The 57671-nt window shown below is 35.0% G+C and carries 51 protein-coding genes (2 of these 51 cut by a window edge); 12 read left to right on the forward strand and 39 right to left on the reverse strand.

The genetic code is table 11. From position 1 onward, the window contains the following. The 3 genes from ABX784_RS00265 to ABX784_RS00275 form a co-directional block, all read left to right on the forward strand. Positions 1 to 818, forward strand: the 3' portion of a protein-coding gene (locus tag ABX784_RS00265; protein ID WP_372651214.1) for a SurA N-terminal domain-containing protein. Its footprint begins 670 nt before the window's first position; 818 of the gene's 1488 nt are visible here — the last part of the coding sequence; its start codon lies off the left edge, out of view; its stop codon occupies positions 816 to 818. A gap of 15 nt (positions 819 to 833) precedes the next feature. Then, the gene (locus ABX784_RS00270; RefSeq protein WP_372651216.1) at positions 834 to 1064 is read left to right on the forward strand and encodes a ferredoxin; all 231 of its coding nucleotides are present in this window, start codon (positions 834 to 836) and stop codon (positions 1062 to 1064) included. Positions 1065 to 1175: 111 nt separating this feature from the next. Next, positions 1176 to 2432 carry an ectonucleotide pyrophosphatase/phosphodiesterase gene (locus tag ABX784_RS00275; RefSeq protein WP_372651218.1) on the forward strand — a complete coding sequence of 419 codons (1257 nt, stop codon included), beginning with the start codon at positions 1176 to 1178 and terminating at the stop codon, positions 2430 to 2432. 60 nt (positions 2433 to 2492) lie between these two features. On the opposite strand, the gene ABX784_RS00280 is transcribed toward ABX784_RS00275, so the two are convergent. The 26 genes from ABX784_RS00280 to ABX784_RS00405 form a co-directional block, all read right to left on the reverse strand. Continuing rightward, complete coding sequence (locus ABX784_RS00280; RefSeq protein WP_372651220.1) at positions 2493 to 3773, reverse strand: flagellar hook protein FlgE; 1281 nt, start codon at positions 3771 to 3773, stop codon at positions 2493 to 2495. Between the two features lie 110 nt (positions 3774 to 3883). Continuing rightward, complete coding sequence (locus tag ABX784_RS00285) at positions 3884 to 4294, reverse strand: TIGR02530 family flagellar biosynthesis protein (protein WP_372651222.1); 411 nt, start codon at positions 4292 to 4294, stop codon at positions 3884 to 3886. An 11-nt stretch (positions 4295 to 4305) separates the two neighbouring features. Next, positions 4306 to 5157, reverse strand: a complete 852-nt coding sequence (locus tag ABX784_RS00290) for a flagellar hook assembly protein FlgD (protein WP_372651224.1) — start codon at positions 5155 to 5157, stop codon at positions 4306 to 4308. Beyond that, entirely contained in the window at positions 5157 to 6602 is a 1446-nt protein-coding gene (locus ABX784_RS00295) for a hypothetical protein (protein ID WP_372651226.1), read from the reverse strand. Before ABX784_RS00295 ends, ABX784_RS00290 begins: the two co-directional genes overlap by 1 nt. Before the next feature lie 44 nt (positions 6603 to 6646). Continuing rightward, a complete protein-coding gene (locus ABX784_RS00300; protein ID WP_372651228.1) occupies positions 6647 to 7195 on the reverse strand; it encodes a MotE family protein in 549 nt (182 codons plus the stop codon). Beyond that, positions 7192 to 7644: a flagellar export protein FliJ gene (gene fliJ, locus ABX784_RS00305; protein WP_372651229.1), complete on the reverse strand. Its 453-nt coding sequence runs from the start codon at positions 7642 to 7644 to the stop codon at positions 7192 to 7194. Before fliJ ends, ABX784_RS00300 begins: the two co-directional genes overlap by 4 nt. A gap of 2 nt (positions 7645 to 7646) precedes the next feature. Continuing rightward, on the reverse strand, positions 7647 to 9020 hold the full coding sequence (locus ABX784_RS00310; protein WP_372651231.1) for a FliI/YscN family ATPase: 1374 nt from the start codon (positions 9018 to 9020) through the stop codon (positions 7647 to 7649). Beyond that, positions 9007 to 9894, reverse strand: a complete 888-nt coding sequence (locus ABX784_RS00315) for a FliH/SctL family protein (protein ID WP_372651233.1) — start codon at positions 9892 to 9894, stop codon at positions 9007 to 9009. Before ABX784_RS00315 ends, ABX784_RS00310 begins: the two co-directional genes overlap by 14 nt. A gap of 24 nt (positions 9895 to 9918) precedes the next feature. Further along, complete coding sequence (gene fliG / locus ABX784_RS00320; protein WP_372651236.1) at positions 9919 to 10950, reverse strand: flagellar motor switch protein FliG; 1032 nt, start codon at positions 10948 to 10950, stop codon at positions 9919 to 9921. Between the two features lie 19 nt (positions 10951 to 10969). Beyond that, positions 10970 to 12634: a flagellar basal-body MS-ring/collar protein FliF gene (fliF, locus tag ABX784_RS00325; RefSeq protein ID WP_372651238.1), complete on the reverse strand. Its 1665-nt coding sequence runs from the start codon at positions 12632 to 12634 to the stop codon at positions 10970 to 10972. Between the two features lie 61 nt (positions 12635 to 12695). Beyond that, positions 12696 to 13061, reverse strand: coding sequence for a flagellar hook-basal body complex protein FliE (gene fliE / locus ABX784_RS00330; RefSeq protein WP_372651240.1), 366 nt, complete (start codon positions 13059 to 13061; stop codon positions 12696 to 12698). 13 nt (positions 13062 to 13074) lie between these two features. Next, on the reverse strand, positions 13075 to 13515 hold the full coding sequence (flgC, locus tag ABX784_RS00335) for a flagellar basal body rod protein FlgC (RefSeq protein ID WP_290735000.1): 441 nt from the start codon (positions 13513 to 13515) through the stop codon (positions 13075 to 13077). 9 nt (positions 13516 to 13524) lie between these two features. Then, entirely contained in the window at positions 13525 to 13932 is a 408-nt protein-coding gene (gene flgB / locus ABX784_RS00340) for a flagellar basal body rod protein FlgB (RefSeq protein WP_372651243.1), read from the reverse strand. Positions 13933 to 13950: 18 nt separating this feature from the next. Then, positions 13951 to 14880, reverse strand: a complete 930-nt coding sequence (locus tag ABX784_RS00345; RefSeq protein WP_372651245.1) for a sigma-54-dependent transcriptional regulator — start codon at positions 14878 to 14880, stop codon at positions 13951 to 13953. A gap of 41 nt (positions 14881 to 14921) precedes the next feature. Beyond that, the gene (locus tag ABX784_RS00350; protein ID WP_372651247.1) at positions 14922 to 17549 is read right to left on the reverse strand and encodes a tol-pal system YbgF family protein; all 2628 of its coding nucleotides are present in this window, start codon (positions 17547 to 17549) and stop codon (positions 14922 to 14924) included. A 298-nt stretch (positions 17550 to 17847) separates the two neighbouring features. After that, positions 17848 to 19365, reverse strand: coding sequence for a sigma-54-dependent transcriptional regulator (locus ABX784_RS00355; RefSeq protein WP_372651249.1), 1518 nt, complete (start codon positions 19363 to 19365; stop codon positions 17848 to 17850). Positions 19366 to 19516: 151 nt separating this feature from the next. Continuing rightward, complete coding sequence (locus ABX784_RS00360; RefSeq protein WP_372651250.1) at positions 19517 to 19738, reverse strand: hypothetical protein; 222 nt, start codon at positions 19736 to 19738, stop codon at positions 19517 to 19519. Positions 19739 to 19814: 76 nt separating this feature from the next. Next, positions 19815 to 20978 carry a methionine adenosyltransferase gene (metK, locus tag ABX784_RS00365; protein ID WP_372651252.1) on the reverse strand — a complete coding sequence of 388 codons (1164 nt, stop codon included), beginning with the start codon at positions 20976 to 20978 and terminating at the stop codon, positions 19815 to 19817. A gap of 98 nt (positions 20979 to 21076) precedes the next feature. Further along, positions 21077 to 22741 carry a hypothetical protein gene (locus ABX784_RS00370; protein WP_372651254.1) on the reverse strand — a complete coding sequence of 555 codons (1665 nt, stop codon included), beginning with the start codon at positions 22739 to 22741 and terminating at the stop codon, positions 21077 to 21079. A gap of 37 nt (positions 22742 to 22778) precedes the next feature. Next, positions 22779 to 24227, reverse strand: coding sequence for a UDP-N-acetylmuramate--L-alanine ligase (gene murC / locus ABX784_RS00375; RefSeq protein ID WP_372651256.1), 1449 nt, complete (start codon positions 24225 to 24227; stop codon positions 22779 to 22781). A gap of 71 nt (positions 24228 to 24298) precedes the next feature. Then, the gene (locus tag ABX784_RS00380) at positions 24299 to 26623 is read right to left on the reverse strand and encodes a Fic family protein (protein ID WP_372651258.1); all 2325 of its coding nucleotides are present in this window, start codon (positions 26621 to 26623) and stop codon (positions 24299 to 24301) included. 80 nt (positions 26624 to 26703) lie between these two features. Next, a complete protein-coding gene (locus ABX784_RS00385; protein ID WP_372651261.1) occupies positions 26704 to 27609 on the reverse strand; it encodes a hypothetical protein in 906 nt (301 codons plus the stop codon). After that, entirely contained in the window at positions 27606 to 30275 is a 2670-nt protein-coding gene (gene ppdK / locus ABX784_RS00390; protein ID WP_372651263.1) for a pyruvate, phosphate dikinase, read from the reverse strand. The genes ABX784_RS00385 and ppdK overlap by 4 nt, the downstream gene beginning before the upstream one ends. Before the next feature lie 62 nt (positions 30276 to 30337). Next, complete coding sequence (locus ABX784_RS00395; RefSeq protein ID WP_372651265.1) at positions 30338 to 31660, reverse strand: glycine--tRNA ligase; 1323 nt, start codon at positions 31658 to 31660, stop codon at positions 30338 to 30340. A gap of 95 nt (positions 31661 to 31755) precedes the next feature. Next, positions 31756 to 33465 carry an ABC transporter ATP-binding protein gene (locus ABX784_RS00400; protein WP_372651267.1) on the reverse strand — a complete coding sequence of 570 codons (1710 nt, stop codon included), beginning with the start codon at positions 33463 to 33465 and terminating at the stop codon, positions 31756 to 31758. A 38-nt stretch (positions 33466 to 33503) separates the two neighbouring features. Next, entirely contained in the window at positions 33504 to 36530 is a 3027-nt protein-coding gene (locus tag ABX784_RS00405; RefSeq protein WP_372651269.1) for a hypothetical protein, read from the reverse strand. Positions 36531 to 36679: 149 nt separating this feature from the next. On the opposite strand from ABX784_RS00405, the gene ABX784_RS00410 reads away from it, so the two are divergent. Next, complete coding sequence (locus tag ABX784_RS00410) at positions 36680 to 37285, forward strand: hypothetical protein (RefSeq protein WP_372651271.1); 606 nt, start codon at positions 36680 to 36682, stop codon at positions 37283 to 37285. Here ABX784_RS00410 and ABX784_RS00415 read toward each other — a convergent pair. Then, on the reverse strand, positions 37277 to 38077 hold the full coding sequence (locus ABX784_RS00415) for a hypothetical protein (RefSeq protein ID WP_372651274.1): 801 nt from the start codon (positions 38075 to 38077) through the stop codon (positions 37277 to 37279). The two genes, ABX784_RS00410 and ABX784_RS00415, sit on opposite strands and share 9 nt — an antisense overlap. Beyond that, positions 38074 to 39102, reverse strand: coding sequence for a DEAD/DEAH box helicase (locus ABX784_RS00420; protein WP_372651276.1), 1029 nt, complete (start codon positions 39100 to 39102; stop codon positions 38074 to 38076). Before ABX784_RS00420 ends, ABX784_RS00415 begins: the two co-directional genes overlap by 4 nt. Positions 39103 to 39174: 72 nt before the next feature. On the opposite strand from ABX784_RS00420, the gene ABX784_RS00425 reads away from it, so the two are divergent. Then, a complete protein-coding gene (locus ABX784_RS00425; RefSeq protein WP_372651278.1) occupies positions 39175 to 39888 on the forward strand; it encodes an RsmE family RNA methyltransferase in 714 nt (237 codons plus the stop codon). On the opposite strand, the gene ABX784_RS00430 is transcribed toward ABX784_RS00425, so the two are convergent. Further along, on the reverse strand, positions 39885 to 40253 hold the full coding sequence (locus ABX784_RS00430; protein WP_372651280.1) for a response regulator: 369 nt from the start codon (positions 40251 to 40253) through the stop codon (positions 39885 to 39887). The two genes, ABX784_RS00425 and ABX784_RS00430, sit on opposite strands and share 4 nt — an antisense overlap. A 102-nt stretch (positions 40254 to 40355) precedes the next feature. Between ABX784_RS00430 and ABX784_RS00435 the strand changes: the two genes are divergently transcribed. Beyond that, entirely contained in the window at positions 40356 to 40613 is a 258-nt protein-coding gene (locus ABX784_RS00435; RefSeq protein WP_372651282.1) for a NifU family protein, read from the forward strand. Here the strand turns inward: ABX784_RS00435 and ABX784_RS00440 are convergent. The 3 genes from ABX784_RS00440 to ABX784_RS00450 are packed head-to-tail and all read right to left on the reverse strand — an operon-like array spanning position 40608 to position 43180. Then, a complete protein-coding gene (locus tag ABX784_RS00440) occupies positions 40608 to 41063 on the reverse strand; it encodes a GNAT family N-acetyltransferase (protein WP_372651284.1) in 456 nt (151 codons plus the stop codon). The two genes, ABX784_RS00435 and ABX784_RS00440, sit on opposite strands and share 6 nt — an antisense overlap. A gap of 3 nt (positions 41064 to 41066) precedes the next feature. After that, a complete protein-coding gene (locus ABX784_RS00445) occupies positions 41067 to 41855 on the reverse strand; it encodes a nitrilase-related carbon-nitrogen hydrolase (protein WP_372651286.1) in 789 nt (262 codons plus the stop codon). A gap of 2 nt (positions 41856 to 41857) precedes the next feature. Continuing rightward, positions 41858 to 43180 carry a UDP-glucose/GDP-mannose dehydrogenase family protein gene (locus ABX784_RS00450; RefSeq protein ID WP_372651288.1) on the reverse strand — a complete coding sequence of 441 codons (1323 nt, stop codon included), beginning with the start codon at positions 43178 to 43180 and terminating at the stop codon, positions 41858 to 41860. A 103-nt stretch (positions 43181 to 43283) separates the two neighbouring features. Between ABX784_RS00450 and ABX784_RS00455 the strand changes: the two genes are divergently transcribed. Next, positions 43284 to 44270, forward strand: coding sequence for a lysylphosphatidylglycerol synthase transmembrane domain-containing protein (locus ABX784_RS00455; protein WP_372651290.1), 987 nt, complete (start codon positions 43284 to 43286; stop codon positions 44268 to 44270). On the opposite strand, the gene ABX784_RS00460 is transcribed toward ABX784_RS00455, so the two are convergent. The 5 genes from ABX784_RS00460 to ABX784_RS00480 all read right to left on the reverse strand — a co-directional run bounded on the left by ABX784_RS00460 (position 44267) and on the right by ABX784_RS00480 (position 50497). Continuing rightward, entirely contained in the window at positions 44267 to 44887 is a 621-nt protein-coding gene (locus ABX784_RS00460) for a hypothetical protein (protein WP_372651292.1), read from the reverse strand. The genes ABX784_RS00455 and ABX784_RS00460 overlap by 4 nt on opposite strands. After that, positions 44888 to 46687, reverse strand: a complete 1800-nt coding sequence (gene lepA / locus ABX784_RS00465; protein ID WP_372651294.1) for a translation elongation factor 4 — start codon at positions 46685 to 46687, stop codon at positions 44888 to 44890. Positions 46688 to 46824: 137 nt separating this feature from the next. After that, entirely contained in the window at positions 46825 to 48036 is a 1212-nt protein-coding gene (locus ABX784_RS00470) for a PAS domain-containing protein (RefSeq protein WP_372651296.1), read from the reverse strand. 1 nt (position 48037) lies between these two features. Further along, entirely contained in the window at positions 48038 to 48733 is a 696-nt protein-coding gene (locus ABX784_RS00475) for a TrkA family potassium uptake protein (protein WP_014245500.1), read from the reverse strand. 36 nt (positions 48734 to 48769) lie between these two features. After that, the gene (locus tag ABX784_RS00480; protein WP_372651299.1) at positions 48770 to 50497 is read right to left on the reverse strand and encodes a TrkH family potassium uptake protein; all 1728 of its coding nucleotides are present in this window, start codon (positions 50495 to 50497) and stop codon (positions 48770 to 48772) included. Positions 50498 to 50559: 62 nt separating this feature from the next. On the opposite strand from ABX784_RS00480, the gene ABX784_RS00485 reads away from it, so the two are divergent. The 3 genes from ABX784_RS00485 to ABX784_RS00495 all read left to right on the forward strand — a co-directional run bounded on the left by ABX784_RS00485 (position 50560) and on the right by ABX784_RS00495 (position 53802). Further along, positions 50560 to 51681 carry a class I SAM-dependent RNA methyltransferase gene (locus tag ABX784_RS00485; protein WP_372651301.1) on the forward strand — a complete coding sequence of 374 codons (1122 nt, stop codon included), beginning with the start codon at positions 50560 to 50562 and terminating at the stop codon, positions 51679 to 51681. A 64-nt stretch (positions 51682 to 51745) separates the two neighbouring features. Next, a complete protein-coding gene (locus ABX784_RS00490) occupies positions 51746 to 52597 on the forward strand; it encodes a tetratricopeptide repeat protein (protein WP_372651303.1) in 852 nt (283 codons plus the stop codon). Between the two features lie 8 nt (positions 52598 to 52605). Next, the gene (locus ABX784_RS00495; RefSeq protein WP_372651308.1) at positions 52606 to 53802 is read left to right on the forward strand and encodes a helix-turn-helix domain-containing protein; all 1197 of its coding nucleotides are present in this window, start codon (positions 52606 to 52608) and stop codon (positions 53800 to 53802) included. Here the strand turns inward: ABX784_RS00495 and ABX784_RS00500 are convergent. Next, positions 53795 to 54943, reverse strand: a complete 1149-nt coding sequence (locus ABX784_RS00500) for an LptF/LptG family permease (RefSeq protein WP_372651311.1) — start codon at positions 54941 to 54943, stop codon at positions 53795 to 53797. The two genes, ABX784_RS00495 and ABX784_RS00500, sit on opposite strands and share 8 nt — an antisense overlap. A 116-nt stretch (positions 54944 to 55059) precedes the next feature. On the opposite strand from ABX784_RS00500, the gene ABX784_RS00505 reads away from it, so the two are divergent. Both ABX784_RS00505 and ABX784_RS00510 read left to right on the forward strand, forming a co-directional pair. Then, on the forward strand, positions 55060 to 56580 hold the full coding sequence (locus ABX784_RS00505; protein WP_372651313.1) for a leucyl aminopeptidase: 1521 nt from the start codon (positions 55060 to 55062) through the stop codon (positions 56578 to 56580). Positions 56581 to 56624: 44 nt separating this feature from the next. Further along, positions 56625 to 57098, forward strand: coding sequence for a tRNA (cytidine(34)-2'-O)-methyltransferase (locus ABX784_RS00510; protein WP_372651316.1), 474 nt, complete (start codon positions 56625 to 56627; stop codon positions 57096 to 57098). 58 nt (positions 57099 to 57156) lie between these two features. Here ABX784_RS00510 and ABX784_RS00515 read toward each other — a convergent pair whose 3' ends face one another. Next, positions 57157 to 57671 carry the 3' end of a hypothetical protein gene (locus tag ABX784_RS00515; protein ID WP_372651318.1) on the reverse strand. 742 nt of this gene lie beyond the right edge of the window, so the window shows 515 of its 1257 coding nt (coding positions 743–1257); its start codon lies off the right edge, out of view — the gene reads right to left on this strand; it ends in the stop codon at positions 57157 to 57159.

Raw genomic sequence — 57671 nt, forward strand, 5'->3', positions numbered from 1 at the left:
TAAGTTCTTTATTTAATGATAGAAAATCTTCTTTAGATCAAAAAGAGCAAGTAAAAGCAAGACACATTCTTTTTAAGACAGATGGTAAAAACGACAAGCAAAAGCTAAAAGCAATAACTACTCTTCGTAAAAAGTTAACAACAAGAAACTTCATTTCTGAAGCTAAGAAGCATACTGAAGAAGAAGCAGGTAAATCAACAGGTGGAGATCTTAAATGGTTCCCAAGAGGAGCGATGGTTCCAGAATTTGATAAGGCCGCTTTCTCAATGAAGCCAGGTACAATATCTTCACCAATCAAAAGTTCTTTTGGATATCACATAATCTTTGTTGAAGATAAAAAAGAAGAAAAGCTAGCTACATTGGCAGATCATCAAGATGCTCTTGCAAGTGAACTAATAAGAAATACTAAAAATACAGAACTAGAAGCTCTTGCTAAAGAAGCTACTGAAGAAGTTTTAAAGGTTGCAAGCTCAACTAGTAAACTGAACAAACTAAAGAAAAAATATGGAATAAAAATTGAATCATCGAAAGAAATCAACAAGCTAGACGGTTCAACTGGTCAAATTCAGCTTGAAGCAGCTAACTTAAATGAAATCTTTAAGTCAGGAATTGATCAAGACAAAACCTATACTTTCGATAGAGCGAGCAATATTGTCGTTGTAAAATCGTCAAAATTTGATAAGAAAGACAAGGCAAATACAGAAGAAATTGAAGAAGCGAATACTTCGCTTAAAAATATTCTTTCTAGAAAGCTTAAGCAGGACATATTAAAAGATCTTGAGGCCAGTGTTACAGTAAAAGACTTTGGCGTATTATAGACTTTAGGAGAAGAAATGGCAGAAAAATCAGCAAAGTGGGATCTAAACGTTGACGGAAAGTTCTATGTTGATGATCAGTGTATTGCTTGTGATGCATGCATTATGGAAGCTGAAGATTTCTTCGAAATGAATGATGACGATGGTCATGCATTTGTGAAAAAACAACCTTCTAATGATGAAGAACTCGAAATGTGTAATTCAGCATTAGAAGCTTGCCCCGTAGAGGCCATAGGCGCAGACGGATAATAAATAATGACAAGGGATAGTTCTACTATCCCTTTTTTGTCTCTAGATTACTTTCAATTTCAAGTTTTTCTCTTCATAATAATTTAACCATTCATTCAACTAGGACCTATAATGAAATTTATAAATTTTCTAGCTATCCTTCTAACATTAGCATCATGTTCAACCAGTAAGAATTATCATACTTCAAATAACCGAAGTAATAGTCTTGAAACACAGAAAAAGCCTTATGTTCTACTTATCTCAATTGATGGGTACAGATGGGACTATACTGATAAGTATGGCCCAAAGTTTCTAAAGCAATTTAAAGAGTCTGGAGCATCAGTAAAGAGTCTTAGACCTTCATACCCTACTAAGACCTTTCCCAATCACCTTTCACTAGCAACAGGTAGCTATCCGGTTAACCATGGAATAGTTGGAAATAGCTTCTATGCCCCAACAATGAGGGAAGAGTATTCACTTAGAAATAGAGAAGCTGTTACAGACTCTAGGTTTTATCTAGCAAAGCCTATTTGGGTTCTTGCTGAAGAGCAGAGCTTATTGACGGCCACATATTTCTGGCCAGGATCAGAGTCTGAAATTGATGGTCTTCTACCAAGTTATTACTTAACTTATAATCACAGTACACCACATGAGGACCGTATAAATACTGTACTTAAATGGTACAAGCTACCGGAAGACAAAAGACCTCACCTCGCAACTCTTTACTTTTCCGATGTTGATAGCGCAGGTCACAAGTATGGTCCAAATTCAAATGAAGTGAAAAATGCTATTTTTAAAGTTGATCAATCAATTGAAAAGCTAAATACAGAGCTTTCAAAATTAAACCTTCCAATCAATATCATTATTGTCTCAGATCATGGAATGGCAGAAGTAGATCCTAAAAAATTTGAGCTTATTGCAAGTAATGAACTAAAAGAAGAAATAGAGCTGAGTTACAAAGTTATTGGTAGTGGGCCTATTGTTCATTTCTACATGAATGATAACCCTCAAACAAATACGACATCTCTTTTAGAAAGAATTAACAGAAATGCTGATCATTTTAAATGTTATGACAAAGCCAGCACTCCTAAAAAGCTAAACTTTAGAGATAGTGATAGAATTGGGGACTTTGTTTGTATAGCAAATAGAGACTGGTCGATTGGTCTAACAAAGGGAAGTCTTCCAAAAGGAAATCATGGATGGTCACAATATGAAGGAATGGATATGCATTCGATACTTTATGCTAAAGGACCTAATTTTAAAGATTCATTTCAAATCAAAACCATTAACAATATTGACCTCTATCCAATGATTGCAAAATTATTAGATTTAAAAATTAACCATACAATTGATGGAACAATAAAGTATTCAAAAGAATTATTGAAATAAAAAAAAGGCACTAGTGTAAAACTAGTGCCTTATATTTAATCTTTAGGAGAGATTATTTAATTATCTTTTAATACTAAGAACTTGTTGTAACATCTCATCTGCAGTCGTTAGCGTCTTCGCATTGGCCTGAAAATTTCTTTGTGCTGTCATCAGTCCAACAAATTCATTTGCAATATCTACGTTAGAAAGTTCGATTGACTTAGAAAGAACTTCCCCTCTACCAGACTCACCAGGTTTCCCCATTGCGGCCTCTCCAGAGTTTCTAGATTCTTTCATGAGGTTCTTACCTACTTTGAACAATCCTTCATTATTTTCAAATTTTGCTACTGCAATTTGAGAAATATCTCTAGACTCACCATTATCGTAAACAGCTGTTAAGATCCCAGCGTCATTGAATGACATAGATGCTAGAGTCGCTGCAGAGAATCCATCCTGAGAGTGTCTAGCTATTGCAGAACCAGACCCATACTGAGTTGAAGCTCCAATACCTTCTCCACCTTCAAGAATTGAATCACCAAAGTTGAAAGTAATTTTCTGATCAGGAGCGGCACCTTTATTAAAGTTAAAAGAGTTTGAAGTTTCTTGCTCTTCCTGAAGTTGACCCTTGTTGTTGAAGATAATATTACCTTCGGCCATTTGAGTGAATGAACCTGGCTCACCACCTTCAACATCTGCACCATCTGCAAGAGCTCTATATGTCCATTGGTTATTATCAGTCTTATTATAGTAAACAGTTACAAGTCTTGCTGTACCAACATTGTCATAGACTGTTACAGAGTTAGAGAAGTTAGAAGTTGCATCTGGATCATTAATATCGAATTCTTTAATTTCTGCTCTAGAGTCTAGGTTTAGGTTGAAGTTAACCTTCTCTGATGCTTGAGCTGGAATTGTTGTACTTCCAAGCTTTACAGGAGCTTCCTTATTAGTAATTTTACCTGTTTCATCTGCCTCAAAACCAACAACTTGGTATCCATCAGAGTTAACAAGCTCACCTTCTTTATTGAAGTGAAATGAACCATCTCTAGTAAATCCTTTACCGAATGGAGCATTAACTTTAAAGAAACCATCGCCATTAACAGCAAGGTCAGTAATATTATCAGTTCTAGCAACATCACCTTGGCTCATTAACGTTTTAATGTGAGCAAGCTTTGTCCCTGATCCAAATTGATCTCCACCATCGATACCTTTTAGAGAGGTAGCAAGAACATCTTGAAACTCCGCTCTTGATGACTTAAAACCATTAGTACCAGCGTTAGCAATGTTATCACCAATAACACCCATACCCTGCCCAACAGCGTTTAAACCAGTTACACCAATGTTAAATGAACGTAAAATTCCCATGAGTCCCTCCTAGACCTTGTATTAAATAAGAATATTTTGCGAAGGGTGTTTAGTAACTACAGACTAAACACAAGGCTTCCGGAAAGGACCAGCCATCAATCTTAAAATACTTAAACGATTACCGTAGAATCAATCTTGGTAAATACGTTTTCTAAAATATTATTTTTATCAATCGCTGTAACAATTCTATTTTTTGGTACATCGACAATGTATGCGGCCTTGTCTGTTATTACTAACGAGTCTTGGCCACCTTTATCTTTCAATTTATCCATTGCGCCTTTCAATTTGAAAAACTCATTTGAATCCATTGATAAGTTTCTTTCTTGTAATCTTTTTGCAGCATGAGTTGAGAGTTGTATCCCATGCTCTTTACGCGTTTGTTCAACTTGATCTTGAAGTAAGGCCTTAAACTCATCACCAGTTTTACCCTGTCCAATTTTATTATCTAAGTTAACCTTCTTGTCCGAAGGTATCTTCGATACGTTTGGAATTAGAATGTTGTTAACTTTTGCGTTTGTCATTTACTCTTCTCTTAGTTGACTTGCGATTCTATATTATTATAGGCCTGTGCAGCATTTTTTTTCAAGCTAGGTAAATTCTTTACCGGTGCGTTATTTGCCTGCTTTGCCAATGAAAAACTTTCTACATCTCTAAGGAAAACTTTCTTCCCTCTATCTAACTCTAATACTGCCTCACCATTTTCAAAATGAACACCAGTAACAAGTCCTGTAGACTTTGTTTCACCTTTAAATTTATTCATTGTTTCGTCATAAGCAGTAACATCAATTCTATAGTCACCCTTAACTGCAGGAGCTCCGTCTAACTGTAGACCGTCCCACTTTACCGACTGACTTCCCTCACCTAGTGATTCTTTTTCAATTTGTGAGATTAACTGATTCTTACTGTCATAAATTCTTACGAGTATATTGTTGGCGGCTTTCTTTAAGTGGAATGGAAGAATAGTACTTCTACTCTCTCCATCGTAATTAACTGAAGTCCCCTTGGACATCACTTCTTTACCTATAAAGCTAGCGGCCATAAATTTATTTTCAGTTGTATCATTCTTTTGCATACCATCCATTTTAGTATTCATGTTGGTAAGCTGCTCTAATTGAGAAAATTGAGCTAGATCTGCTGCAAATTGTTTTTGATCCATAGGCTTCATTGGATCTTGATTGGCAAGTTGGTGAGATAGTAATTTTAAAAAACCATCTTTACCTAATTTATTGTGGTCTTTTTTATCAACAAATTTTTGGTCAGGTCTAATTCCCACCATTTCGTTTAGACTATCACCAACATTTTGTTTCTTCTTATTATTACTTGATTTTTTAAGAGCAATACCATTGAATGGGTTTGCAGCTTTTGGTCTTCCGATTTCGGCCATTATGCCCCTAACCTTTCTCTATAGGTATTCCACATTTGCTCTCTTCTATCTCTTCTACTTTGATCTTGATTAGAAGATGCCTGCTGTCCACCATACTTAGAGTTTTGACTTCCTTGTCCTTGATTAAACTGACTGTCTCCTTTATCAGAAGACTGCATATTAAAATCACTTCCCATAGAGATTTTAACGTCATTTAATTTTACACCAGAATTCGATAAGCTCTTAATCATTTCTACTTCATTTGACTTAAAAAATTGATGACCTTTATCTGAACTTGCAACAATTTCTAAATTAATTTGGTCAGGCAATTGCCCTTTAGTAGCAGTTACTTTCAAATTACCGAGGGAATTATGCTTAACTATAAGTTCAACATGTTCCTGTTTTTCTAATCTTGAAGTAGTAATATAGTTTGAAATTTTATCAATTAATTGTTCAGAATTGGCAGTATTTATATTAGAGAAATCTAAAACTTTAACTGTTGAATTATTTCCAAGAGAGCTTTGATTTCCACTACTATTTTGTTGAGTCTGGCTTAATAAAGGAGCTAAAGACTCTTCCTGTACCGCTATATTACCAGTATCTAATGTCGAGACTTCTGTATCAGGTTTTAACTTTGATACTTTTGTTTCATTCCCACTTAGAAAAGGGTTTTTTCCAGCAAAAATATTATTATTAATAGTATTTTGTTCTTTATTAAAAGCTAATACTTTATTATTTGATTTAGGAAAGAATGACTTTCTTTCATTATTCTCGATAACTTCTTCATTTTTCGATGCCGCGACTTTTGCTTGTGCCACAAAATCTTCAGAAGATTGAAAGCTTCCAGGAGCTACCATTTTTTTAGAAGAGTGTTCTTTTAAATTTAATAGTTTTCCATTCGTTATTTTTGGATCTATTAATTCAGACTTCTCTACTTCTGTATTTTCAACTTTGATATTTTCAGGCTTGATATTTTCAAGTTGAGAAATTTTAGAGTTCTTAGATATAGACTCAGTATTTAAATTTGTTTTTTTAATCAAACTTTCTATAGAATTATTTTCTACAGATTTTGAATTAATTATTTTTGAAATATCAGAGTTATCTACTTCTTGCTTACTTGAAAATACTTCTTTTTGAATATTATTTTCTGAAATAACTGTAGAACCTTCAGGAGTTTGATTCGTTTCTCCCTCTAAGGCACCGATGAAAGAATTAGTTAAGGCCTTCTTCTCACCACCAGTTAATCCTAAATCTTCAGAGTTTAAAGTCTCTATAAACTCTTCAGGTGAGATTCCCGACTCTGCCAGTGCTTTTGTTTCTCCTAAAAGTGAAAGGAACTCATTTGAGAACTCTGTAGCCCCACCTTGCTCAGGTGCTCCAAGCAAGTTAGAAGTATCAGCAGAAGCAGTTTTCGCTCCCTTTGATTGTCCTAAGAATGATTGAATAAGGTTAGAGTTAAATTGCATTACTTTTTATTATCCTTTACGTATTGGCACTATGCACAACATATCTATCTTTTCATAGTTAGGTACTGTTTTTGAAGCCGGGCAGAAACTTCCTTATCCATCAAATTGAATATTTTCGATACCTTAGTGGCATCAAGCTTCCCTAAAATTTGTACAGATAGCACAGAATCTTGAACAGAGAGTACATCTGCAGCATTTTGAGGTCTCATTCCCGAAACAACATCAACCATATGATCAATTCTTTTACTCTCTTTAGTATCTACACTATCTAGGCAAGAAATAAACTTCTCTTGCCTTTCGTTAAATAGCTTCACTCTTTTTACAAAAGATTTTTCATTTATTTTCAAACTTTGATTTTCTTTTTGAAGCTCAAGCTCTCTTCGCTCTAACTCTTCTTCTTTCTTAAGTAATTGGTTTGAAAAATCAGTCATTTTTGAGCGACCAATTTTTCTCATTCTCTTTTCCATCTCATCCATAACAGCTTTTCTAAACTCGTCTTTAGTAAAAACTAATTTATCAGATTCGACTTTTGTATCTTGAGCAAAAACATTACTCACTAATATAAATATTAACAAACCACAAATAGATTTCATGACTTTGTCTCCTTTAATAATCTTCTTATTTGAACTAATTCATCTACATCATCTTGAAACTTCTTTTCAACTTTCTTCTTATGCTCTGTAGATTTCTTTTCTTTAAGGTTTTCTATAACTTTAACCTCACCTCTCGCGACTCCTAGTTCCGTCTTTTTTTGCTCAAACTTCTTCTCTAGGGCAAATAGTAGGTTTTCTTTATTTTTAATATCTGCTTTTTTAGTCTTAATAAAGCGAGGAAAGAACTTAACCATGTCGCCACCACTTGGGTCTGATAAAAATTGTTCCTGTGCTTCATAAGTTTCAACGATATTTTCATTTAACTTCTTAATTTCATCTTTAACATTTTGAACTTGAGTGAGAATCTCTCCTAACTCCACTTTAAGTCTTTTTTCTTTAAACTCCCTAACCTTTAAAAGTCCATCAAGTTTAAATTTAAACTTTTGCATAGTTATTCCTCTTCAGAAGGATTTAAAGAATTCTCGGCCTTCCTTGCAAGTTCAACCATTCGGTCGTAAAGCTCTTCAATTGTTAAGTAATCACTCATACCTTGAAATTGCTTTAGAAGATCCATTAGATCTTCATATATGATTAAGGCCTTATCAACTTTAGGGTTTGAACCTTTTGCGTAGGCTCCAACATTAATCAAGTCTTCATTCTCTTTGTATGCAGAAAGTAAATCTCTTAAATGTGAGGCTACGATCTTATGCTCATTAGTAGTCACTTTATTCATGACCCTTGATAGAGACTGAAGAACATCAATCGCGGGGAATTGGTTTCTAGAGGCAAGATCACGACTCAATATAATATGGCCATCAGCAATCGCCCTTACCGCATCGGCAATGGGCTCATCCATATCACCACCCTCAACTAAAACAGTATAAATACCAGTAATAGTTCCTGAGTTAGCTTTAGTTCCAGCTCTTTCCATTAATTTAGGCAATTGAGCAAAAACAGATGGTGTATAACCCTTCTGTCCAGGAGGTTCTCCAGCGCTCAGTGATATCTCTCTATTTGCCATAGCAAATCGAGTAATTGAATCCATCATAAGGAGGACGTCTTTTTGATCATCTCTAAAGAATTCAGAAATCGTTGTTGCAACATAAGCTGCTTTCATTCTAATTAAAGGAGATGTATCAGACGTTGCAACAACCACAACAGATCTCTTTACACCTTCGGGTCCTAGATCAGATTCAATAAACTCAAGAACCTCTCTTCCCCTTTCTCCAATTAGAGCAATCACATTTACATCAGCACTAGAGTTCTGAGCAATCATTCCAAGTGTAACAGACTTACCAACACCAGAACCCGCCATAATGGCCAATCTCTGCCCTTTACCAGCTGTCATAAAGCAATTTACAGCATGAACTCCAACATCTAATGGTTCTTTAATAGGAGGTCTATCAAGAGGATTTAAAGATGTTCCAAAAATAGACCTAGATTCTTCAATATCTTCTATTGGACCTTTGCCATCTATTGGATTTCCTTGAAAGTCTATTACTCTTCCCAACATATTCTTTGAAAGCTTTATTGTTGTAGTTAAGTCTTTTAAATATACTTTTGTTTCTGAATTAATTCCCGATATCTCATCATAGGGCATGGCCATACATTTATGTCCATTTATTGCCACAACTTCACCAAGACACCTTTCACCAAATTCTGTAACAAATTCAACATTACTACCGATTACGGCCCTAGAAAGATTTACTTCAAAAAGCATCCCTTTATTAGAGAAAACCTTTCCAATTTTTTGATAAGGAGTTGAGTATTCATATGCTTTATGAATAGCAAGTAAATCTAATTCATCTTCCTTAGTCTGAGCCACTGTTGTCATCCTCAGTAGAGTCTACTTGATCTATATTTAACTCTTGCATATTTATTGATTTTTCTTGCTCTAAACCTACAGTTTCAAATAACTTATCTAAGCTTTTCATTTGTTGATTGATAGTTCCATTTAGAATCCCCTTATCACACTCAAGAACAATTCCAGGCCCTTCAATATCATAATCAATCTCAACTCTAACGTTTGTAAGTTCACCGATTTTATTTTGTACAACCTTTAAAACTTCAGGCATTTGTTCAAATGATTTTTCATCTACATGAACCAATAAGTTAGACTTCGTCTGCATTTCTGTTATAAGTTTTTCTAGTAAATTTTCAATGTATTTACCATCATCAGTAAGTTCTCTAAGTATTACCCATTTCGTTAAAATTCTAACTAAAGAGTAAACCTGCTTTTTTTGATTAACTAAAAGGTCTGAGCGAGTACCCAACACATCAACGATCATATTAGTTAGATTTTGAATCTTTTCTTCAGATGATGCTCTATTTTGATTGAAAACTTCCTCACGACCACTGGCCATACCTTCGTTATATCCGTCGTTATAGGCTTCTTCCTTTAACTCTTGGACTCTTCGTTCAACCTCTTGCTCTATTCTTAGTTCTCTCTCTTTTAGAACTTGCTTAGTTATACCTCTGTGTTCTTTAACAATAGGTGCAATCTTAAAGTCATTTTTTTCTGCGTAATCTCTCTCAATTTTAATAACTTTCTGATGATTATCTTCAGTAGCAGGCTTAAGGCTTCCTATTTCAGAAAACTCAAAATTCGTTACCTCACCAGAAGGGATACTTGATGTCGAAAATGACTTAAATTCATATTCTGAAACTTCACCAAATATATTATCTTTATCGTTAGACATTCATTCTCCTAAACGGCAATCTGATTAAACAAGAGCATCTCCGTCTCCACCTCTTGAGATGAAGGCCTTACCTTGAGATTCAAGTTCCTTACATTTTTGAACAATTTCTGATTGTGCTTTTTCAACATCAGATAACTTCGTTGGTCCAAGAGCATCAAGATCTTCCTGTAGAAGTCCAGCTGCTCTATTGGACATATTCTTAAATAACTTAGCTCTAATTTCTTCAGGCGCTGTCTTAAGAGCAATAACAAGTTTCTGTTGATCAACTTCTTTAAGAAGTGATTGAATACCTCTATCATCAACAAATACAAGGTCTTCGAAAACAAACATAAGTTTTCTAATCTCTTCAGCAAGCTCAGGATCTTTTTCTTCAACTCTTCCCATAATATTCTTTTCAGAGTTCTTATCCATAAGGTTAAGCATATCTGCAATTGGCTCAACACCACCAAGTTGATTCGTATCAATTGATCCAAGAGTAGAAAGTTCAGTCTTAAGTACATCATCAAGCTGAGCAATAAGTTCAGGAGATACATAATCAAGATTAGACACTCTAAGAACAACCTCTGCCTGTAAACCTTCAGGTAGTCTTCTTAGTACATCTACTTTTCTCTCAGCGTTTAAGTGAGCAATAATCAGAGCAATTGTCTGAGGATGCTCATTAATTAAGAAGTTAGAAAGAGTTCTTGTATCAACTAGCTCTAGAGATTCTAAAGTATTAGATGCTCCAACATCGACAATTTGTCCAAGTAGTTGTTTTGCTCTATCTTCACCAAGAGCATTGATAATAAAGTCACGTCCTCTGTTTTCTGAGAATAGTAAGTCATTATCTTCATTTAGATGAGAGTAGAATTCTTCTAAAACTCTCTTAATCATCCAGATAGGTGCCTTATTAATAGATGACATTGCATTAATCATTCTCTTAACGTCATTATCACGCATATAAGAAAATATTAATTGGGTTGTTTGAACTCCAAGAGAACTCAAAAGAATTGCCGCTTTATCCTGTCCCGACAATAATGAGTATTCAATATCTGGTTCTAAACCTTGCTCTGCCATTTTTTTTCCCTATCCCTAATTATGCTATCTGCTTATCTGATTCTTGTGCGTGTATTATCTCATGAATTACTTGTGCTGCTTTACTAGGATTCCCCTCAACTAGTGAGATAATCTTTTCTCTAAGCATATTTCCTTCAATCTTTTCAGGGTTTAGCTTTTCTTCAATCTGAGGAAGTGCATCCTCTAACCCTGGTAGTTTCTGATTTGCTTGTACTTTCTCAAGTTCTTCTAAAGTTTTTGGTAAGAAATCTTCAACTGTTTCTACAGTATTATCAGTGATCCATTGAACGAATGGTCTAACAACTAAGAAGAAGAATAGTGTAATCGCTAATCCAACAGTTAAGTATTTAACAATATTCTTAATTAGCTCTCTATTTTCTTTCTCTCTCATCATGGCCTCAATAGATGCCATGTCTTCTTGAGCAAACTCCATATTCTTGATAACTATTTGATCGCCTCTTTTATTATCTATTCCTAGAGTAGAAGATACGATTGCTGAAAAGTTTGCAAGATCAGCTTCTGACCATCTCTCATACTGAGTAGTCATAACTCCTGCTGCATCTTTAACCTGAACTCTTCTTCCATCAATCATTACAGCAGCACTAATCTTTCTAATACCAGCTGTAGGATTTTTAGATTTTGTTACTTTAGAAGGTACATTGTAGTTTCTAGTTGCTAGAGACTTATCTACATTATTTCTAGTCTCTGGAATACCTGGTTGAGGTTGCTCTCCAGGTAAGTTTGATCTAGCACCAGGAATCCCTTGTGGAGATGGTCTAGAACCATTTAGCTTTTGGCTATTTGATACTTCAGACAATACGGCTTTATTCTCTCCATCAAACTCAGTTTGTGTTGAAACACTTTCAGTGAAATCAAGATTAACAGTCACTTTAGCAATAACTTTTCCTGCACCTACAACTTTCGATAAAATATCTTCAATTTGCTTTTCGTACTTTCTATTTACTTTCCCTTCAAGCGCCATTCTATTAGCAGTATATGCTGTCATAGGATCGCCAATATTTTCAGATAGCTTTTTACCTCTATCATCTAATATTACGACATTCTCATTTCTCATCCCGTCAATTGAACTTGACACTAATGAAGCAATCCCCTTAATTTCATCTGGAGTTAAAGTAACACCTCTTTCAAGATCAACTACAACTGAAGCTGTTGGTGCTTTTTTCTCAGATACAAACGGACTAGATTCAGGAATTGATAAGTGAACTCTAGCTCTCTTAACACCTCTGATATATTTAATTGTCTTAATAAGCTCACCCTCTAGAGCTCTTTGCTTATTAACTTTCTGTACAAAACTTGTAGTTCCAAATGATTGCTTATCAAATACTTCATACCCAACTGTTCCAGAGAAATTCACACCTAGTGTTGCAATTTCTAGTCTCCACTTATTAATAAGCTCTTCTGGAATACTAATTGTTTTTCCGTCATTAGACATTTCATATGGAATTTTCTTTTCTTCTAAAAGAACAGCTATCTTTTTAGAATCTTCTCTATTCATTTCTGTATAAAGAACATCCATTCTTGTTTTTGATGCCCAAATAACTATTCCGACAAAACATGCAACAATAAAAGCTGCAATTGAAACAAGTCCAATTTTCTTATTTAAATCGAGTGAATTAAAAAACTCTGTGAAATTCCGAATGATCTTTTCTAAAAAATCTTGCAAAGGAATCCTCCTGAAAAATTAAGCTAGTACATCCTGTTCTAGCTTTAGTTGCCCCCAACTATTATACTTGCATTCTCATTATTTCTTTATAAGCATCAATCACTTTAGTTCTAATCTGATTCATAGTTCTAAATGCAATATCTGCTTTCTCTACCGACATCATTACTTCCGGTAAATTCTTAGCTTCGCCAGAAGAAAGTTTCTGCATAGCTACGTTTGCTTCTTGCTGAAGACCGTTAACCTGAGCTATCGAGCTTGATAACATCTCACCAAAACTTTGCTTTCCACTTGGACCTTCAACATCCCCGATAGAAAGCTCATTAAAGTTAATAGACTTTGCACCATCTAATTCAGCACTCTTAGACCAGTCCTTTGAACTATAGTCATTTAAAATACTTTTCATAGATCCTACTGTTTCAATTGGCATAATCTAATTCCTCTTAGTTTCGACCAAGCTCTAAGGCCTTCATTGCCATATTCTTAGTTGTATTCATTGCATTAATATTGGCTTCATACGCTCTCGATGCTGAGATCATATTTGCCATCTCTTCCATAACATTAATATCTGGATAAGCTACATAACCTTGATCGTTAGCATCAGGGTGATTTGGTTCATACTTTAAGATAGGAGGTCTGTTAGTACTAATCACCTCTGTTGCTTGAACAGTTTGTGCTTTCTCATCAAGCTCACCCTCTAGTATTTCAGAGAATGTTTCTCTTGCTGGCTCTGATCCGAAAACCACTTCTTTACGTCTGTAAGGGCCACCTTCAGCCGTACGAGTAGTTTGCGCATTAGCAATATTTGAAGATATAGAGGCCATACGCTTTTTATTTGCGGCTAGACCTGAAGAACTTATTTTTAATGATGTTAATAAATCCATTTATTCTCCTTAATTGCTTGAACCAACAGCGTACTTCATGAGTCCAAGTTTCTTATTAATTAATTGCACTGTTGCATCATATAAAATTTTATTTTCTGCCATTCGTGCTAATTCTGCGTCTCTGTCTACTGTGTTTCCATCTTCACTTACAACGCCATTAGGATCATCGTAAATTTCAGGTTGTAAGTTCCCAAAACCACCACTACCTACGTCAAAGTGACGTGAATCTTCAGTATTTAATTGTTGCTGTCCGTCTACGTCTAAAGCTCTTGCCAGTGCTTGCTCAAAATCAACTCTTTTGGCCTTGTACCCTGGTGTCTCTGCATTCGCGATATTAGAGGTAATTATCTCCTGTCTCATCTGTCTAAAGTTTAGAGATGACGCTAATGCTTGAAGTGTTTTATCGTTTACTTCCATTACAACTCCTTAAAATAATTATCTTAAGTTAACAAAGTATGCAGAACCATTATTTCTATATTCATTAATTTTATTTCTAAGAGTTCTAATTGATACTCCAAGAATCTTAGCTGCTTGTGTTCTGTTCTCACTAGTGTGGATAAGAGCTTTCTTAATTAATAGCTTCTCAGCTTCTTTAAGAGACATTAATCTTATTCCATCAGAGTCATCATCACTCATCATGCTAACTGCTTTCTTTTCACCAATTTCAAGATCAGCTTCAGTAAGAACACCTGTTGAGTTATTTTCAAGAGCATTTTCAAGTACTGTTCTTAACTCGTTTACATTGTGTGTCCAGTAGTGACCTAGAATTTTATCCATTGCTGAGCTATCAACAGAAACTGAATCTTCTGAGAACTCTTGAACGAAGTGTCTAGCAATCTCTTCAAGGTCAGTAACTCTCTCTCTTAGTGGAGTTAATGAAATTGCGTTAGAAGAAATATATGTATATAGACCTCTATAAAATCTTCCTGATCCAACTAGCTTTGATAAGTTTTTAGTCGTTGTTGCAAGAATTCTTACATCGATATCATAATCTTCAAGTTCATTTAAAATTTTGTGTAATCTCTTTTGGAATTCATCTTCAAGACAATCGATATTTGCAAATACTACAGAACCACCATTAGCAGCTTCTAGAGCACCCTTAATAAAACGTCCTGATTCTTCTTCTCTATGTCCAAGGATTTGATTTTCAACAGTTTGTGCATCTGCAGAACAGTCAACACAAAGATAAGTGCTATTAGCTCTAGTTGAATTTGCGTGGATATAACGGCTTAATGCTCTTTTTCCAACACCTGTTTCTCCAACAACTAATACTGGGGCTTTCGTTACAGAAATATTCCTAGCTACTGAAATGGCCTTAGCAACTTTAGGATCTTTTCCGAAAAGCTCGACTTTAACTGATTCCATTTGACCTCCTGTCAATGATGATCCATTCCTTGGATCGAAAATTATAAAGTTTTATTCTTAATTTTTAACATGCTCAGCTCACTTCGAGCTAAGTTCTTGATATGCTCATCAATTCCTTCATCAGAAATTAAGCCTTCAAGAACTTTTTTTCCTTCGTCATCCTTCTTATTATTTAGAAGTGAAAGACCTAATAAATAGTTTATTCTTCCTGAATAAATTGATTTATCAAAATCCTTCTTAAACTTTTTAATTTTTGATTCTAGTAATAAAAAACTCTCGTCTGATTCATCACCAGCAAGTAATTCAATATTCAAATAAGATACTTTTTCTCTAACTGAGTCCATGTACTCATTCTTACTTTTAAGCTTTCTCGTATCACTTAAAAGAGCATTAGCTACTTTTTGATACTTCTTTGTGTCCCCTATCTCATAAAGACAGTCTGTATATGCTTTTACTAACTCTGCAATCTCTTTAGGATCAGAAATTGAATCATCTTTACCACTCGATAGAAACTTCTCAAATGACTTTGCACCATTTTTCCAATCACCTGTATTATAAAAAAGTAGACCTTCATAGTAATCAAGCTTATCGATGCTATTTTTAGTCTTTTTTAAACTTGCGATTTCCTTTCTAACTACATTCCAGTTTTTTAACTTTAGATTTCTTATAATCTGAAGTTCTGCTAAAAGTGACTTTGAGTCCGTAGTATTCTTTCTTTCTACCCAGATAGGAAATGTCTTCGAAATTTCGTAATTAGATTTTGAAAAGTCTTCATATAAACTATCAAACCCTTCGATTAGACCTAGTCTGATATAAGAGTTTGCCACTAAAAAATTCATCTGAGGATCATTTGCAACTTTATCAATATATTGATCCTTATAAATATCCCATGCTTTAATCACGTTAGCGTACTGACCGTTATTAAATGATTTCTCAATCATTCCATATACAATTTCTGCTCCATCACTTTCAAACACTCTTCTATCAGTAGGAATCATCGATTTAAGAGGAAGAGCATTCAGGTAAGCAAGCGCTTCATCATATTTCTTCTCGACAATAAATGTTCTTAATCTTACCTGCCATAATAGCTTCTTAAGGTCTTTTTCTATCTTTACACTATCAACACCTGAAGTTAAGAATACCTTCACTTCTCTGTCGCTACTTGTAACATTCTTTTTTCTTAGATTTCTAAGGGCCACATATCTTACTCTTGCTTCAAAACCAACATCTGATTTTTGAGATCTATTAATTGCATTCTTATATAGCTCAACAGATTCTTTAAAGTCTTTCTCTTGAATTTCCCAACACTGAGCAATACGTACTCTAGCTTCAGAACTCTTCTCATGAAATGAGTAATCATTTAAAAATTGGTCATATATAGCAGTTGCTTTAGAGTAATCAGAATTTCTAAAATAAGCTTCTGCAACATTGTAAAGAATTACTGGGTGCACAGGCTTTACTAGCGAGCTCTTATTCTTTTCATAGAGCTTAATCACCTTCTCAGACTCATCTAAACTTAAAAATGTGTATAGTTCATAAGCAAGCATAACCTGCTTAGGTAAAATCTTTTGAATTGTTTTTTCTTCAAGTAGCTCTTGTACTTTTTCAATTTGCTTTAGCTTAGCAAGATTGAAAAGAATACCTTCCGCAGCATAGTTTGATTCTTCGTAATCATGATTCTCTTTTGAATCTACATAATACTTCTTAGTTAGTTCTAATGTTTTTACATAATCATTAGCTTGAACAAAGTATGGAATTAAGTATTTATATATCCCACTTCTTAATTCATAGTTCTTAGATTTAAGTAAAATATTTTCTAACATACTGATACTCATTTTTACTGGCTCAGTATTTCCTTTTGAAAAATTCTCTCTAAGAATAGCATTTGCTTTCATAAACTCGTTAATATCAAAGTTTGTGTTTTCACCGTACTTCTTATTATAAAGCTTAATCGACTTATACATTAATCCCCATTTCTTCTTTCTAAAGAGATTAATTGTCAATTGCATATGGGCTTCTGCTTCACTCTTTGAAACATCTCTATTCTTAATCTTGTAAAAATACTCAGGTGTTTTACTGTCTAAGTTGATAATCTTCTTCAACTTAGGAGCTAGTGGGCTATAGTCCCATATGAATGAAGCTCCATATCTAAAATCTCTATAAGGAGAATCTTTCTTAACTACTAAAGGCTTCTTAACTGGTGCTTTTCTAACCGACTTCTTAGTAGTTTTTGTACTTTTAACTACAGCTTTTGAAACCTTAGCTTTCTTTGGAGATTTTACTTTTGATATTGGAGTGTTCTCATTACTTTCTTCAGTCCAAAAATCAACAACAAGCTTTTTGTCTCTATCTTTATAGAAGCTAAATAACTCTACAGCATCAGACTTAAGTTTAATCTCAACCTTTGAGCTATTACTCATTTCAGAAGGACCAACCGCTTTGATAGAAGTGATGTACTTACCGTCTGGATCAATGTCTTTAATGGCTTTTTCTAAGTTGATGTAGAGCTCAGTGTTTAAAGTTCTAAATTGTACTGTGTCTTTATTCTTATGTATTTGAACCAAATCTTTTGGTGCGAAGATATTCCATCTAAGATGTGTTGAACCTTTTTCTTGTACAATAATGCCTGCACTTACATTAAATAATGTAAAAAAAGTAATAAGTGTCAAAGTTTTGAGCTTGATAGGCTGCATAGTAATAGAAACTTCCTGTTTCAAGTTAATGCTACCGCGACTGGTTAATTCCAATGTTCATCCTAAACATCGATATCCATCGCACAAATCTATTCTACCTTTTTTTGAAAATTTTTAAAGGAAAATTTTTCCAATAGGCTGTTTTTTCCGCATTAAATTCTGACATGGGAAAAAAGTGTCGCATATATAAATACTTAGGAGGATTTAGGGCCAAAATGCCCTAGCTAAAAACTACAGTACTCCTACCAAGATAGTAGGAGTGGACAATGATATTTTATTGGAAATCTATTTGTTTCTTTTTCATTTTTTCAATGAGTGTTGTTCTATTCATCGAAAGAAGCTTTGAGGCCTGATTCTTATTTCCAGAAGTCTTCGCTAATGCCTGGTGAATTAATGAATCCTCAATATTAGAAAGGGCCTTCTTTAAATCAATTCCAGTTTCAGGAAGAGAGATTAAACTATCGTAAGAATTTAAATGCATTGGTGCACGCTCTAAAAACTTAACTGGTAAATCACTTGGGCGAATAACACTTCCCCCTCTTAATATAACAAGTCTTTCCATTAAGTTTTCAAGCTCTCGAACATTTCCTGGCCAGTCGTACGCAAGTAATAGCTCTAAAGACTCATCATCAAACTCAATACTGTTTCTTCCATCTGCACTTACAAACCTAGAAAGAAAGTATGAAATCAATAATGGTATATCTTCTCTTCTCTCACATAGAGATGGAACTTTAATTGGTATTACGTTTAGGCGGTAATATAAATCTTCTCTAAAGTTACCCTCTTCAACATGCTTTTCTAAATCTCTGTGAGTAGCAGTTATAATTCTAACGTCGACAGGAGTTGTTGTAGTACTACCTACCCTTTCAATAACTCTTCCTTGAAGAACTCTTAAAAGCTTTACCTGTAAAAGAAGTGGCATATCGCCTATTTCATCTAAGAATATAGAACCATTATTTGCTAGTTCAAATCTCCCCTTACGACTTGAGATAGCACCAGTGAAGGCACCTTTCTCATGTCCAAATAATTCACTCTCTAATAACTCTCCAGGAATAGCCCCACAGTTTACAGAGATCATTGGGTTATCAACTCTAGGAGATAAGGAGTGAATAGCAGAGGCTATAAGCTCTTTACCAGTCCCCGATGGTCCGTTTATAAATACAGTCGAGCCAGAGGCAGCAACTTTCTCAATACGCTCAAATACCTTCTTCATTTGAGGAGAGCGACCTATCATTCCACAGAAAATATCATCTTCTGTTGGAGCTTCTATTTTATATGAATTTAATACTGATTTCTTATTAGATTCAACAGCAACCTTAGGAGTTCTAGTCTTAAAGTCAGTCTCTTTGAAACCAAGCTTTGAAACTGCGGCCTTAATAATAAGTTCAGATAAAACATCTAACTCAAAGGGCTTAGTTAAGTAATGAAATACGCCTTTCTTAGTAGCTGCAATAGCTGTTTCAATAGAGGCAAAACCAGTCATTACAATTGGTATGAACTTATGTCCTCTTTCTTTTAATAAATCAATAAGCAGTAGCCCATCTGCACCACCATCATCAAAACTAATATCAGTAATTAAGATGAACTGATCATTTGAAGATCTTTCATTCACCGCAGTAATAGCGGCGGATGGTCCAGAGAAGTAATTTACCTCTAGCCCTAGCTTTTTTTGTAAGAATTTCTTTAAAGTTTTTCCAAAAATGAGATCATCTTCAACAAGAAAAATCTCAGGTAAGCTAGCAGTATCTTCACTATTTTCGTATGTGTCGTGAAGAAATTGGAATTCGTTCAAATGACTCTCCTTAGTTACCAAAATTTTCTAAAAGAAATTTTGATATGAAAAATCGTAGCTAAGTTGAGCTTCAGTGTCAATTTTTCAACACCCTGGAAAGACTTTCCTTTCCTAAAGAATTCTTACATTTGAGTGCTAAATAATGAAGGTATTACTGATTGAATTGAAGAATATACTGCACCGAGGCATCTGGACCCCCAACAAATACCCAATAAGCGAGAATAAGTATTGAAAGCAGACCTAGAGAGGTAAAAACAAGAGCTATTTCTCTGATATCTTTAATCCAATAGGTGTAAGTGAAGTAACCAGATATGAAAATCACTGGAATTGCCCAAAAAGGTGTATATCGTATAAAGAAGTAAACTATATCCATAATGTAATAGTAAGCTTTAACCAAAAAAAAAGCCAGTCCGGAGACTGGCCATTAAAATCAAAATTTAAATCTTATCCTAGAACATACCTTTAAGCTGATCTAAGTAAGTTAGGTTTTCCCATGGGAAAGAAGTTTTACTCTCTCTACCAAAGTGACCATAAGCAGCTGTTTCAGAGTAGATTGGTCTTAAAAGATCAAGTCTTTCAATGATTGCTTTTGGCTTCATATCAAAAATTTCATTAACAGCTTTATTGATCGCTGCTATATCAACTTTTTCAGTTCCATAGCAGTCAACTAGAAGAGACATTGGCTCTGCTACACCAATTGCATATGCAACTTGTACAAGAGCTCTATCAGCTAAACCTGCAGCAACAACGTGCTTTGCAATTTGTCTTGTAGCGTAAGCAGCTGATCTATCAACTTTAGAAGGATCTTTACCAGAAAATGCTCCACCACCGTGAGCTCCGTGACCACCGTAAGTATCAACGATAATCTTTCTACCTGTTAATCCACAGTCACCCATTGGCCCACCGATAACAAACTTACCAGTTGGGTTAATGAAGTATTTTGTGTTGTTATCAACAAGGTCAGTAGGAATTACTTTACTAATAACTTCCTCTCTAACAGCTTCTTCTACTTGCTTAAGAGTCATGTTTTCAGAGTGCTGAGTTGATAGAACAATTGTATCAATTCTTGATACTTTACCATCAACATACTCTGCAGAAACTTGAGTCTTACCATCAGCTCTAAGCTCTCCAACAGTTCCATTCTTTCTAACTTCTGAAAGCTTCATTGCAAGCTTATGAGAAAGATCAATTGTTAAAGGCATAAAGTTTTCTGTTTCATTAATTGCATAACCAAACATTAAACCTTGATCACCAGCACCCATCTCTTTGAAAGTACCTTCACCAACGTTTACACCTTGAGCAATCTCTGGAGATTGCTTATCAAGTGCGACCATTACAGAACAAGTATTACAATCGAATCCTTTATCTGAATGATCATATCCAATCTCTCTAATTTTGTTTCTTACAACTTCTTGAAAATCAATATTTGCTTTAGAAGTAATCTCTCCAGCAAGAACAACCATTCCTGTTGAAATCATTGTTTCACATGCAATACGTGACTCAGGGTCTTGAGCGAACATTGCATCTACAACCGCATCAGAGATTTGATCGGCCATTTTATCAGGGTGTCCTTCAGTAACAGACTCTGATGTAAATACATAATTTTTTAACATATATACTCCAGTAAATAGATTTTATTAAACAAATAATACACTAATAACTCCAAGACTATACTCCGAGAAAATTGTATTAACAATGAATTTATGCAGATTTAAAGGGGGTGTTCAAAATATCTGAAGTAATGTCTGTTACGGTATTTATAAAAGTGAACTCCATCCTTATCAGTGACATAAGTGTTCTTTTTGAACTTCAAAACTTGAAATGTCTCACCTTCTAATGTTTTAAAATCGTATAGAAACTCATAACGCCCCTTCTTATATAGGCTTCTGATGTAGTTACTTCTTTTAACAAGCAAGCCCGGCCTTTCAGGTACAGGAGTAAAATTTGACCAAATTTTTGCCATATTCACTCTTCCAAGCATTGATGCTCTCGAGAAATACCTTAATGCACGGAATTTAACCTCTGGCTTTTGAAGTAATGATAAGGCAATTGAGATATTCTCTCTTCTTAGAAACTTTCCATGTCTCGTCATATCAGGACAGTATATTTTTGAATTTCCAGGAATAAAGTAATAAGTAAAAGAAAACTCTCCTTCTTTAAACATTACGTTAAGCCATGGGTTTTTCTTAACCTGCTCACTTGTTAACTTTAAATAATTAAAAATAGATTCATCTTCATCTATATTATTATATTCAGGGTCTGTTAAACGATTGATTACAACTTGGGTGACATCTCTTCTTTCAAGAGCATCTCTACCGTCAAGCCCTCCTACTTCATTGAAAAGAATTGTATCTATAACATATAGGGCCTGAAGCATTGTAGATTGCTCCATCCAATATCTATATACATCGGCCTCTTTTCTAAGAACAAAATCTTTTAGTATATATCTACTCTTAGATCTACTTTGGAGAAGGTTATCTGTTGAAAAAGCGTGTCCCTTATCTTCTACTTTACCGTCTCTTAGCATTTTATAAAACTTTAATGCTCTCTCAATTCGCTCACTCCACTCGCCAAGTCTAACGTATTGCCTTCTAGGTTTATTCTTGAGATGTCTCTTGATTGACCTTAGCGCCGAGTTTAAATCATAACGAAAATCTTCTGATATGAAATCAGACTTAAGATTTAGATTGAGATAAATTGAGTCTATCGTTGCTCTAAGGAATCTGTCGCTCTTCTTATGATTTACGTTTTGGGCGCCATCTTGAACGATTTTTCTAAAGAAGTATATTTCATTAGATTTCCTCTTACCTTCGATATCTTCTGATCCTTTATGCTTGTCATAATTTACTCTCAGGTCAAAATGATCTACTGGAAATTTATATGACTGAAGAAAACTTAGAGACTCAAGGTAGGACTTTAAATTACTTCTAAATGTAATTAGCTTATACTTTGAATTATTTCTGATTACACTTTTTTCTTTATCACTCTTACTTTGGAAAAATTTCTTTTTGTAAGTTAAAAGTTCGTTAAACGTTTTTTCAAGTTTTATCAGTTTGGCATATTCTGGTTTAAAGTTCTTTCTCTTACTTACTATCTTTCTTTGTGAATCAATCCATTTTTTTTTAGACTCAAGTTCTGGGATAAACTTATTCACTGTAAGTTTATCGAGCTTTCCATCAGGAAGAAGAGGAATAAAGTTACCATTCCCTCTAAAGTTTTTAAATTTTTTCCAAAACTCGTGTTCGACACCACCCTTGCAGTGAAGTTTAGAAAAAGAATTTAATTTCTTTAAATATAAGTCTAATGCTTTCTTTTCAGATATGTTTATAGATAAAACCTGAGAAGAAATCTTTTCACCTTCAGCGAAAACATTCATTGAACTTAACAAGATAAAAAATATTAAAAATTGAGCTTTAATCATTCTTTTTTAATTCATTTACAAAATCAGATTGCCACAATCCTAAACAAGTACCATTACTTAGTACAAGAAGAACTGAGTTATCATCACAGATTTCATCAATTTCATTCCTTAAGCTTTCTAACTCACTATGAACTGAGCCACTAATTCCTTTTGTCTTTAAGTTCTCAATAATTTCGTTACCATCAAGATCATTAGTCCCCTTAACACTTGTGTGCCTAGAAGGCTTCGCAAATAGAACATGGTCTGCGATAGAGAGGGCCTCCGAAAATTCTTTTTGAAATATACTACTTCTAGCGGTCGCAGAATTTGGCTCAATAATTACTTTGATTTTCTTATTAGGATAAAGACTCTTTATTCCGGAAGTTGTAAGCTCTACAGCCCTTGGATGATGAGCAAAATCATCAATTACAATTGCTCCCTTATAAGTACCGCGAACTTCTTGTCTCCTTCTCACTAGAAGTAAATTTGAGATTGAAGAATTAATTCTCTCAGCATCTATTCCTTCATTTAAAGCAAATAGAATAACGGAAGTGATATTTAAAATATTATGCTTTCCTACTAGATTGGTAAAAAACTCTAATCTCTCACCGTTCCACGGAATAGAAAACTCAGTGCCTTTTTCGGAGACTTTAGTAATCTTTAAAGTCTCATCCCCATATGGAATCAAGCATTCTTCATCAATAATTGAAGAGTATTCCTTAACCAGTTCATTTGTGGCCTTATAGGTATTGTCGTATATAAAGGTGCCTTTAAATGTATCTAGCATGGCCCTAAATTCATTTTTAATATCTTCTATATCATTGAAGATATCAGCATGATCAAATTCAAGGGATGTCAGAATCAACTGATCAATTGAATACGATCTAAATTTTGATATTTTTTCAAAGTACGCACTATCATACTCATCAGACTCTATAAAAAAGTATTTACCGTCTCCAAGAATTGCAGACATTCTTCCTTCAACCACTCCACCAATAAAGTAACCAGGGTTTAGGCCAAGCTTCTCAAATACTTGAGTCATTAGATATGTTGTCGTTGTCTTACCATGTGTGCCAGCTATACCAACCACATTTACATCATCTAAAACTAGAGCTCCAAGAGCAGATGGGAAACTTGTAAACGGAACGCCTATCTCTTCAATCAATCTAGCATCATCACTCATACGTGGAACAACATTTCCTACAACAATAAGATCAAAGGAGTTTAAGTAATCCATATCGAAGTCTTTAAGGTTATGTAGAGGTATTCCAGTTGATTCTAGATATGTACTCATTGGAGGATAGTAAGTTGTATCAGCACCTTCAACTTCATAACCTTTCTCTCTAAGCAAGCATGCACAGGCTCCCATACCAGTACCGCATACTCGGTACATAAATATTTTTTTTATTTGGCCTTTCTTTTGCTTTAATTCATCGTGTGAAATTTTATTTACTAAGTTCATAATAGTCCTAAAAAAAGAGAGCTGTTAGCTCCCTTCATTATACACAAGAATATTATTTTTGTAGCCCTTAGTTACTTAAGTTTAATTCTTCTAGAGATCATTTCATCTGTAACTTCAGATATATCAGAAACCTCTGGGTCTTTAACTACTAGAAGCTCGTTCGGCTTTTTTGGATTTCTAAAGTAAGAAATACCAATATCTCCATCTTCTTTAAGTATTTGAACAATCATTACAGAATCAGGGTCAGCTGCTCCAATTCCCATTACTTCTTGTTGACGACCATACTTGTATGAGAACTCAGGTCTTACTTGCTTTAGTCTACCAAGATCAACATCTTTATTCGCTCTTTGAACTCCAATTAAAACTCTACCTTTGAGCTGTCCCTTTAGCTTTTCAACTACTTCTGGCTTATTCTGCATTCCATATGTCACTTGAACACTTTTTCCTGCATCGTCAGTAATGTGAAATTGCATGGCCCCCATAGCAAAGGCCTTTCCAACCTTTCTATCTTTTGAAGTTGAATAGCCGTAACTAGTTCCATAATGAGGGCCTGTCTCCGAATGATCTTTGGCCATAGACACTAGTCCACCGTTATAAAGGTCATCATTGTAGCGATCAAAGTCAGCAAGAATGATTTCTTTCATTTCATTTTGACTCATATTTCTATTCACCTTTTTAGCAACATCATTAGAGGTCATTTGTGGGTGAATATCTGTGAAAACTTTAAGAATTTCAGACTCTTCAATATCCCTTCTATATGCAAGTCCTCTCCAAACAACAGAATCTTGATACCAAAGACTCATCTTTGCGTTCCAATCCTCTGTACTTCTATAAGCTTTATGTCCGAAGGCCACTTTGAAGTCTCTATCTACAAAAGATAGATTAACTTCCTGAATACCTTCTTTTTTATGAGTGAAATCAACTTTTACAGTCTTTAAGAAATCTTCGTATTTTTTATTTATTCCCAGTAGTGTCTCGTGAGGACTCTTTTCAATCTGAGTTACTAAAGACGCATCTTCATCTATCAAATACGAAACAAATTCCATATACTGTCTAGGATCTACTTCCGCTATTCGTGAGTTTTCAACGACTTTCTTTGAACTATATTTTTTTGCATCTATTTCTCCATACCTAAGAGTGTACGGGGAGAATAGTTCTGGAGAATTCTCTAGAGGTAAATGCAGCTCTAACCTAGAAGTTATGTCAGCATAAAGATGGTTAGTTGAGTCCATCCCCTGAATTACTTCTTCCATCCATACTTCAAATGGAGAATATAAGTCCATGTTTGGATCGGCTATTCGTGACGGCGGTAGTCCCTCTTTCATAAGAGCATAGTTAAGAATAAACTCTCTAGACGTTCTACCATTTCCATTTCTAAACGGATGAATCGACACAATATCTCTTTGAAACTCTACAACCAATTCAATGTAATCATTAACTTTTTCTTCTGTATCAATAGCACCTAGAACTTTTCGAGATTCACTAAACCATGCAAATCTTTCTTCAGTTAAAGCTCTAGTTAACTCAGTCATTAACTCCTCTGGAGAGGTCGTTTCATCGCTGGCCTGTAACACTTTAACTTTTTCATAAATATCAGCATGGCTAGTTTTTATTCTTTCAAGAGCTTCTGCTTTAATATTAAGCGGTGTTGGGTAGAGAATAACCCCTCTAAACCTTTCGACCTCACCTTCTAGAATTTTATTAGAAATTTGAAAACCAAGGTAAGGATTCTTCTGTATATTATCCAGAGCATCTCTATCAACCCCTCTTCCCTTTTCATTTCCTACCATTCCAACTTTTCTTATTACACCCAATTCATCATCTTTAATTTCTTCAATACCATTTTTCATCATTATGGAGTGAACATGTTTAAAAGACTCGAGGTTATATTCAGGCATATTTGCAATTAGATACCTTCTAGCTTCTACATAGTTTTCAAAGGCAGCTTCATCCCACTGAGGCGCAAGATACTGTTGCCCTCTTCCTCTTAAAAAGTTACCTACCTTTCCTAGGGCCTCTCTCTTGGCTCTTCTTCCTTTGTTAAATGCATAAGGATAGTCAACATTTGAGAGCTTCTTATGTCCATCAAAGACTTCTTCTAATTCTTTGACAGTATAGTTGTAATCAACAAAGTGAATACTTTCGATAGCATTAGTTATTCCAATTCTTTCAGTCTCTTCAATGTTAGAAATACTTGTTAAGAGCTCTGCTCTTCTATCAACAAAGCTTGTCTTAAAGAATTGTTCAGCAACACTTTTACAAGAGTCTGAAGCCGCGGCAGGATATCTTAGAATATAATTTTTTGGCTTACTCTTTACCGAATAGAACGTACTAGAGTGTGTACATCCAATTGCAAAAAGTGCAAAGATGGACAAAAGTGTTAATTGTTTATGCATTGATAATCCTCCGTCTAGGAGTCTTATCGGTGACTTAGTGAATTTACTTTACTAGACAAATACTTAATAAACACTTGTTTTTATTGGGCCCATACCTCTTTACCAATTTCACGGCGAAGCTCATTTAAACCTTTTCGGTCATACCAATAGCTCTTTGTAGCATTAGTTAGAATAATTGATCCCTTCATTTTCTTTGTATCTATCCAAATCGAAGTTCCTGTAAATCCGAGGTGACCAAAAGTAGATGTTGAGCAACCAGCTCCAGAAAGACTCGTGCTTGGATCAGATACTGTATCCCATCCATATAGGAAGCGATCATAAGATATATTTTGAAATGCTTGATCCATAAAAGATAATAAATCAAAAGAGTTGTCTAGGTTTAAAAGACTCTTACAAATGCCATCAATACTTGCAAAGAGTCCAGCATGAGATACCTTTTCTTTTAAATAATATGCATTATCGTCATGGACATCGCCTTGAATCTTCTTTCCATGCCTCACCCCTGTAACTGGAGATCTTAATTTATCTTCAAGCTCTGTCCAATGAAACATTTCTTCATCAAAGTATTCAGAACAAATATCGTAGAGTTTTCTCTTATATGAATTTTCAATTTCAAGCATCGCTCTAAGGGCGGAGTAATCCGAGTAAAGAGTTGGCGATTCTTTAACAGAGAAACTATTTATATAATCTCTCCAATTCTTAGAGGAGATTCTTCCTCCTGAGGTCAACGAAGCTCTATGATTTAACAAGAGAATCATATCACTATTAAACTTTGTAGGATCAATTAAGTATGAGCTAGCAAGTGTTAAAGGCTTTGTCAGAGAGGCAAGGTCGAAGAAATACTTTCCAGACTTATTCACAAACTCACCACCATGCCACTCAAGTGAATCATATTCTTTCTTTTTAAAATCAATCACTCCAACTGCAATGCAGTCGAAGTGCTGATTTGGCATAAGGTTTTTTACAATATTTTCAATTTCTTTCATTTATCTCTTAGAGCTGCTTGTGCTGCTGCTAATCTAGCAATTGGAACTCTATATGGAGAACAACTTACATAGTCTAATCCAATCTCATGACAAAATTGTATTGATCTAGGCTCACCACCATGTTCACCACAAATTCCCATATGAATACCTGGGTTCGCTTTCTTTCCTTCTACACATGCATGGTTAACTAAGAATCCGACACCTTCTCTATCAAGAGAGACAAATGGGTCTACGGCCATAAGACCACCATTTACATACTCAGGAAGAAACTTTCCTGAATCATCTCTAGATAGGCCAAAGGTTGTTTGAGTTAAGTCATTTGTACCAAATGAAAAGAAATCAGCTTCAGGGGCTATATCACCAGCAGTGATGGCCGCTCTTGGAAGCTCTATCATAGTTCCAAGTTTATACTTAACTTCTGTTCCAAGCTCTTTAAAGATTGAATCAATTTCATTAATACATTCTTCTTTTAAAAGAACTAACTCACCTTTAAGTGAAATAAGAGGAATCATAATCTCCGGTAATACTTCAATACCATTCTTTTTACATTCTATAGCAGCTTCTATTATTGCTCTTGTCTGCATTCTGTAGATTTCAGGAAAAGTAACTCCAAGCCTACAGCCTCTATGTCCAAGCATTGGATTGAACTCATGTAATTGCTCACAACGTTCATCAATTAAATTAACATCTACTTCTAAATACTCAGCAAGAGTTTCTCTATCTTCTTTAGTATGAGGAAGGAATTCATGAAGAGGAGGATCCAATAGTCTAATATTTACAGGCTTACCGTTCATAGCTGTAAAAATGCCAACAAAGTCTTTTCTTTGAAAAGGTAGTAACTTAGCTAGCGCCTTCTCTCTTTCTTGAAGTTCTTTTGCATAAATCATTTCTCTAACAGCGAGAATTCTTTCTGGCTCAAAGAACATGTGCTCTGTTCTACAAAGTCCAATCCCTTCTGCTCCAAAATTTCTTGCCGTGATACTATCTTCAGGATTATCTGCGTTAGTTCTAATTTCTAGTTTTCTAAATTCATCTGCCCAACTCATAAATAATGAGAAGTCTTCTGAGATCTCTGCAGGAATTGTAGGAACTTCACCTTCAATAACTTCTCCAGTAGCTCCATCAATTGTTAGGAAGTCACCTTCTTTAAATTCTCTTCCCTTAATCTTCAATGTAAGCTTTGAGTAATCTATTTGAAGCTCAGAGCATCCTGCAACACAAGGTTTCCCCATACCTCTAGCAACAACAGCTGCGTGAGAAGTCATACCACCTCTAGCGGTCAAAATCCCTTCAGATGCCACCATTCCAGCGATATCTTCAGGACTTGTCTCTTGCCTAACAAGCATTACTTTTACGCCACTCTCTTTTAGGGCAGTCGCTTTTTCAGAAGTAAATGCAATTACACCACAGCCAGCTCCAGGAGAAGCAGGAAGACCTTGAGCTAAAATATTTTTTATCGCTTCAGGGTCTAATCTTGGATGTAGTAATTGATTTATGTCTTCAGGATTAACTTTAAGAATTGCTTCTTCTTTAGAAAGTATTTTTTCATTCACTAAATCTACAGCAATCTTAACTGCGGCAGCTGCAGTTCTTTTTCCATTTCTAGTTTGTAAAATAAAGAGCTTATCATTTTCAATAGTAAACTCGATATCCTGCATATCTTTATAATGCATTTCTAGTTTTGTATAAACTTCAACAAGCTCATCATAAACAACAGGCATTGCCTCTTGAAGAGTGACGAGTCCCTTATTTGATTCATTTTTTGATAAATCATTTATAGGTTGAGGTGTTCTAATTCCTGCAACAACATCTTCACCCTGAGCATTAATAAGAAACTCTCCAAAGAACTTCTTATCACCTGTACTTGGGTCTCTTGTAAAACAAACTCCCGTAGCACAGTCATCACCCATATTTCCAAAGACCATTGATTGAACATTTACTGCTGTTCCCCAATCATGGCCAATATCATTTATTTCTCTATACTTTATTGCACGAGGATTATTCCATGAGCTAAATACTGCTGAGATAGCTCTCCAAAGTTGATCCATTGGATCCGTAGGAAATGAAACACCTGTTTCTTCAAAAATAATTTGCTTATACACAACAACTAGCTCTTGAAGATCTTCAGCTGTTAATTGCGTATCAAGTTCAACTTCTCTAGCTTCTTTTAAGTCTTCAAGAGTTGACTCAAGAATTGCAACATTAAATCCCATTACAACGTTTGCATACATTTGAATAAATCTTCTATATGAATCCCAAGCAAAACGAGCATTATTCGTTAGCTTTGCAAGACCCTCTACAGAATCATCGTTAAGCCCTAAGTTTAGAACTGTATCCATCATTCCAGGCATCGAAACTCTTGCTCCAGAACGAACAGAGAAAAGAAGAGGATTATTAGTATCACCAAATTTCTTACCAGATGACTTTTCAACTTCTTTTAATGCCAGTAAGACCTGGTCTTTTACTTCTTGGTTTATTGTGTTGGTGTTTTTTACAAAATCCAAGCAGGCTTCTGTTGTTACAGTAAAACCTGGAGGAACAGATAGGCCAATTGAAGACATCTCTGCAAGGTTTGCTCCCTTACCTCCGAGTAAATCTTTCATTGCTTTATTACCTTCAGTTTTTGAAGAACTGAAACCATAGACCCATTTATTCTTAGTTGCCACAATACCCTCCTTGGGTGGTTGAAACTAATAAAAAAGAAAGGAGCGAAATACGCTCCTTTGAATTAAAAACCTAATTTATCTCTTAAATATTTATCCAGTTGATCGATTGCAACTCTCTCTTGAGCCATTGTATCTCTATCTCTAACTGTTACTGCATTATCATCTAGAGTATCAAAGTCAAAAGTTACACATAGTGGTGTTCCAATTTCATCTTGTCTTCTATATCTCTTACCGATTGAACCGGCCACGTCATACTCTGTTTGATAGTTCTTTTGAATAGTTTCAAAAAGCTTTCTGGCCGGAGTATCTAGTTTTTCCTTCTTAACGAGAGGAAGAACTGCGACCTTAACAGGAGCCATTTTTGGATGAAACTTCATCACAACTCTTTCATTTTCTTTATCGCCTTCATTCTCTAATCTATAAGCATCACAAAGAATTGCTAGCAATGCTCTGTCACAACCAACAGAAGTTTCTAAAACAAACGGTAAGTATTTCTTATTTCCATCTTCAGTATCTAGATACTTTAAATTCTTCTTAGAGAACTCTTCGTGTCTCTTTACATCAAAATCTGTACGAGAATGAATACCTTCCATTTCTCCCCAGCCCATTGGATATTCATATTCAATATCTTCAGCAGCATCGGCATAGTGAGCTAGATCGTTTGGACCATGCGGTTCCCAACGAAGCTTCTCCTCTCTAATTCCGTTATCAATATGCCATTGCCAACGGATCTTCTTCCACTCTTCCATCGCATCTAATTGAGTACCTGGCTTAACAAAGTATTGCATTTCCATTTGTTCAAATTCACGAGTTCTAAATATAAAGTTACCCGGTGTAATTTCATTTCTAAATGCTTTACCTATTTGAGCAATTCCAAAAGGAAGTTTCTTTCTCATTGTTTGTTGAACATTTAAGAAGTTTACAAATATTCCCTGCGCTGTTTCAGGTCTTAAATATACAGTTGATGAAGAATCAGTTACTGCACCCATTTGAGTATTGAACATTAAGTTAAAGTCTCTTGGCTCTGTATAATCAGTTGCACCACATTTAGCACATGGCTTTGAAGTATCTATCTGATCTTCTCTGTATCTTTCTTTACAGTTTTTACAGTCAACCATAGGATCACTAAATCCATCAACGTGACCTGAAGCTTTCCATACATCTGGGTGCATAAAAATCGAGCTATCTAGACCAACAACATTTTCTCTAAATGTCATCGCCTTCCACCAGCTTTGCTTTACATTATTTTTTAATTCGATACCGTAAGGAGCGTAGTCCCAGCAAGAAGCTAAACCACCATAAATTTCAGATGATTGAAATATAAATCCACGTCTCTTACATAAGCTGACGAGATCACTCATTGATTTTAAATTACTTTCTGACACTGAGATAACTCCTACAAAATCTTTAATAAATTTTGCTTATTTTACCTCAGTAAATCGTGGCTGTCTAAGCTTCTAAGCCTATTTTTAATAGCTTTCTAACTTTGACTCAGATCGTAAAGTTTAGCATATTCCCCACCCCTAGAGATTAACTCTTGGTGATTTCCATGCTCAACTAACTTTCCTTCATGCATTACATAAATTTGATCAAAATTTTGAATTGTTGAAAGCCTATGGGCCACTGCAACAACAGTCTTATTTCCACCAATTGTATCTAGTGCCTTCTGGACAAGCTTTTCCGACTCATTATCAAGTGCCGATGTGGCCTCATCAAAGAGGAGAATATCCGTGTTCTGTAAGAATGCTCTCGCTATTGTTACTCTCTGCTGTTGACCACCAGATAAACGAGCTCCTCTGTCTCCAACCAGCGTATTAGTCAATTGAGGTAGCTTATCAACAAACTCTTTTGCGTATGCCACTTCAAGAGATTTTTCAATCGCTTCATCTGAGAACTCTGAGCCAACAAGAAGATTTTCTTTTATTGTGTCATTGAATAGAAATATATCCTGACTAACTAAACCAAATAAATTTCTTAGAGATTTAAGCTTTAGATCATTTAGATCAACACCATCAATAGTAATAGCGTTCTTAGTGACTGGGTATAAACCTAGGAGAAGATTTATGAGTGTCGACTTCCCTGACCCTGAGAGACCTACAAGAGCAACCTTTTCACCTTTTTTAACAACAAGGTTTAAGTTCTTAATCACATCACCTTCCCCATAAGAGAAAGTTAAATCCTTTACAACAATTTTGTCATTAAATGAATCAATAGTCGTCTTTCCATAATCAGGCTCATCAGGAGTATCTAGAAGCTCAAATATCCTATCTGATGCAGCCTTGGCCTGTGATAATTTAACGTTTGCTTGAGAGAACTTTCTAAGTGGATCCATAAATAAGGCAAGTGCCGTTGCAAATGAAATAAAGTCACCAATAGTAGTTCCATTTTTTAGTCTATAATGAGCAAATACAATTAAACCTGCAAAAGCAAATGTACCAACAATTTCAACTAATGGATGAGCAAACTCTTCAATAAAAGTTGTTCTCATCTGTGCAGAGAAGAACTTTTCCTGGGCCTTACTAAATCGAGAATTTACAAAGTCCTGAAGATTAAATGCTTTTGTAATCTTTTGAGCATGAATACCTTCTGCAATATTGTGAGTTAGTTGAGCCTGCTCCTCTTGAACGCTTCCTTGATTTGCTCTTACTTTCTTTCCACTTTTACTAAAGATAACTGCGAGGAAAGGAGCAATAATAAATATAACTAAAGTTAACTGCCAATCACTCCAAAACGCCATTGCTAAATAGACTATGGCCTTAAGCATCTCCCTAATAACATCTAAAGCGGCCTTAAAACCGTAAGAGAATATCTGTGTATCATTTAAGATACTTGAAATTAATTCACCCTGCTTTTTCTGAGCAAAGTAAGATACTGGTAACTTTTGAAGCTTTTGAAAAATTCTCTCTCTAACTTTTAAAGTTGCTCTATCCGAAATATAACGCAACCAGTAAAAATGAAAGAAACGGCTTGGGAAATGTAAAAGTCCAACTACGACGAGTAGGCCTGCTAAGAGTAAAACCTCATCTATTGAAGCATAACCTTTCAGGCCATTATCGAATATTGGCTTAACCAGTCTAACCTGAACACCACCTAAACCAGCGATAACAAATGAGAGCAGAAAAGCACCAAATACTTTTCTTTTATAAGGAACTATATATGGAAATAATTTATTTTTTACTAAGTCTTTCATTGCGAAAGCATAACAAAAAAGTTCTCACTTAGTATATCTTAATCAATATTAAATGATGAACGACTTATCAACTTTGCCCCATCTTCATTATCAATAAGCTCAGCAACTCCTGATTCATTAATTTTCAAATGAAAAGTCTCATTCTGATATTGATAAAGCTCTAACTTCTCTTTTCCAATTGAGTAAGTATACTTCTTATCTACTTCTTCAGAGTTTTTAACTTTCTGAGCTAACTTAAGAAATAAATTTCTAGTGGCAGCTGTACTAGTCTTAATAGATGCTAAATTTCTAGTAAAGAGAACACCATTCTCAATATTGATATTCTTACTTCCAATTTTACTTAATAGATCTTTTAAACCACTACTTCTCTTCAATCTTTCTTCTTCTTTCTTTTCATCTTTCAATTCAAGTGGATCCTTTGAATTTTCAATGGCCTCTTCAATTAATTCATTATCAACAATTGCTGGTAATCCTTCACTACTTCCAACTTTAGCTACTGAATCATTGGCTGATGAACTAGTTGTATCATTAGAAGAGCCTCCATTATTAGAGCTCGGAGGTGATGAAGAACTAGGAGAACTCGATGAGCCACTAGAAGATCCTACAGGACTAGACTCATTACTTGCCACTTCCTTAGTTGCTCTAGCTCTAGAGTTTATTGCACTTTGAGCTGGAGTTGGGACCACGTTACTAACAATTGAGGATTCTTGATTCTCTATATTTGAAGGTACTTCAGAAAAGCCACTCTCTATAGACTCTCTCTCTTTAGATAAGGCAGCGAGCTCCTTGTCCAGTTTACTTAGCTCATTTCTTCTTCCCAAGTTCTTTAACTCACTCTTAGCTGTTGATCGCTTAGCAGTAGTTGTAGGTCTATTACTTACTTTTTGTAATCTATCAATGTAGTCATAAGCTTTTCCAACTTCACCTTGTCTATTATTGAAAATTTCATCTGCTTCACTCTGGCTTAGATCTGAATTAGACTTCTGGATCTCAGAGACAATTTTATCTCTATTTTCTTCAGAGTACATATTCTTTACGACCTCTGCTTGCTTAAGAGCTCCCTTAGAAAAAGCACTCACTTTCTGAACACCAAGAACCTCTTTTGCTGAAGATAAGCTTTCAGTAAATCTCTCCGACTTCCCATTTGCCATATCTTGGATGGCCTCGGCCTCTCTCTCTGCTTGTTCAGAAGACATTACAAGTCCCTTGGCAACAAGATGAGAACTTAATGATGCGGCCACAGCAGTCTTAGTTACACTTGAACTAGATTTCTCTTCATGTTCTGACTCTTCGTGCTTCTTATCCTCTGCTAATTTTTTCTTTTCTTCTTTTTTTCTTTCAGCAACTTCTTTTCTTTTATTTTCTAGCTTCTCTCTTCTTTCTTGTAATTCTTCGGCCTTTGTCTTTTTAGTAATCTTTTTCTCGCTCTTCTCTGGCCTACTTGGTCTTTCCTGACGAGCTACTTGGTTCTCACGCTTAGTATAATCTCTGTCGTCGTAAGCAGTCCTACGAGTTGGTGAAGAAGATGATTCGGAAGACGAAGATGATGATGATGATGAGATATGCCCTTCGCCACTAACATGACTAGACCCTCCAGAAGCTTTTTCACCTCTTTTTACTAAAGAAGTTGCCTTGGCATTATGACCAGAGAGTCGACTTTTCTCATGAGTTCTCTTACTTAAGATCTGTTGTGCTTTCTCTGAAGTTTTAGCCTTCTCAGCGATTCGTACGACTTTATCTGCATCAACTTTTACTGATCCTTTCCCTACCTTAGAGACAGCTTTTGCTCCTACTAAAACTCCAGCTTCAGCAATCTTCTCACTTATTCGACCAGGTATATTTCCTTTCTCTACTATCGCCTTAGTAACCATAACCACTTTACTTTCATTTACAATAGTTGAGATATTATCAATCTTACCTTTTATTCTTAAGGCCTTATCTGATGTAACAGAGTATATCTTCTTAGCAACCTCAGTTGACTTACTAATACCAACACCTACAGCTGCAACACCTCTGGTAAATTTATTATCTACTTTCACCTTATTAGTTTTATTAAATGAAGGAGCAACTGATTTTACTTTAGAAGATACTTTAGTAGCAACGACTGCTAATGTTTTAGCACCAGCTCTTGCTGTTAAAGATGCTGCAGTACCAACACCAGCGGTTAGAAAAGCCACTCCAACTTCAGATGATATTGCTCCAATCGCCACACAGGTTGCATTAATTTTATCATCACAGTCAATACAGTCATAGTTTTCAAGAGGTTGAAGACACTTTGAGAATTGAGGTTTCCCCTCCCACTTTCCACAGAACACAGAAGTTCTTACCCAGTCATCTACACCTTTTTTAATATTATCTATTAAGTTAGAAAACCATTTCCCTGGATCATCCCAGAAGTCTTCAACATCTTTTTGACTCTGTATTGCTTTAGCATGAAGCTTATCTGCTTCATCATCAAACCATCCACCAATATCAAATAATGACTTTGTACCTTTTGAAACTAGATCCCAAACACTTGAAGCACTTGACCAAAGATTTGCAGCAAATGCGTAAACAAAATCTTTAATACAGTTCGACTTTCCATCTGCAATACATTCACTATCGTAGTTTTTTTCTCTTACTGTATTTCTAACAAATTTTTGAATTGGCTTTCTAACAATACTAGGCAAAACTGCTGCCCCATCTTTAATCGCACGTAACTTATTACACTCCCATGCTCTACCACAACTTTTTTCAAATTCTTTCTTTTCACTTTCATTACAAGCGACGTTATCAGTAACTTCTTGAACTTCATTTAGGAATGGAACTAACTTTGGATTTTCTCTCTCTTCAACGCAGTCTTGGAACTGCTTATAAACATCAGGATTGGAAGACATCAACTCTTCTCTATTATCAAATTCTACTTTTAAATAATCTAAAGTGTCTCTACAAGAAAAAAACTCATCACTAATATAGACGTCTTCTCTAAGTTCATTATTTTGATCAATACAAAACTCTTCAAACTTATCGAGAGTCTCGACAAATGTATCCACTTCTGTATCAGCGAAGCTTAGAAAAGATTGCATTAATAATATTATAAATAGGATATTTTTAGCCATAGTCATTACACTTTTTTTCTTTATAAACAAATGAAATTAAAGAACTTTCTCCAAGAACCTATCGAAAATAAATTAAGAATTCTTTAATTATTTTAATATAGAATCCGAAGTATAATATGAATAAATTAACGGGTTTAACTATTTTGAAAAAAACAAACTTTACACAAATTCATTCTTTAAATCATAAGTATTCATTAATACTTCTATTCTTAACATTCTTCTTAACTAATACTTCAATATTAGCGGCTGAAAAAAACTTTCCAGTAGGTCGTAATAAGATAAGTTTATACTACCCAGAAAATTGGCAACACGCCTTTAACTTCCTTAACACTCCCCTAACTTTATTTGGCCCAGTACTGAATGAGAGAAGGGCCGTAATATCAATAAATAACACAGATATTCAAAACTTCTCTTTTGATAAGAAAGAGCTGCAAGATAATGAGAACTCTTATAAAAAGGGTAGACTCAAGTGGCTTAAAAAGAATAAAGGTAAAGTCGTAAGGTTTACAGGGTACAGAGTTTCAAAATGGAAAAATGTACCTGAAGTACATTCCATTGGGTATTCCTACACTATCAAGAATGATTTATTTTTAGAGAAGTCATATTTCTTTAATTGCAATAATGAACTATTCAATATTTCAACTCTTATGACTTGGGAACAGAATAAAGAACATGGAAAGACATTAAAGAAAATCCTGACTTCTTTAAAATGTTTAAAATAATAGAGAAAAAGTTTTAAAATCAGTTCTTGAAATTTGAACTTGATAACACAAATAATCAATAAGCCTATTAGAAAATAGAATTGGAACTTCATCAAAATCTTGTAATTGGTCATATTTTTTCATGGCCAAGAGACAAAGATAATTCCACATTAACTTTGCCTGAGAACCATTTAATTTCAAATCTAACATATCTTGATTAAGACAACTTATATCAGCAAATCCACCCTGCTCATCTAGTATAGCAATCTCATTTATTGAACTAAGGTCTACACCACTAAGAACGCAGTTGTTTCTCTCTGGAAATACTCCTTGATCAATAAGTGTTTTTCCTAAGAAAATAAAAAGATCTGAGCTAAATTGCTCACCTTGAAGCACTTTTTTCTCTAAATAAAAAATAGCATTACTTAGAACTTTAAACATTGAGTCTTTCTCTAATTGTTCATGATACAGACTCTCAAATAAATTTGCTTCAACGACTAACTTATCTGATATCTCTAGAAATGCGCACATTAAATAAAATGCTCTATGATTTTCTCTTATTCCCTTATGATGCCAGGACAATGTCCACTCTTTAACTGAATAGATCGTAGCATTTGACTTTGCTCTTGTTAGTTCTACCTTTACTAAATGCCCAAGCTCCAGAAAAGAACTTTTCTTTTTTGTTCCGCCACCTTGGCCACCGTAAAAGATGACAGATATCTTCTCACCACTTCTAAGTAGTAAGCGACATATCAAGTGCCGATCTTTAAATGGTAGTTTTGAAAGAATTATTCCTTCAAGCTTGGTAATCATATATTCATCCTAATATTGAGAAAATCTCTCAATAAAAGTACCAGAGAATGAAATGAATTCCTAATTGATCTCCATTCTTTTTTCTCCATTTCATGAACTTCATATACCGAACCATCTCGACCTCCTCGTCCAACCATTTGAATCCAAAAGTCATTATTTTCAATAGGATAACTTAAGAAAACGCCCTTTATTATTGGTAAGTTAACACCATGGCTTAGTGCCGAAGTCGAGAAGATACATCGAGGACTCGGATTCTCTTCCAGGTCTTTTAGGAATTGATCTACTTCACCACCAATACACCCTATTGCAACAATCTTTCTTCTTCGGCAAAAATCTATCCACCTATCAACGTCCCTTCTCATTCTACAAAAATAAAGAATAGTTCCTCCTTCTCTATTCATCTCTAATGACCTTAAGAAACTTCTATTAAATACCTTTTCTCCTAATAGAGAATAGTTATTTATTTTTGCAGGACTATTCAATAACCTTTGATTTCCAAGGTTAATTAAAAAAAGACTCTCAAGACCAAGGGAAAAGTCTCTTTGCCAAAGCTCTAAAAGATCTTTATCCATTGTCGCGGTTAGCCCTAGAATCTGTCCTTGATTATTGGACACCTCCATAACTCTCTCCCACAAAAGTGGTCGAAATGACTGACCCCAATAATAGAAAAGATGGAATTCATCAAAGATATAGAGAGTATTTTCTAAGGAGTACTTCTCTATCATTTCACTAGAAAGCTTCTCAGCAGTACAGATCAGAAGTCCTTTCTTCTTGCTCGAGAAACTCTTAAACTCATCACTAGATGCATCGACATGACTCAAGGAGAGGATATTTTTAAGTCCGACAGCCCTCTTATAAAACTCTTCAGCGAGAGCTCTCAATGGTGAGATAAAAACAACTCGTCCGTCATACTTTTCATATAAATCAAGAACAAGAGTTGTCTTTCCCCAACCTGGAGGGGCAAGCATTAAAGTAAATGTATTCTTAGTCTCAACAATGGGTAATATATTGATTTCCTTATTCATATATTTTTCTTTGCAAGAAACATCTATTTTAGGTATGAAAGCTAGGTAGATTCACTTAACAAACTTGGACCAATGAACAGTATTTGCTTCTTTAAAGACGAAATAATTGATCAAGCTGAAATTATCTTCAATGATAAGAAGAGATTAGGTCATTTACATACTCATTTAAAATCCAAAGTTTCAGATACTCTTACAATAACGATTCTAGATCAAGGTATCTACAAAGCAGAAATTACAAAATTAGAAGAATTTAACTGCACTCTTAAAATATTAGATCAAATCAAGAATGAATCTCCCTGGTTTCACCTTCTAATAGGGCTGAGTCGTCCACAAACAATCAAGAAAGTACTAGAACATTCAACAACTCTAGGTGCAGCATCATTTAACTTATTTAAAGCACAGCTCTCAGAAAAGAGTTATGCTCAATCCAAAATATATGAAGACTCAAGCTATCAAACATTTTTAATAGATGGATTAGCACAATCAAAAGTCTACTCTCATCTTCCTGAGTTCTCTCTGAGTAAATACTTAAATCTTGAGAAGTATAAATCTCATAAGAATAAATTCTTTCTTTCGCTTAATACTGTGAATACATTTAAAGAATTAGAATTGTCAGAGCTTCAAAACCCATTGCTAGCAATTGGCCCCGAAAGAGGTTGGACAAAGAAAGAGGAGTCTCTATTACTAGAGGCCGGATTCTCTCCTATCAAAATTAGCCAGTCAGTACTCAGAGTTGAACACGCTGTTTACACTTCTGTAGGCCAGTTAGAGATGCTACGTCTCTAATACTTATAAACGTATGAACTTACAATCTCTAAGAAGTGCTTAAGATTTATGGGCTTAGGCATAAACTCTACGCTCTCAATTCCCACTTTTTCTCTTAGCTGATCTGTTAAAAATCCTGTGAGCATCAAGATAGGTGTTTTTTGGTTCATATTAACCCTAGTTCGAACACCAGATATCAAGGCGGCCCCAGACATAAATGGCATTTTATGGTCTGTAACGATAAAGTCGTACTTATTATCCTGACATAGAATAAATGCGTCTAACCCATTATCTGCTCTGTCTATGTCACACATATACTTTGTATTTAGACATTCCTCAAGGATATCAAGGATTTTGCTCTCATCATCAACGATTAATATTTTCATATATTTATATTAACTTAAATTTCAGTATTTTATAAGCCTATGGCCAATAAATTGATATAATAGTAAAAGGAACAAGATAAAATCAAAATTCTCGGAGAATATATGATTAGAAAAATTGAAACCTTATTCGATGAACAAGTTAGACCTGCACTAGCAGCGCATGGTGGAAATGTTGAAATTATAGATATAGATAATGGAAAATTATTTGTTAAATTAAGTGGTGGATGTCAGGGCTGCTCAAGCTCTAGTGCTACATTAAAAGATGGAATTGAAAGAATGATCAAACAAGCATTTCCTGAAATTGAAGAAGTTGTTGATCTTACAGATCATGAGTCAGGAGAAAAGCCTTACTTCTCATAACTTTTTTCTCATTCGAATACCTGCAGGCCTATTATCAATAATCTCAAAGCCTTCTCTTTTATATAAATTGAAGGCCTTATTGTTTTTAGAGTCAACAACAAGCCATAGCTCATTCTTTCTAAGTTCTTTGCGAACAAAACTATAAACACTTTCTAAAATTTCTTTTGCTAATTTTTTGCCACGAAATTCATCATCTATTATAAAAAAGCATAGATAAACTAAACCGGGATCTACAATATAACTCATAATTGCAATGTGAGAGATTGGAGCTTCATCTCTAAACCAAGTTAGAGAAAAGTTCTTAGACTCACCTTTACTCATCCAAGAATTCCATTCATCGATATTAATTGGAAAGCTCGCTGTAGGATAAGCAAGCTTTAGGTCTTTTTCGTTTCTATAAAGATTTTTGATTATTTTAGGATTAAATTGATTAGATACTTTTAACTTCAATAGTTATCTACCCATTATAACTTGGCTTCTTACTTCGGAAATTTTATCAAGGTCTAATTCTTGAACATAGATCCCTTCGCCCTCTTTAGCATCAACCAGAACTTCTCCCCAAGGATCAACAATCAGAGAGTGACCGTAAGTTGAAATAACTTCATTATTCACACCCCATTGAGCGGAGGCTATTACAAAACACTGATTTTCAATTGCTCGAGATCTAAGAAGAGTATGCCAATGGGCCATACCAGTAGGCACAGTGAATGCTGATGAGTAAGTTAAGACTTGAGCACCTTTCATTCTATACTCTAGAGACATCTCACTGTAGCGAAGATCAAAACAGACACCCAGTCCTATCTTCACTCCAGAGTACTCTAATAACTTACTCTCAGTTCCTGGAGTATAAACATCACCTTCATCTATCTTCTTTCTCTTACCGTCTCTTACAAAGTCACAAGAGAATAGATGGTTCTTATCATAGTGACCTAAATCTTCTCCCTCAGAAGAAAAGTTGTAGGCCCTATTAATAACAACACCATCCACTAAAGAAGCTGCAGTTCCCCCAATGAGAGAAACCTTAAACTTCTTTGCTAAATTTTGAATATTTTTATAATGCTCATTTTCAAACTCTACTAGGTGAGGAGTTGGCCCTCTCCCATTAGACATAGAATAAAAACACTCAGGTAGAAAAACAGCGTCAATACTCTGAGAGGATACTTCCTCTAAGAAAGACTCTATCTTCTCTAAGTTTACTCTATAATCTAAGACCGAAGTCATTTGAACAATGGCTACTTTCATAACTACTTTACAATCCTTTTACCAATAGCAAAGTAATCAAAACCTAGGTCTAAAACTTTTCCTGTCTTATAAAGGTTTCTACTATCAAAGATTACTGACTTATTTAATCTAGATTTTATTTCTTCAAAATCTGGTGAAGTAAACTCTCTCCACTCAGTCATTGTCACAAGTCCGTCTGAATTATTTAAAGCATCGTATTTATTTTCAAATTTAAAAGTAGAACCTTGAGTTTCATCCATAGACTCCATCAACTCTTCAAAGTTATTAGCTGCTTCTGGATCATAGTAATTTACCTTAGCTCCGGCCTTAACAAGCTCTTTCGCCATAGTAATCGCACTAGTCTCTCTAATATCATCTGTGTTTGCTTTAAAGGCCACTCCCCAAAATGTAAAAGTCTTTCCTTTTACATCTCCGTAGTAAGACATTATTTTTTCAAACATTCTCTTCTTTTGCTCTTCATTTACTTCTTCTGTCGCTTCTACAACTTTTAAAGTCATTCCACTTTCTTTTGCTGTATGCATAAGAGCTTTTACATCTTTTGGAAAACAGCTTCCACCGTAACCAGGTCCTGGATAAAGAAATTGGCTTCCAATTCTTTTATCACTTCCAATCCCATCTCTTACTTCATTGATATCTGCACCACGAAGGTCACAAAGTTTTGCTATTTCATTTATAAAAGAAATCTTAGTTGCTAGAAAACAGTTCGCTGCGTACTTAGTCATCTCTGCTGAGAGATTAGACATCATATAAATTGGGTTTCCTTGACGAACTAGTGGAGCATAGAGTTCACTCATCGCGTCTGCTGCAAATTGATCAGCATGACCAATAACAACTCTATCCGGCTTCATAAAGTCATCAACAGCCGTCCCTTCTTTTAAAAATTCAGGATTGTTTACAATATGAAATGCTTTGTCAGTTGTATTTGCAACAAGCTCTTTAATCATCTCACAAGTTCCAACTGGAACTGTAGACTTGATAACTATAATTGCACCTTCAGTCATTTCTTTAGCAACAGAAACAGCTGCTGCTTTTAAGTATTCTAGGTTGGCCGAACCGTCATCTGCCGATGGAGTTCCCACTGCTAAAAATATTGATTTTGCTTCTTTTACAGAATCGTAATTTGTTGAAAATGTTAGTCTCTTAGACTTTATATTTCTATGAAGAAGCTCTTCAAGACCTGGTTCATAAATTGGAGACTTACCGTCTTCAAGCATCGCAATTTTCTTTGGGTCAATATCAATGCATGTAACATCATGACCTATCTCTGCGAAACAAGTTCCACTTACTAAACCAACATATCCTGTACCTATTACTGAAACTCTCATTATCAATTCCCTATTAAAATTCAAAGATCTTTACAATAGCACTAATTTCATTAAATATAGAGAGAAAAGACAAAATCCCTGCACCGCAAAACTAGGTAACCCAATGATCAAAACATTGTTAAAATTTCTCATTGCAGCACTACTCATTGGGTGGCTCGTTAATAGTGGAAAATTAGACTTCTCATTAGTTAAAAGACTCGTAAGTGAATCTAATAATTGGATTTATGCATTTATATTAATTGTTCTTCAAGTTAACTTATCGAGCTTTAGATGGAGAGCTCTCCTAAAGACTAAGTCCAAGAAAAGCTTTCCTCCTCTCAAACTTATGAAGCTCAACTGGATAGGGCAATTCTTTAATACTTTCCTTCCTGGTGCAGTTACAGGAGATTTAATTAAACTTGTTTATGCTAGAGACCTTGATAGATCTCTCCCTAAAACATTTCTTATAATGACGGCTTTTATTGATAGAATTCTAGGACTAGTTGGACTCATTTTTCTTACAGGTATTTTTACGATCATTAACTATGACGACATGATTGCCCTATCTCCAAAAATGAAAACTCTTCTACATTTTAATAGTTTTCTATTTTTAGGAAGTATTGTATTTCTAGTATCGCTTTTCCTTCCAAAAAAGATTCAAAATACTATATTTAAAATCCTAAATATTATTCCACTTATAGGATCAAAAATAGCAAAGACTCTAGAGCAAGTTTGGTCCATCGGTGAAAATAAGACGGCGGTACTATTTGGAGTGGCCATCAGTTGTGCATTACAATTTGGAAGTGTTTCTGCATTTTGGCTTGTGACGGAACCATTTATCACGACGAAAGTTCCAGTTGGACAACTCTTTACTTTTATCCCTATTGGAATGATCTCAACAGCAATTCCAATCTCACCAGCAGGACTTGGAGTTGGACACGTAGTATTTGAAAAGCTATTTCAATTTGTAAACATTACTAATGGTGCGTCTCTATTTAACCTATTCTTTGTATTAAATGTTAGTACAAATCTATTAGGAGTTATTCCTTACTTACTAAGCAAGAAACATACAATTAAAGAAGCTGATGAATTTGAAGAGAAGGAAGCTTAATCAAAAATAAAAATCGTTTTAGCATCTAAATGTCCATAACGAACCCATTTAGTCTTTAACGATTCAACCTTGAGTAGAAAATCAACTTCTTTCTTTGAGTCATTTAATGCTCTTACTTTCTTTCCCTCTTTCTTAAGAACACTTTTAATTTCTCCAGGAAGTAAGCAAAGACCCGAAAGAGTAAAGTACTCTCCCTCAGTTTCAATAACTCTTCCGATAAATAAATCATTCTTAATAAGTGAAGGAATCACTGCTCTTTTTGAAAGTACGATCTTTCTGTTGTGAACAATGTCTTTAAGTATATGTTGTTTTCTAAAAGTGCGACCTTGATACTCATAGATGGAGTGCTTGATAGTTCTAAGCGCCTTAGAAACTTTCTCCTCTACTGAATTCTCTGAAACATAATTCCATATTGGACAACCATCCTCAGAAACATACTGTAATAAATACCAATCATTAAATGCTGACATTCTACTTTCATAGTCCTGGTCTTCTTCGAAGATTTGACCAGTTAAAGAAAAGTATAAATTCTTCGCTTCAAGCATTTTATCAAAATGCTTTCCGTTACTATAAATATTTAGAGCATTGCCTAAATGCTCCATTACAGATTCTATCATTTAATCGTCTACCTTAAGTACTGCTAAGAATGCTTCTTGAGGAATCTCAACATTCCCCACCATTTTCATTCTCTTCTTACCAGCTTTTTGCTTTTCAAGAAGCTTTCTCTTTCTAGAAATATCTCCACCATAACACTTGGCCAAAACATTCTTTCTTAGAGCTTTAACTGTTTCTCTAGAGATAATTTTTGCACCTATGGCAGCTTGAATAGCAATATCAAATTGTTGTCTATCTATAATTTTTCTAAGTCTCTCAACCAGAACCTTACCTTTACTGTAAGCATTATCTCTATGACAAATTAATGATAAAGCATCAACCTTTTCACCATTTAATAAGATATCAACCTTCACAAGAGTAGATGGCTCATAACCTTTAAAGTCATAATCCATAGAGGCGTAGCCTTTAGACATTCCTTTTAGTTTGTCATAGAAATCAAATACCATCTCACTTAAAGGAAGATCGTATGAGACTTGAACTCTGTCCTCAGTGATATAGTTTAAATCTGTTTGAATTCCTCTTCTCTCTTCACATAATTTAATAATTCTCCCAACAAATTCATTAGGAACGTGAATAGATATTTTCACATATGGCTCAGAGATTGACTCAAACTCTCCTGGCTCAGGTAAGTCAGCAGGATTTTCGACATCAATATTTGTCCCATCCATCAACTCTACTTTATAAGAAACAGATGGAGCTGTTGAGATAAGATTTAACTCAAACTCTCTCTCTAGTCTCTCTTGAATAATATTCATGTGCAGAAGTCCAAGAAATCCACATCTATATCCAAATCCAAGAGCTCCAGAAGTTTCTGGCTCATAAGTGAACGATGAATCATTTAGAGCTAATTTCTCTAGAGCTTCTTTTAAATTTTCATAATCAACAGAGTCCACAGGAAAAATTCCACAGAAAACCATTGGCTTTACTTCAGAATAACCTGGAAGGTTTGGAGTATTTTTCTTTTTAGCATGAACAACTGTATCGCCAATTTTGACATCTCTTACTGTCTTGATTCCACAGATAAGCATTCCTACTTCACCTGCGCCTAACTCCTTAACCTCTTCAAAGAATGGAGTATTAACACCCATCTTTAAAACTTCATATTCTTGGTCAGAGAATTTTAAGAATATTTTTTCTTTTTTCTTTAGTGTTCCTTCCATGACTCTAACTAGAACAACCACACCTTGGTATGGATCAAACCATGAATCAAAGATTAGGGCCTGGAGATCATTTTCACTTTTCCCAACTGGTGCTGGTACTTTAGCAACTATTGTCTCAAGAAGATCTGACATTCCAATACCAGACTTTGCAGAAACCTCATCAGCTTCCATTGCGTCGATACCGACAATATCTTCAATCTCTTGCTTAACTTTATCTACATCAGCATGAGGAAGATCAATCTTATTTAGCACTGGTATAATTTCTAAATCATTTTCCATCGCCATATAAACGTTGGCGAGAGTTTGGGCCTCAACCCCTTGAGAAGCGTCTACTACTAGTAAAGCTCCATCACATGATGCTAAAGATCTTGAAACTTCATAAGAGAAGTCTACGTGTCCCGGAGTATCAATGAGGTTTAGGTAGTACGTGTTCCCGTCTTTTGCGAGATATTTTAAACGTACCGTTTGCGCTTTAATTGTAATCCCACGTTCTTTTTCGATATCCATATTATCTAGTAGACGGTCTTTTCTTTCTCGAACTGAAACTGTCTTTGTTTCGTCGAGTAGTCTATCCGCTAGAGTAGATTTTCCGTGGTCAATATGAGCGATAATTGAGAAATTTCTGATGAATTGTTGATCCATTATTTTTTTGCCTATTGGTCTATATGCTGCTTTAAAACAACATATATTAACCAATTTTTAAGCATTTAAAAAGACTAGAGAGGAGAAATTAGTAAAAATAAACTCCTCCCCTTGCGTCACGCATCAAGAGCTTGATTTTATACGTGTACATCCGCAGAAAGAACCATCAGATAATAGTCCATTGAACTTTCCTTACCTCTAATTGGAATAACATTACCGTACCCACTGAAGATATTCTCTTCAACTTCGGCCTCTGTATTCTCTAGCTTAGCTGAATCGTCTTCAACAACACTTGCGTTATCGCCTTCATTTTCGACTTCTTTTGGCTTTTTCTTAGGAATAACAATATCTGCATTTTCAATTTTACTTCTTCTTTTAATCGCTAATTGATAAGTAGAAATTATTGATTCAGGAATGAGTGTATCACTCATAGTCTTTCCAATAACATCTTCTGATTGAACTTGAAGTAAAGAATAGAGCCTAGAGTTCATGTAAATAATTTGATTATTTGCATTGGCGAGGAGAACTGGTTTTTTAACTAAGTTTGCTAGAGCATCAAACTTCCTATTCTCTAGAGATATACGGTCTGTCCTAAGTTCTTCAAAAACCTTAAAGGAGTGAATCATCTTATTCATCTCACGGGCAATCTCACCTATTTCATCGTCTTGAGAATAGTAAATCGAAACATCAAAGTTACAATCTTGTAGCTCTCTAATAGCATCTTTAATTTTCTTAAAAGGAAGGGCAATCTTACCAGGTACTACCAGACCTAAAATTATTGTCCCAAGAAAACTAATAATGAGTGTAATCATCATATTTCTCTTAGTTTCATTAATAATTTTTTTAATTTTCTTATCTCGCTCTACTGACTGAAAGTACTGAATATCTTGAAACTCACTGAAGGAGTCTAAAATTTTATCAGCAAGATCACCAATGGAGGCCATACCAATATTGTCTCGATGAAAAAGCGATGCCTTCCCAAGAACAACTTTTAATGAGTCTACATACGACTGCATCTGGGCCACAACTCTTTTTACATCGGGATCTCTATATAAAGAGTCTAATGTTTGAAGCTGTGATGTAAAGCTATCACAGAGATTAACTAGCTTTTCAACTAATTCAGGAGAAGCTTTCTTAGAAAGAATCCTTCTTTGATACTTCAAGATTGATACTGCAGAAATTCTAATCTCATCTGTTAAAAGAGAAACTCTATTTGATTTTACTGTAATAGATTCAATTTCTTTATTTAAAGAGTTCAAATGAAAAAATACAGTGAATCCCACAACGAGGACCACAAAACAGGCGATAATAAAACTAGCAGCAACTCTATTTTTAAGTGATAAATTCAAATTATCCCTCCACTAAGTCAGCAAACAATTTATTAAAATTCTTCTCACTACCTACGAGAACAATAATATCGTCAGACTCAATTACATCCATTGGCATTGGACAGTCATTTATTTCAACTCTATAAGCAGATTTACCATCTTCTGCGATATATGGAATTTTCTTTTGAAGAGCTACAACGTTGAGGTTGTAACTTTGTCTAATCTTACTCTCAACGATTGTTTTTCCTTCAAACTTCTTTCCAAGCTTTAGTTCAACAATTGAGTAACCTGCAGAGAAGTTATATCGCTGCATAACGTGAGGTGCGACAATTTTAGAAGCTATAATCTCCCCCATTTCCTCTTCAACTTTTATAATTTCTGATGCTCCAATTTCTTGTAAAACATGCTCATGTAAAGTTGAAGTTGCACGCGCAATAACCCTTCCCACACCAAGTCGTCGAAGCATTGTCACAGCAAGGATACTCATTTCAATATGATCACCAATGGCCACAACAGCAACGTCAACATCAGAAATATTAACTGATCTAAGAGACCTTTCCTCAGTAACATCTAATGATACTGCATGGGTTACTCTATCTTTAATCTTGTCTACTAGCTCATCATTCTTATCAATAGCAATAACTTCTGCACCTTTTTCAAAAAGTCTCACAGCAGTTTTTGCACCAAATGTTCCTAGTCCTATGACAGCAACGATCATAATTCTTCCTTATTAATTTTTTATTTAAAAATCTTTTTAACCAATCATTATTCTACCATCAGGGTAGTCAAATTTACCTTTATCTCTATTTCTTTGCCCAATTGCCAGTATCAAAGTCAGAGGTCCAATACGACCAATGAGCATCAGCACTGACACGGCTATCTTTCCCATCATGGATAGATACGGTGTAATCCCAAGAGTTAAGCCAACAGTTCCAGAGGCACTTATCACCTCAAAGAATATGGGCAGGAACGCTTGTTCGGGCTCAATTTTCATTAATATAAGTATAAATGTACTCGTTATTAATATCGATATAAACATTAGAGCAGTTGCCCTCACCACCACAGGAGAAGGAATCTTTCGATCTAATACTGTAACTTTCTTTTCACCAAGAAGTGTCGACTTTATCGAGTAAAAGAGAATTGCTAAAGTTGTCGTCTTCACACCACCAGCGGTCGAGCCCGGACTCCCACCAATAAACATAAAAAGAGTCATCATATAGATAGTATATTTGTGAAGATTTGTAAGAGGGATTGTATTAAACCCGGCAGTTCTCAAGGTCACAGATTGGAAAAAAGATATCTGCATTTTTTCCCAGAGAGTGTAGGAATCTAGAGAATTTAAAAACTCTCCAAAGAAAATAAATAAGGTACCACCGGCAGTTAAAAATATAGTTGTAACGATCACTATTTTTGAATGTAGCCCCAGTCTTACAAGCTTCTTTCCCTTTGTGATCACTTCGGCCAATTCTTTTAAAACAATAAAACCAAGTCCACCTAAAATAATAAGAACAGCAATAGTTCCATTTATGAGTGGTGAGGCCGCGTAACTTTCCAAGGAATTATTAAATAAACTAAACCCAGCATTACAAAAGGCAGAGATACTATGAAAGAAACCATAGTAAATGGCCTTTCCAAACTCAAATCCTTCAAAGGTAAAAGCAATTGTTAAAACAATTCCACCCCATAACTCTATAAGGAAAGTATATTTAATAATATTAATAATCATCGCAAAGAGCTCCTCAAGTGAAGAGACGTCTAAGAGGTCTTGCATTATAATTCTATCTTTCATTCTCATTGACCTACCAAGTAGTATGGCCATAGAAGAGTAAAGAGTCATAATGGAAAGACCACCAATCTGAATAAGAACCAGTAAAACAACCTGTCCAAATACAGATAGATTATCTTGAACAGAAATCGTAGCGAGACCTGTTACACATGTAGCTGAAGTAGACATGAATAAACCGTCTACAAAAGATATACTTTTTCCATCAACAGAAGATACTGGCAGCATCAGTAAGAAGGTTCCTAAAAAGATCACCCCTACAAAAGAGAAAAGAACCATCTGGGCAGGCCTTAATCTCAGACCTTGAAAAAGGTTTTGTTCATTCCTAACTCTCTCTTCTTTTATTTCATTAACATCATCATAAAGAGCTAGGATGGAAGAAAGTAAATGTGCAGAGGCCAGCCAAAAAGCGAACTCCACATCCCCCCACGTAATGAGTAGAGGAATAAAAACAACGACAGAGAAAATATATCGTCGAAGAAAGTCTTCTAGACCTTTTGAACTTCTGAAATTATTTAAAACATTTATCAACAATATAAACGGAACTATGTACGCAGCGTTTTGTATAACACTATTAACAAGTTCAGCGTTCCAGCTGACAGGTATTTTCTTTATAGATCTTAACGAATACAGAAAAATAAATAGACCGTTAAATATGAATTCTAAAAGAAATGGTAATTTTTGTGATATTTTTCCCATAAGACTATGATAATACTAAATACGAAATCCTTTTATAAGTCACTTTTTACCCGTTGGATATTATGAAGAAAGTAGAATTCAATATTGACCACATTGACCCTCTTGGTCAAGGAATCAGTAAAACTGATGAACAAGTTTGTTTTATAGAGAAGACTCTACCTGGAGAAACTGGTGAGATAGCTCCTATAAAGTCCAAGAAGAAAGGTCGGCTAATTTTCTCAAGACTCGATCTTAAGGATCTACGAACAAAGTCAGAGCATAGAATTGAAGCGGAGTGTAAACACTTTTACAACTGCTCAGGCTGTCATTATCTGCACACAAGCTATGAAAATGAAATTGCCCTAAAGCACAATACGGCAAAGAGAATGTTTGAGCGTATTGATCAGCTAAATGCGCAAGTGGAGCTCATATCAGCTCCAGAGAGATACTACTATAGAAATAGAGTTCAACTTCACTACGATAAAGAAGAGAAGAAACTAGGCATGATTGATTCGCTGAACTCAAAAATTAGAGAAGTAGAGAGCTGCATGGTAGTAAACTCTAATATTTCTAATAAGTTAAAAGAGTTATACGAGGAAGACTCTTGGTTAAAATTAGTTAAATTTGAGGCTCCTAAGGGTCATATAGAAATTTATGAATTAGACTCCAATATTCAAATCACCATCAACAAGCGTTATGCTGAAGGTGGCTTCACTCAAGTTAACGAAGTGATGAACGCTAAAATGCTTTCACATCTTGAGACACAAGTTAGATCTCATATTCCTAAAGAGGTTATGTTACTTGACCTCTTTGGTGGTGCAGGTAACCTCTCTAGAAACTTAGTAGAGTACCAAACCCTCGTAATTGATGGCTTTCCTCCTACAAAGAAAGACTTTAAGGAGCATCAAACTTTTGAAGAAATTAATCTTTACCACAAGAACGCTATTGATTTAATCAAGAAGAGAGCTGACGGGAATGAGGTTGCCATCATTCTAGACCCTCCAAGATCTGGCTTGAAAAATATTAGTGAGCTCATATCTAAACTCAATCCAACTCATATCTTTATGATCAACTGTGAAGCTTCATCTGCTGTAAGAGATATTAAATCAATAGAGCAAAAGTTCACAATTGAAGACCTAACGATTTTTGATTTATTCCCAGGAACAAGACACTTTGAAACCTTTTCTACACTGCGATTTGGTTGATTTAACCTAACCAAAGAAGTACAATCTGGTGTATTAGACACAGAAGTCTTTTCATGGAGCAAAAATGAATTTTGGAAAAATATTAATAGTCCTGCTTACGCTTATAACACTTACGTCGTGTGCTACTAGAAACAAGCTTTCAAAATCTCCTGAGCAAAAAAAATCTGAGCTATTCTACTCACACGGGACGTCTAAACTTCTACAAAAAGATTACAGAGAAGCGTTAAAGTACTTAAAGCAAGCTTATGAGATCAAACAAGACGATACAAAGATCTTAAATAACTTGGCTATGAGCTATTACTTCCTTGGGCAAACAAAGACGGCTTTCAAGTTTCTTAATGAAAGTTTAGATATTGATAAGAACAACTCAGATGCTTTAAATAACCTTGGTTCTCTTTACTATAAGAATAAAGAGTATGATAAGTCGCTTAAGAGCTACCAAAGCGTTCTTAAAAACTTAACTTATCAGCACCAATATAGAACTCACTACAATATTGGGCTTATATACTTGATTAAAAAGAATACAGTTAAGGCCAAAGAAAATTTTCTAATGGCAAATACTCAGAATCAAGATTACTGTCCTGCAAGTTATGAACTAGGAAAGATCTATCTTGGTGAGTACCAATACAACTCGGCCCTAAAGTGGTTTAAAGAGGCTTCTAAAGGGAAGTGTTATGAAAACCCAGAGCCTACTTATATGCAAGCAGTTACGTACCTTCAACTCGAGGATTTTGCTCAAGCAAAAGCAAAATTTCAAGAAGTTATAGAACGTTTTTCCTCCACTAGATATTCAACACTAGCTCATCTAAAATTAAAAAAAATAAACAATGAACAAATCATTGAAAAACAAGCGAGTGGTACAATCACTCCTAATAAAGTAAAGAGTACTAATCAATACGATAGTCCATCTTTTTAACAAGGCTTATGGATACAGAACAGAATACTGAAGAACTTTCAAACAGTGAATGTATTGCATCTAACGAGGTGGTTAGCAAAGTGACAATTGGAGAATACCTACGTTTAGCACGAGAAGAAAGAGATCTTTCTCTTAAGGTGATTTCGCAACATACTAAGATTTCTGTAACAATTTTAGAGAATATTGAAAATAATTGCTTTGATAAACTTCCGAGTAAAGCTTATGTAATCGGCTTTGTTAAAAGTTACTCTAAAACAATTGGTTTAGATGAAGCAGAATGCCTCAAGCTTTTAAATGAAGCCTATGGATCTACTAGTGAAACGATTGCCAAAAGTGCACCGACGCCACTAGAAGGAGTTCCTCCAACGAACCCACCTGTTGAGTCTAGTTCTTCGAGTAAAGAGATACCTACTCAGTATTTAACAATTGCTGGTGTATTTGTTGCCTTAATTATTCTTTTTGCAATTGTTATCAACAATACAAGTACACAACCTGGTGAAGAGATAGCAACAGAAGAAAACACAAACTCTATTGAGGTTGCACAAACTCCTTTAGTTGATGTTAGACCACAAGAAGTATCAGAGAAGACACCTTTAACTGAAGAAAGTGAGCCCCCTGTTGAGTTAGTAGAAGAAAGTACACCTGAGGAAACGGAAACAAGTACTGTTGAAGTAAAACCAGTTGAAAAGAAAAAAGAAGAAGTTAAGACCGAAGCTAAGCCTGCTACAGAAGAAGAAAAGAAAGTTGTAACAGAAGAAGAGAAGAAAGAAGATAAAGAGATTAACCTAAGAGCGATTCCTCTTCCACTTTATGAAGTAACGAATGATGAAGAGGCCTACACTCACCTACCAGAAAATATAAAAGCGTCTTTAATACAAGGTAAGCAAAATATTTTTATTTCTGCAGTTGATGGAGACACTTGGATTACTTACAAATCAGATGATGGAGATATTAAGAAGTTTGTCTTAAGTAAGGGAAGAACTCTTTTAATTAGAGGTGATGTTGTTAGAGTCTTTCTTGGTAATATAAACGTTGCTCAAATTTTCTTAAATAATAAAGCTCTTAAGATAACGTCTCGTTCTGGCGTTAAGTCTCTAGTATTTCCTCAAGAGAAAGCCGTTGATTACAAGCTCCCTCTTTTCTTATATCCAAAACCTGGTCAAGTTATCACTTCGTCAGAATACGAAGAATCAATTACTAACTAACCCAGTCTAATTTACGATAGAAATAAACGCCGACCATTCCTGCAAGAATGGTTGGTAGAAAAACCACTAGATATCCTGGAACCATTCCTTTCCTAGCAAAGCTCACTCCTAAGAAAAACAAAGAATAGTATGAAAGTAATACAGCGAGAGCTCTTCCAGATGTATTTTTACTCTTTCCTCGTCCATGCTTTATCCCTAAAGAAAAACCAACAAGGATAAAAACAAAACATAGAAATGGAGTATTAATTCTAGACCATAATTCAAGCTTTGTTTTGGCCATTGATTTTTCAGTTTCTCTCCAAGAAAGGTTCTTTGCCCTTGCTCTCTCCGTGGCCAATCGAATTTCCACAGACAACTCAGCGTTTGTTCTCATTCCATCTTTAGTAACAAAATGATTTATTGCTCCACCTGAGGCCAATGGAAAGTCATACTCTTTAAAAAGAATCTTCTCTAAGTCCTTATGCGTATCTTTAAACCTCTTTACAATGGTTCCGTCAGTAAGATGTAGTCTTACGCTTGGGATAGACCATTCCTCATTTTGAATCTTTATTAGAGCACCTTCTTTAGCTGTAACGACCTGCTCCAATAAATTTCCTTTCCCCTCTTGCTGTATAAATACATTATACATTTTACGGCCCTTATCAATAACCGTGTCAGCAAAGAGGGTCACTCCAGCAACCTCTGTGAAGAACTTCCCTTCTTTTATGTCAGTTAGGACACCTCTAGAAGTTAGTCTCACTATCGTATTTTTAAATTGAGTTTTAGATGCCGGAATTACTTTATTATTCAAGGAATAGACACAAGTACCGATAAATATAGCCAATACAAGAAAAGGAAGAAAGAGTTTAAATTTGGTCATGCCAAATGAGCGCATAGCAACTATCTCGGAGTCATCACTTAGCTTATTAAGTGTGTAGATTGTTGCAAAAAGACACGAAAGTGGAACGGCCATTGGAATGAAAGAGATTGAGATATGACCCATAAGCTCAAAAACAAGACTCCACTCTACACCCTTACTTATAACGATTTTAATGATTCGAAATAATTGAAATGTGAGCAAGAATGCCACGAAGAAAAATAAGCTCATTGCAAATGGAGCTATGAAGTTAACTGCTAGGTAGCGCTGAATGAGTTTAAGCATGAACTATTTAACCTTCTTCAATTTTGGCATTCTAATATGATCATGATAGTTTAACTCGCGAAGATTTATTACACAACTAATGACCCTACGGGTCGAACAATATAAAGGAGAATTCCATGAAATACACTCTTAATCTTGGGGCAAAAGAATTTTCTAGCGATACTCTCGTATTAGTATCTGCTTTTGAAAAGACTGTTGAAGCTAAAGGAAAGAAGAAAGAATCTAAGGCCATCGTAAATACTCACTGGTCTAAAGAGTTAAAAGCTTCTTTTGAAAACATTAAAACTGCAGCTGATTTCACTGGTGCAGCAACTAGTACATATACATTTCACCTAGAGAATGGAACAACAGTTCTTGTATATGGTCTTGGAGAAAAGAAAGAAGTAACTTTCGAAGATCTAAGAAACCACTCTGCTACAATCTTCAAGCAACTTGCTACAACTTACAAAGAAGTAGCAATTCAACTTGATGGATTCACAATCAAGAACAAGGCCGATGAATCATTAAATGCAATAGTTGAAGGTATCTCGCTTGCAGATTACAAGTTTGACCGTCACTTCAAGACTCAAACTCCTGCAAAGCTAACAGAAATTACTTTTGATTCTGCAGCAAAGAAAACAGGTCTTAAGAAACTACAAAAAACTCTTGATGATACTTTAGTTGTAACAGAGTCAATCAACGTTGGTAGAAACTTTGTAAACGAAGCACCAAACATCTTAAGAAGTACTACTTATGCAAAGGAAGTTCTAAAAGATATTAAGGGAACTAAAGGTGTAAAAACTAAAGTTCTTGGAAGAGCAGAACTTAAGAAAGAAAAAATGGGATTATTCCTATCTGTAAATGATGGTTCAGCTTATGAGCCTCAATTAGTTCACTTAACTTATACTCCTACTAAAGTAACTAAGAACACTAAGCACATTGCTCTAGTTGGTAAAGGACTTGTATTTGATACAGGTGGATATTCATTAAAGCCAGGTGGTTCAATGGTGAATATGAAATTTGATATGGCAGGATCTGCAACTGTTTACTCTGCATTTAGAGCAGTAGCAAAACTTGGTCTTGACGTTAAAGTTACTTGTATCCTTGGTATGACTGATAACGCTGTAAACGAGCATGCAACAATGCCAGATGCAATTGTTAAAGCTAGAAACGGTTTATCTGTTGAAATCTTAAATACAGATGCTGAAGGTAGATTAGTACTTGCTGACTGTTTAGATTATGCTTCTGACTTAAAGCCAGATGCAATTATCGACTCTGCAACTCTTACTGGAGCAGTACTAGTTTCTCTTGGTAATCAAGTTTGTGGAATCATGGGTAACAACCAAAAACTTACAGACACTCTTTTAAAGTCAGCGAAAAACACTGATGAGTACATGTGGCAACTTCCAATCATTAAGGAATTCCACGATGATATGAAATCTCCTGTAGCTGATCTTAAAAACATTGGTGGTTCAAGATTTGGTGGATCGTCTAAAGCGGCAGCATTCCTATCAAACTTTGTTAAGAATGATATCCCTTGGGCACACCTTGATATCGCAGGAATTGGTGACAGCCAAGGACACAAGTCTTACTGCCCAACAAAAGGTGCATCAGGACTTATCGTTAGAACTCTTGTTGATTACTTAAAGAAAGCATAATTTCCATAGCGCCCAGTTAATCCTGGGCGCTTATATACTTACCTATGAATAAACCAAATTTTAAAATTGTATTAGTCGCCCCAGAGATTCCAGGAAATACCGGATCAATTGGAAGAACGTGTGCAGCTCTAAATCTAGAGTTGATACTCATTCACCCACTAGGATTTGATATCTCTGAAAAGGCCGTAAGAAGAGCAGGTCTTGATTATTGGGACTCAATTAAGATAAGTGAATATCAAAACTTTGATGAGTTTCTAGAAAATGAAAATCCTGAGCTATCAAAGCTCTTCTTTTTTACTAAGACAGCAAAGAAAAATATCTTTCAAGAAACAATTGAAGAAGATTCCTATTTAATATTTGGAAGTGAGAGCAAAGGCCTCCCAAAAGATATTCTAGAAAAGTATGCTAACAACTCTGTTAGCTTTCCAATCTTAAATGAAAGTATAAGGTCTTTAAATCTAGCGAGTATCGTAACTGCTGCTGGTTATGAAGTAATAAGAAAGATTAAATTCTCTTAAGCTAAAAAAAAGGGCCGCACAAAGCGACCCTAAGATATTTTATAAATTTTAAAATTAATTAGAACTTATAAGTCATCCCTACTCTTGTCATTAAGTTATCAAGAGCAAGAACACCTTGCTTAGATTGAGTCGCTGTAGCTCTTGAAGCGGCTGTAGTTCCAACAAAACCATCGATAGTTAAATTACCAAAAAGAAGTGATGCTCCAGCATTAATAGCTGTACTACTTCCAATTGAAGTTTCACCATCAGTCATTGAACCATTGTAACTAGAAAGAGCCAATCCTTTTAGAGTATCAACTACTGCAGCACCATTTGAATAAGTTCCGTTAACAACCTTAGAAAGTCTTTTTGATTCAGCTGTTCCCATTAAGTTATGAGAAACAGATCCTCTAAGCATTAACCAAGAAGTTGCTTGTGCTTCATAAGTAGCAACTAAAGGAAGTGCTCTTCTTGTAAGTTCAGACTTATCACCTGAAGCATATTTCATCTCAACATTTAAAACATTATAAACAGCCTTAACAGTTACTGTATCAGTTGAATTAATCTTGTGAACCTTTCCTGCACCTAGGAAAT

This window comes from Halobacteriovorax sp. (assembly GCF_041587335.1).
GTDB lineage: Bacteria > Bdellovibrionota > Bacteriovoracia > Bacteriovoracales > Bacteriovoracaceae > Halobacteriovorax.

Excerpts from the sequence above, each read along its gene's own strand:
- ABX784_RS00270 (WP_372651216.1), top strand. The coding sequence starts at position 834 with ATGGCAGAAAAATCAGCAAAGTGGGATCTAAACGTTGACGGAAAGTTC.
- ABX784_RS00275 (WP_372651218.1), top strand. The coding sequence starts at position 1,176 with ATGAAATTTATAAATTTTCTAGCTATCCTTCTAACATTAGCATCATGT.
- ABX784_RS00280 (WP_372651220.1), bottom strand. The coding sequence starts at position 3,773 with ATGGGAATTTTACGTTCATTTAACATTGGTGTAACTGGTTTAAACGCT.
- ABX784_RS00285 (WP_372651222.1), bottom strand. The coding sequence starts at position 4,294 with ATGACAAACGCAAAAGTTAACAACATTCTAATTCCAAACGTATCGAAG.
- ABX784_RS00290 (WP_372651224.1), bottom strand. The coding sequence starts at position 5,157 with ATGGCCGAAATCGGAAGACCAAAAGCTGCAAACCCATTCAATGGTATT.
- ABX784_RS00295 (WP_372651226.1), bottom strand. The coding sequence starts at position 6,602 with ATGCAATTTAACTCTAACCTTATTCAATCATTCTTAGGACAATCAAAG.
- ABX784_RS00300 (WP_372651228.1), bottom strand. The coding sequence starts at position 7,195 with ATGAAATCTATTTGTGGTTTGTTAATATTTATATTAGTGAGTAATGTT.
- fliJ (WP_372651229.1), bottom strand. The coding sequence starts at position 7,644 with ATGCAAAAGTTTAAATTTAAACTTGATGGACTTTTAAAGGTTAGGGAG.
- ABX784_RS00315 (WP_372651233.1), bottom strand. The coding sequence starts at position 9,894 with ATGTCTAACGATAAAGATAATATATTTGGTGAAGTTTCAGAATATGAA.
- fliG (WP_372651236.1), bottom strand. The coding sequence starts at position 10,950 with ATGGCAGAGCAAGGTTTAGAACCAGATATTGAATACTCATTATTGTCG.
- fliE (WP_372651240.1), bottom strand. The coding sequence starts at position 13,061 with ATGCCAATTGAAACAGTAGGATCTATGAAAAGTATTTTAAATGACTAT.
- flgC (WP_290735000.1), bottom strand. The coding sequence starts at position 13,515 with ATGGATTTATTAACATCATTAAAAATAAGTTCTTCAGGTCTAGCCGCA.
- flgB (WP_372651243.1), bottom strand. The coding sequence starts at position 13,932 with ATGGAAGTAAACGATAAAACACTTCAAGCATTAGCGTCATCTCTAAAC.
- ABX784_RS00345 (WP_372651245.1), bottom strand. The coding sequence starts at position 14,880 with ATGGAATCAGTTAAAGTCGAGCTTTTCGGAAAAGATCCTAAAGTTGCT.
- ABX784_RS00360 (WP_372651250.1), bottom strand. The coding sequence starts at position 19,738 with ATGGATATAGTTTACTTCTTTATACGATATACACCTTTTTGGGCAATT.
- metK (WP_372651252.1), bottom strand. The coding sequence starts at position 20,978 with ATGTTAAAAAATTATGTATTTACATCAGAGTCTGTTACTGAAGGACAC.
- ABX784_RS00370 (WP_372651254.1), bottom strand. The coding sequence starts at position 22,741 with ATGAATGTTTTCGCTGAAGGTGAAAAGATTTCTTCTCAGGTTTTATCT.
- murC (WP_372651256.1), bottom strand. The coding sequence starts at position 24,227 with ATGAACTTAGTAAATAAAATTTCACACGATGAATTAAAGCAAAAGAAA.
- ABX784_RS00380 (WP_372651258.1), bottom strand. The coding sequence starts at position 26,623 with ATGCATAAACAATTAACACTTTTGTCCATCTTTGCACTTTTTGCAATT.
- ABX784_RS00385 (WP_372651261.1), bottom strand. The coding sequence starts at position 27,609 with ATGAAAGAAATTGAAAATATTGTAAAAAACCTTATGCCAAATCAGCAC.
- ABX784_RS00400 (WP_372651267.1), bottom strand. The coding sequence starts at position 33,465 with ATGAAAGACTTAGTAAAAAATAAATTATTTCCATATATAGTTCCTTAT.
- ABX784_RS00405 (WP_372651269.1), bottom strand. The coding sequence starts at position 36,530 with ATGCAATCTTTTCTAAGCTTCGCTGATACAGAAGTGGATACATTTGTC.
- ABX784_RS00410 (WP_372651271.1), top strand. The coding sequence starts at position 36,680 with ATGAATAAATTAACGGGTTTAACTATTTTGAAAAAAACAAACTTTACA.
- ABX784_RS00415 (WP_372651274.1), bottom strand. The coding sequence starts at position 38,077 with ATGATTACCAAGCTTGAAGGAATAATTCTTTCAAAACTACCATTTAAA.
- ABX784_RS00420 (WP_372651276.1), bottom strand. The coding sequence starts at position 39,102 with ATGAATAAGGAAATCAATATATTACCCATTGTTGAGACTAAGAATACA.
- ABX784_RS00425 (WP_372651278.1), top strand. The coding sequence starts at position 39,175 with ATGAACAGTATTTGCTTCTTTAAAGACGAAATAATTGATCAAGCTGAA.
- ABX784_RS00430 (WP_372651280.1), bottom strand. The coding sequence starts at position 40,253 with ATGAAAATATTAATCGTTGATGATGAGAGCAAAATCCTTGATATCCTT.
- ABX784_RS00435 (WP_372651282.1), top strand. The coding sequence starts at position 40,356 with ATGATTAGAAAAATTGAAACCTTATTCGATGAACAAGTTAGACCTGCA.
- ABX784_RS00445 (WP_372651286.1), bottom strand. The coding sequence starts at position 41,855 with ATGAAAGTAGCCATTGTTCAAATGACTTCGGTCTTAGATTATAGAGTA.
- ABX784_RS00450 (WP_372651288.1), bottom strand. The coding sequence starts at position 43,180 with ATGAGAGTTTCAGTAATAGGTACAGGATATGTTGGTTTAGTAAGTGGA.
- ABX784_RS00455 (WP_372651290.1), top strand. The coding sequence starts at position 43,284 with ATGATCAAAACATTGTTAAAATTTCTCATTGCAGCACTACTCATTGGG.
- ABX784_RS00460 (WP_372651292.1), bottom strand. The coding sequence starts at position 44,887 with ATGATAGAATCTGTAATGGAGCATTTAGGCAATGCTCTAAATATTTAT.
- lepA (WP_372651294.1), bottom strand. The coding sequence starts at position 46,687 with ATGGATCAACAATTCATCAGAAATTTCTCAATTATCGCTCATATTGAC.
- ABX784_RS00475 (WP_014245500.1), bottom strand. The coding sequence starts at position 48,733 with ATGATCGTTGCTGTCATAGGACTAGGAACATTTGGTGCAAAAACTGCT.
- ABX784_RS00480 (WP_372651299.1), bottom strand. The coding sequence starts at position 50,497 with ATGGGAAAAATATCACAAAAATTACCATTTCTTTTAGAATTCATATTT.
- ABX784_RS00485 (WP_372651301.1), top strand. The coding sequence starts at position 50,560 with ATGAAGAAAGTAGAATTCAATATTGACCACATTGACCCTCTTGGTCAA.
- ABX784_RS00490 (WP_372651303.1), top strand. The coding sequence starts at position 51,746 with ATGAATTTTGGAAAAATATTAATAGTCCTGCTTACGCTTATAACACTT.
- ABX784_RS00495 (WP_372651308.1), top strand. The coding sequence starts at position 52,606 with ATGGATACAGAACAGAATACTGAAGAACTTTCAAACAGTGAATGTATT.
- ABX784_RS00500 (WP_372651311.1), bottom strand. The coding sequence starts at position 54,943 with ATGCTTAAACTCATTCAGCGCTACCTAGCAGTTAACTTCATAGCTCCA.
- ABX784_RS00505 (WP_372651313.1), top strand. The coding sequence starts at position 55,060 with ATGAAATACACTCTTAATCTTGGGGCAAAAGAATTTTCTAGCGATACT.
- ABX784_RS00510 (WP_372651316.1), top strand. The coding sequence starts at position 56,625 with ATGAATAAACCAAATTTTAAAATTGTATTAGTCGCCCCAGAGATTCCA.